Here is a 57671-nt window from a genome sequence, read left to right on the forward strand (position 1 = left end):
CTGTATGGTCGTAAGCAGCAGGATTCGCGCCGGCTTTAATAAGGCCTGCGGCAATCTGTAAGTTACCCCTTTGTACCGCATCTAAAAGATGCATGTTTAAAAACGTATTTTCAACCATACGCATCTGCCTTTACAGTTTTATTGTCTTTCCTCTTTCAAGCATCACCACATCACCGTGCATTTTTTTAAAGGCGTCCGGGTTTTCGGTGTGGACCGGGATAATCCGCTTTGCCGACACGCCGTCTATCATCTTTTTAACCCCTGCGTGGTCTGCGTGGCCGGAACAGTGAATTTGGGCTAACTTCATCCCAAAGTGGTCAAGCCAGTTATTAAGGCAGTCGCGGTATTCTTCGTTGCCTTCGCCTTCAATGTAATGTTCGGACATGGAATATACAAAAGTACCTTTGCCCGGCTGTATGTCAATAAGCTGCGACAGTTCGGACGCGGACATGAACATTACCGTGTCCTTTAAGTTTTTCTTTACCCACTTATAATCCACGGTTCTTTCAAGGTATGGCTTGGCGTAGATGTAAGAACGCTTGTCTTCTGCGGCTATGTCGCCGTCTTTGTTGAAGATTTTTATGTTGGGATTGCCGATAATATCCGGCATGCCTTCTACTATGTGTTTGGCGTTGTCCACCGCGTACCCAAACCCCGCATTGCACACCAGCACTTTTCCTGCGCGCTTTGCCGCATTACACAGGCTGCGCACCCTGTCTAAATTACGAAACGAGAAATTAAAGCAGGTAAGCCCCTGTGACTTTTTCATGGTTTCGCAGAATTCATTTTCTACGTCAGATTCGGTCATTTTTTTCTTAAACACAGCGTCATCAGATGCGCGCACCCTTGTGCCTTCGGTTATAAGGTAATCTGCCCCGGCTTTTTTTGCGGCCCTTATAAAATCTTCTGTCATTTCCGGTTTAAAACCGTGAAAGCGGTAGTCCCCGGAATAGGCAATTGTGCCTTCGGGGGTTTTAATAATAAAACCATACGCGCCGGGGACTGAATGGTCCACATGGACAGGCGTTATTTCAATATCTTTTATCTGAAAACTTTTCCCCGATTTAAACTCCACCACATTGCCGTTGTCTTCTGATTTAAAAGAGGGATATATAGTATTAAACGTGTCATTAATTTTTTTGGAGCCGTGCCCCATATATACTGGAATTAAAGGGTCCACATCTGCCACATCGCCAAAATGGTCGCAGTGGATATGGGAGATTAGAATTGCGTCGTAGGCGGGCTTTTTGTATTTTAGGTCTGTGTAATACAGCGCTTCTTTGCTGTAAATGCCTTCTAACTTTGGCACAATGCCAAATTCAAAGTAATCGCGCAGCCCTAACTTGCCGCGCGGGTTTACAAATTCCAGCCCGCTGTAAATGCCTTCGCCGCGGTCAAACGGAATGCCAAAATCCAGAAATATCTTTGTCTTTCCCGCTTCTAAAAGTATCTTATTGCCGCCTATTTCGTTTGCCCCGCCAAATGGTGTTATTCTCATTCTTCATCTCCTGCTGTTTCATCTTTTATGTCGTAATCTTTCATCTTCTTTTTAAGTGTGTTAAGCACCATACCTATCGCTTCCGCTGCCTTTTTCTTTTTGCCCTTAAATATCCTAAGCGCCTTTCTTATTGCCGCTTCTTCTGCCTGGGCTATTGTGGTAATTGTGGTGTCATCGCACCCAATTTCACGCACGGGGGCAAGTTCCATGTCTTCGCAGCGTTCTTCATCCAGCAGTTTTTTTAAGTCTTCGCCTGTGGCGTCAAAAATTATGCATCTGTATATAAACTTGTGCAGCTGCCTTACGTTGCCCGGCCAGTCATAACTTTCAAGGGTTTCAAAATCTTTTTTGCCAAGGGTGAAGTCTTTAACCTGTTCTTTCTGTTTAAGGTTGTAAGTGATGCTTACCGCAAGCTGCTTTATGTCTTCTTTGCGTTCGCGCAGGGGCGGCAGCCTTAAAGTGACGCCGGACAAGCGGTAATATAAATCTTCGCGGAATTTTCTTTCTTTAATCATCTTTTTTATGTTGGCATTAGTGGCGGCAATAACGCGCACATCCGCAGAATGAGCTTTGCCGTCAAAGCCAAGCGGCCAGTACTGAAAGTCCTGCAGGAATCTTAACAGCTTGCTTTGAATTTCCAGGGGCATTTCTGTTATTTCATCCAGAAATAATGTTCCGCCTTCTGCCTGTTTAATTACGCCTTCCCTGCTTTTATCCGCCCCGGTAAACGCGCCTTTTTCATGGCCAAACAGAGTGCTTTCCATAAGGTCGTGGTTAATTGCCGCGCAGTTTACCGCCACAAACTTGTCCTGTCGCCTTTTGCTGGCTTCACTTACCATTCTTGCAAGAAATTCTTTTCCGGTACCTGTTTCACCCACAATTAAAACCGGGGTTTCAAACCCGCCCACAATTTTCGCTTTTTTTCTTATTATCGCCAGCGCCTTACTGTCGCCGGTTAACATGTATTCGCTGGTTTCATATTTTTTAGCGCGGTTAATTTCTTCGGGAGTAGCGCTGTCAAAAGCAGTCTTTTTAATCATATCCACAAGCCCCGAAGTATCGCCCACATCCCATTTAAAATACATCTGGTAAGTGTATTCCACAAACTTGCGCCTGCCTTCTGCCTGCGGGTCTTTTGAAGTATATTTTTTCAGTTCAAAACTTTTGTATATTTCATTTATACGCTGAAAATCAGCTTCAGGAATTTCAAAATCTTTTTTTATAAGGTCGGTTATCATGGCGCCATCAATACCTTCACGCGCTTCTTTTATGTAAGGCATAAAGAATTTTACTTCCGGGGATTTAATTTCTATTCTGTCGCCGATAAGATAGAAAGTTACCGCCACCTTTTCTTTTTCAAGAGCAGTAATAGCATCTTTAAGCTGCACCGCATAATCCGCTTTAAGCCGCGAGCCGATGATGTAAATGTTTTCATAATCTTTGCCTAAGTATTTCAGAAGGTCATCGTGAATGCCATCCGCAGCGGTGAATTCAATATCCGCCTCTTTAACCCCCCTTAAAATCATAGCCGAAGCCGTGTAGTACTGATTTTTGTGAACTGTAAGAATTAACCTTTTACCCATTTTTTTCACCTCTGTCTCCTTTTTACCTGCCGTGCAGGTATGTAGTAGCATTTCCTATGCCACAATCCAGGCGGGAATAAAGCTTTATTTAATTGATGTTTAATTATGACAGGGAAAGCGGGTTATGTCAATTATTGACAAGGTGTCAAATACTGACAGGCAGAATTAGTTCTTAGTTATTAGTAGCCTAGAAAAAGAATACGAGAATACAGTAAAAATTTCTATTTATTAACCATTAAACCTTATCTGAAAATTTAAATCTATGTAAAAACCCGAATCATCTTTTACGATGTTTCCAAAATCATAACTTTTATTCTCACTAGTGGAAGGTATATCAAAGTGGGTGTCATTAAAAAGATAATCCTTAAACTCATTCCATTTAAAAAAGTGATAACACAATATCTCTCCATCGTCTTTTACCACAATAAAACCACCAGAAGCATCATAAGATCCATCCCAAGGTTCTGTTGCAGTCATTCCCAGAGCAGATGCCGTTAATAAATTCATTACTTTATTCTTATAAAATGGTCTTCGAGGATCGTTTATTTTTAAGAAGTCATCTGTTTCCATATCTTCAACCAATGTTTTAATTTTCGCTTTACCTTTTTTATAATAAAATATTTTAATTAATTCAGGTAAAATGTATACAAGATCCCCATCCACCATCTTTAAATTTTTCATAAAATTTTCATCTTTATATAAATCGAACTTTAAAGTACATCCCTTTTTATTCAATTCTTCAACCTTTGTTTTAGTACCGGAAATTGCATTTATTGAATCAACATCTTCTTTGGATAATCTTCCTTCAATCCTGAATCTAAGCCCTGAAGCTTCAGCCGCATTAAACAGCGTAGCAGAAGCGCCAACCTTGGATTTTATACTGAAACCAAGTCTGTGTCTGGAACTTGTTACAGAATCCTCTATAGAAAGATCAAGATCGCTTTTATTTTTTCCTTTTTTATCTTTTCTATTTTTTACTGATGTTACCATGCTTTTTGCCAAAAAATCTTTCAGTGTTTCATCTTTAATTTTAATTGGTGGCTTTTCTGTCTTTATTACTTTTAATAATTCTGAAGAAAATTTTACAAATTCAGAGACAGGAATAAAAACAGTCTTTTTTTGCCCTTTAATTTCTACTTGCTTTTTAGATATTATATAATCAACATCAGATTTAGGATCTATCCTGTGAGCAGCCAATACTTTCATAACTTCAGTTGCAAGTTTTTGAAGTTTTACATCCGCTCCATATAATTCACCATCTGCTAATAATTTATAAAGTACATAAATCTCACTCCACTCGCCTTTATTGCCTGTCATCTCTTCATACGACTTCTTTTTAGCCATTATATTTCCTCCACTTTATCAACAATACATCCTGCTACAGCTTTTATCATTGGTACAGGAACCGAATTTCCAAATTGTTTATATGCTTGTGCATCAGCAACAGGTATCTTAAATTTATCCGGATATCCCTGCAATCTGGCCCATTCTCTTGGTGTCATCTTTCTGATACCCTCTCTGTTAACTTCCCCTTTAATCTTAGTAACCGGAGTAAAGTCTTTTAATTTGTAATCCATAACCAAATTACGTTCTCTTCCCATACCCCCGACTACAATTGCATTTGCTATTCCGTCATCAGGTATAATTTCATACCCAAATCCATTACCTTTTGATGCATGTCTTGCTTTATGCGCTTTAAGTGTCTTTAAATACTGAGTTGATAAATAGTATTTTGAAGAAACCACATCTTTTTCTTTGATGTCAGAAAATTTGACTTTCTTACCTGTAGGTGCAGGATATTCAAATTCATTTATTTTTAAATCTTTTCTAAATCCCACTATTACAATACGTTCTCTATTTTGAGGCACGCCATAATTTTTTGCATTTAACACCTTAGGTTCAGGTACATAGTAATTTAATTCATTTCTTAAAACATCCAATATAACTTGTAAAGTTTTACCTTTTTCATGATTTGTAAGTCCTTTTACATTTTCCAATAAGAAAGCTTTCGGTTTTTTTTCTTTAAGTATTCTTGCCACATCAAAGAATAAGGTTCCCCGTATATCTTCAAAACCTTTTCTTTTACCTGCAATACTGAAAGACTGACAAGGAAAACCTGCAACTAAAACATCATGATCCGGTATATTTTTGGCATCAACCTTTGTTATATCTCCGAATGGCATTTCTCCAAAATTTTCTTTATATGTAACCTGCGCTGATTTATCCCACTCCGAAGTAAACACACATTTCCCGCCAAGATTTTGAAATGCTATTCTCATTCCGCCTATACCCGCAAATAAATCAATAAAAGTAAATTTAGGAGTTTCAGGCGGCGGAAAAGGAACATTCATCTTAAACAACTCCGGCTGAAATCCGGGAGGTAAAAATTTTACACCTTCTTTATAATATTCTTCCGCTTCCGTACCGTAAGATTGAAGATAATGTGTGGCATATGCAAATTTTTCGTTTTCTTCTTCAACAAGATAATTTTCAATCTCTTTTATTGCATCAGAATAACTTCTTTTACTTTTTTTCTTTGCAGCCCTTTTTGCCATAATTACACCCTTTTTTCAGAATCAACTCCACACATTTGGATGGATTCTTTTTGATTTGTGAATCCCAGAACCTCTGAACTACCCACCCTTGACTCCTTAACTCTCTGGTTACCTTTCTATCCCTTGCAATATTACCTTCAATTTTTTTCCACCAAAAGTCCCTCTTACTTTTAATGTTAAATCTTCTTTTTTTCCAGTCTTTGCCATGAAAAAACTCACTGTCGCAAAAAACTACCATTTTTAAATCTTTCAGTACAAAATCGGGAGTTCCATATATCGATTTTACGTTTCTATTAAATTTAATTTTTTGCTTTCTTAACTCTATCGCAATCAGCTTTTCAATCAAAGTTCCTTTAGACTTAACCGCTTTCATGCAATTTGACCTTTGTACTTTAGTTAAAATATCTGTCATAACATATGCACTAGTTTATTTTTAGCCCATCATTAAAAAAACTTAATATTTTTGCAATTGTCTTTTTTTTAACTTTTGATGAAATAACATCAAAAGCATTTTTAGTTTTTAAAAAATCTCTAGGCTGTTTTGCATTTTTATACACATCTGATTTCTTATACTCACTATAACACAAATCATATAACTCTTTTACGGGCTCTTTTGGAAGCATATCGATATTATTTAAAAAAGACATTATTCCTTTCATCTTTGTCTGATCTTTAAATAACGAACTTGAATTTTTTATTATCTTCATAATATGAAACCCGGCAGGTCCTGCAATAGATGTCCTTACGATAGTTTTATATTGCCTTCCCGCTTTCATTATTTTTTGCCAAATTAAATAAGGTACAACATATTCAAATTCCGTCTTACTTTCCTTAAATACATCATCAAAATATGTTGAAAATATGTCATCTTCTTTAACAAATGCTTTCCATAAATTATCATAAAAGGCAAGGTTAGCTCTTATCAACTCAGTATTTGTTATCTTAATCATTTTCTTAATTTTTGAATCTTTAATCTTTTTCTGATTGTATTGATTTTTCTTTCTTTCATAATAAAAATTATATGGTTCAAGTTCTCTTTGTAATTTAACTTGATATGGATGATTTGATTTTAAATCTCTTTCACCTACCGGATTTTGTCTATTATTCGCTTCTATAATCCCGTCAATGAGTTGCACATTCTCAGATTCATCCCTAACCTCTACAATACGTGCAATCAAATGTGCATCAGATGGTTTACTATTCCCAATAGTAGTAACTGTTTGACATCCATTTATTATTTGCGGATTATACATTTCTATTATTTTTCTTTTTTCGTCAATGATATCTACTTTTTCGGCTAATATAGTTATACCATTATTATAAAACCAAAATTCGCCAGGATTTTCCTCTAGTGTTTTTTGAATTGCTTTATTAGGTTTGCTTTTTTCAAAAAAAACTCTGACATTTCTAGAAAAAAGATTTTCTTTAAATTGTACGAACATCTTTCGCATAATATTTGTCTCTACATTGCATACATAAGCATTAAATTCAGCATTATCGTTTTTATAATCCATTTTTTCGGAATAGCACAGCTGTACCATCCCAAGTTTGGGATTATTCCCTCTTGTCCATTCTTCATATCTTCTCTCAAGATTTTCAAAAGACACAATAAATATAGAATCGTCCTTATTATAAATTTCTGAATTTTTATTAAACTTATCAGTGGTAATAAAATAACTGTGAATCTCATACCCGTCAATATACGCAACTCTTGCATCTTCTAACTTTTCTTTAAGTTGTTTATGAGCATATTTTTTTATAACCGATAGATCTAAAGAAGAAGATGTTATAAAATCATTAAAAGCTCTTAGTTTAAGTAATTCTTCTTTATTGAAGTTTTTATTACCAAAAGAATCAGAGTATTTTGATTGATAAATTTTTATTGTTTTTGATTTTGTATCAATATGTATTGCATCGCAACCCGCATCATGAGACTTATCTGTTATAATATTTAATATTTCACTATTTCCAAGTGTTTCATTAGCATCAATAAACCAAAATATAAAGGCTTTCGGGACAGGTATTTCATTTTTTCTAGCAATATTTAGTAAATCAGACTTTAATCTTTCTTCCCATTTTTTTTCCATAGTTCCTCCATTATAAAAATTAAAATTTTTATTCGAAATCAATTATCTATGCTTATATTATCCTTATTTTTATTTATAAATTTACTCAGAATATCTAAATTTATAAATACCCTAACTTTTATTAACTTTCAAAGACTGGTAATTTTTATATGACCCTTTATCGCCATTTTATATTTTTAAATTCCTTTTTATTATAAAATCTTAAGAATGCTTCGTCTTCACATTTAAATAGTTGATAACTACTACTATAAAACCCACTTTTTTTAACCTGCATAACTTATGAATAATTACTCTATCGTCCGCTCCCAGTTTCTAATATTTTATACATATTCCCACATATAAACCAACGTTTCAATACCTAATTCTATCACTCCAAAACTCTATATAACACTGAAGATAACGCCGCGAGGTTTTTAGCGGTTTTGGAGAATTTGTTGCGGATATTCACATCCGCACCGGCTTTGATAAGCGCCTGTGCTATTGGCGCCAGGTCTTTTTCTTCTATCCCTTCAAAATACTCCGTATGCAATATTTCCTCCGCTTCCTTGTAAACCGGTAAACCAAAAGACGTATTACAGGTCAATTCCGGGATGAAATACCTTAACGCAAGGTACATAAGCGGGGTAAAGCCGCAGGAATCCTGCGCGTTTGCATCTGCCCCGCGTTTAAGCAGTTTTTTTATTGTCCTAAGCCGGCTTATATAACACGCCTGCATCAACACCGTTGTATTTTCTGCCTTGTGAAATAACCTGCCTGTAGCGTAATATCCCCCCATGTCTTTATACCGCAGGTTTAAATCCGGTTTGTATTTTAGGACTTCTGTTAGTACGGTGTGATCTATATTATTTATTGCAATAAAGACCGCGGTCTTGCCGGTATCATCCCTGTCGTTGATGTTATACCCCATACTGATAAGCGCCTTTATATGATCAAAAAGGCCATTTGCCACCGCATATTCCATTACCCTATAAGAATGACCATCATCCAGTTCAATAATTGTATTATGCATATCGGCGCCTGCTTTAACAAGTTTGTGCGCCCTTTCAAAATCACCATCTTTAAAAGCTGATGCGAATTCGCGGCTTAAGAAAGACATTTTTTTCATCGAAACTCCTTTTTAACATTTATCCAATATACTTATATCCCATATCCCATAAATTAGAACATTAAACAAATCAAGTACCGCGGGCTGAAGACCCGCGTCTACCAATACAGAATACAAAACACGAGGGACGGATGCACGGAGGGTCGGAGGGTCGGAAGTAAAACAAAATATCCAATCCAACCCACCAGACCAACCGAACCCCCCCAAACCAACGAACATCCAGGCCAAAAACGCGCACCCTAAAGGGTTCGGCTACCATTACCAATGCATAACCAAAATAAAACTTCTGTCCCTCCGTGTATCTGTCCCTCTGCTACACCCTTATCCTTACATTCCTCGCTCCTTCAACATCTATTCCTGTGGTCAGGACTAAAATCTGTTCTTTTGGCATTTCTTCTATTTCTTCCACATACCCGTCTGTAAGCGCGACAAAGTTTAGCTTTTTTGACCTGTTATTATCTTCCACTTTTTGCCACCTTTTTATCACACAGTTAATGTCTGTGCCGCCGTACCCGTTCATCACAGTTGGTATTGGCTGGCCTTTTTTTAGCACGTACTGAATTTTGGTATCAAAAAATACCACTTCTTCAAACTGCGGCAGCGCCATAATGTAGCCAAGAAAGTCTTCTGTAAGGTCTTTTGTGGAAGCAGACACGTCCACCGCGGCATAAACCACAAACGCCGGGGTTTTGCGCCGTGGGAAAAAACTGTCACACACCTTTATTCTTCTGTTTGCCCTTGAAAAGTCATAATCTTTTTTTTCAAACTGTTTTTTTAATACATCCTTAAACGGAAAGGATTTTTTAACCGCCTTTAAAAGCCCTTTTACAAAATTTCCCGCGGCGTTGCCGTATTCTTCCGCGCCGTTTAACACGTCTTTAATCATCTGCTTTACCCTGCCGTCCAGGCCGGACACGTCTTCGTCGCATTCTTCCCCGTAAATGTCAATTTCTTCTGTCTTTCCGTTTTTTAACGTCACTATTGCCTTATTGCCCCTGCGCACAACACGTTCTATAAACAACGCCAGTTCTTTATAAATATCATCGGCGTTAATGTTTACAATTCCGTTAAACCCGTCCGGACTTTTATTCTTTTTACCCGTGATGCTGTTTAAAAAATCCATATCAAGCAGCCCTTGCGGGATATCCAGCTTAAAATTATGGGCAAGCATTTCATTTATTACTATGTCTGTGGCAAAATTCCACAAAGTTTTGTCCCTGCCGGCGCTGCGCGACATGGAAGATAATATTATGTGCGACGCTTCGTGCATAAGGACAAACATGCGCTCCTGCATTGTCAAAGACGCCATAAACGCGGGGTTATACTGCAGCATTCCCCTGCCTTTAAAGATACTTACCCCTGCCGTCTGTATGGTGTCTGACTGCTGTTTTTCTAACAGCACAAGCACCGCGCCAAAAATCCGGTAATTGTAGTTTATAAGCAGCCGTTCTATTGGAAGAATTTCATCTGGTGGTAAAATTTCATCCGGCGGCACCAATTTTTCTTTTGAAAGTGTTTTTTCAGCCACTTTTATCACCTTACGCCATTAACAGTTTGTCTGCCCAGCGGTCCATGGGCATACCCGCCACCTTTAACTTAACAAGGGTTTCCGGGTCGTGCTTTACAAGTTCTTCCGCAAAAAGCGCCAGCAGTTCCTGCGGCAGGTTATTGCCGGTTAAAAAGTCGGTGAACCTTTGAAAGACCTCTATTTTTTTAACGCCGGTTTTAAATTTAAGTTTTGCGGCTTCTTTTATAACCGATGCCTGCCTGAAATTGTCCGCCTGTAAAAACCGCACTGTCATTTCTTTATCGCCTTCGGTGACTTTAAGCGCGTCAATGGACGAATTTTCCAGAAAGTCTATGAACTGATTTACGGTTTCTTCTGACAGCAGGGACTTGGCAAACATAACCGCCTGCTTTTTTAAGTGCGGTTTTGACTTTAGATTTTCAAGCCCAAGTTTTTTTATCACCATGTCGTAAAGCGACCAGGCGCGCGGGCATGTCCACGGGGAAAAGGGCTCTGCGCTGTTGGGGCCGCGGTAAAGCTGGTTTGGGTGGTTACGCAGAAAGTTTTCAATTATTTCCGCGGGCCTTTGATACTTTATCCAGTCGTTTATGCCGGGGCGTTTCATTCCAAATATCGCCGCCCTGCCGCCTGTTAACGCGCTGGTTAGTATCTTGGCAAACGTGCCGTCATCGCCCCCCATATTGCCGGAAATCACTATCATTGTCCCGTCCGGAAGTTTAAGCCCGTCTATGGACTTCATCTGCACCACATCTAACACCGCGCCCTGCACAGCTTCATCTGCAAGGGTGAATTCATCAAAATGTAAAAGCGCGCGGCCGTTTTCTTCTATCACCTGTTTCCATATTACAGGCGGCTTCCATTCCATAAACTGCCCGTGCAGGTCCGGCATGCCTTTTATGTCATACGCCTCTAACCTGCCCAGCGACAACGGCATGTATTTTCTGCCAAGTTCTGCGGCTATTTCACGCACGGCAAAACTTTTGCCTATTCCCGGCTCCCCGAAGATCATGACCGCAGGCGGGTTTTCAAATTCATTAAGCCCCCTTATAACGTCCTTAAACTCTTCCGGCGTAAGTTTTTCCATTTTATATTCTCCCTGTGTTTTGTCCGGCTTCTATCAGCCTTTTTCTTGTTTCAAACATTACTGCTTTTAAAACCAGCTTAATGTCAGATACCTGCTGCGCGTTTGTCCTTATGCCGTAAACGGCCGGGTTAATTGCCCCGCCAAGCGCGCACATATGTTCAAGATTTTCTGTCAGCCGCGTAAAGTTTATGCCCAGCACGCCGATGATACCCGCTATTCTTTCATCTTTTAAATCCATGACTGCGGCTTTAATCTCTTTTCTTATGAAACTGCTTATTTCATCTTTTCTTAAATACCTGATAATATCGCGCGCGCTGCGCATAATTGCGTAATCCAGCGGGGTCTTTTCATAAAAAGAAACCCTGTTAACGCAGAAACCACACGATTTTAAAAAATCAAGATGTTCTATATCAAGATGCCATCCCGCCCAGCACACAGCGGGCATAAAAATGTCATCCCACGCGGAAGCGTTAACCGCGCTGTCTGCAATTGCCTTTGTAAGTGTCAAATTACCTGTACACGCCCCAAGAGACATAGGCGCAAGCAGCAGTTCTGAAATTGGGGTGTACAGATTAAAATTCACGCCGGTTTTTTCTGTATTATCCATAAACCTTATAAATTCCCCGCCCTGTTCGCCGCAAATGCCGGACTTTAACATTTTTCTTATAATTTCCGCGCCGCCTTCGGCTAACACCGCGTGCACAATGGCGCGTTTCTGGTGTTCTTCAAGGAGCCGCGTGTCAAACCGCCTTAATAAACACATGGCTTCATCCGCAAAGCCGGCTTTTATCCGGCTTAACATGTCATCTGTAAAACGCGCCGTTTCAATATCCGCCGATACCATTTTGCACCTTTAAGTTGTGTATTTGAATCACGCGCCTTAGGAATTTTTTTAATTTTCCTTGTGCAAAATCAAGGGGGTTGTTTACACCGTGAAAAGATTTAACGTCGTACCCGGCTTTTACTAAAAGTTTAAGCATCTTTATTTTTTCACCGTTATCCGGCATGGATGCAAGCCAGCAGAAATAAGACAGCCGGTCAAAAGAAGTGATATCAGCCCTTAACTGCAGAATTTTATCAAGAGTCTTGTACTTATTATCTGCCATGCATTCGCTTAATATTGTCCTTCCCTGCTTGTCCGCCAGATGAAGGTTTCCGCCAAGTTTTACAAATATGTCTAATGTATCCAGTACCATTTTTACGCCGTCTTCATAAACTGATACTCTATAAAACGCGGCAGTTCTGCCGTATTCATCCTGCGCGTTTACGTCCGCCCCATACTCTTTCAGCAGCGCGGCGCATTTAAAAGCCGTCTTATGAGCTGTCATGGCACAGATGAAAAGAGCCGTAATAATATGGCTGCCTGAATTAATACTTTTTAATTTTTTAAGTATTTTACCCAGTTTAACCTTGTCATCGTACTGCGCCGCTTTTAAGCCAGGTACTGCCAATTTTCCGGGTTCTCCCGGGAAAACATAAGACATAACCGTGTTAAGCGCATCCGCATGTTTAAAACCGCCCGTTTCAAACCACGGGGCATAATCCCCGGTATTATATTTAAGGCCGGCGGAAAAAGCCGCCTTTATCATTTTTATACTGCCATGCCTTACACAGGGCCTTATGATATTGCCCTTTTCATGCGCCATGTTAATATCAACGCCCTTATTTATAAGCCAGACAGCGAATTTTTTATCATTTAACTGAAATGCTTCATTAAGAAGGCACACAGGGTCGTAATTGGGATGTGTCTGCAGAATAATTTCTGCAAGTTCTAAACTGCCGCAATACGCGATTAGTTCAAAGTACCAGCCTGCCGCACCGGTTAAATCAAGCCGCGCACCGTCTTTAATAAGTTTTACAGCGCCTTTGGCATCGCCATTTAATATGGCATTTCCCAGAAGTTCATTCGGCAGAATATTTTTCATGTTACGCTGCGCAGAAATAAGCGTTGTTGTATTTAACGGTAGTTATCGTGTTTTCACGGATGTGAATGCAAAAGTCTTTGTACGCTATTACGGTTTCTGTCCCGCGGCTTAATTTAATCTTTGCCGCAAAGCCGTTGTTTATAATCTCTGCTGTTTTTTCAGAGACTTCTTTAATGTCCCTGCAGCCCGCCCTTTGAAACATTCTGTCCGCCGCGTGATGGCTTAAATAAAGCTCCCTTTTGCCGTAGTTAAATTTAAGTTCCATAATTGCCTCCCTGTTTTTTTATATTACCGGTTTTGCAGATTTGGCCTTTTTATTTGCCGGCGGACACGTGTTTTCTAACGCCCTTTTAAGCCTTGCAAAATAAATAAGTATTTCTGAAAATGCCTCTCTTGTTATGATGTTTTTATCAAATGATGTGTAAATATTGGTTTTCATCCTTGCCATTTCCTGCTTTATTGCCGCTATGCCTTTTCTTTTTGTCTTTGCCCCGGAAAGGTAATCTGTTACCAGCATCATAATGGCCCTGGCAGAATTAGGGAGCGGATCCCTTAAAAACGGATCGTGTTTGTTATCATGTCCTGTTAAATAATAAAGACACTTCTGAAATTCCCTGGCGTTTTTATAAAGTTCTGTTGCTTCTATCTCTGTTTCCGCTTCTTTCTGCTTCTGCATGGTGTCTCTCCTTTTAATCTTTTCACTTCAACTGCCGCGCCCTAAAGGGACGCGCCTACCAAACCTACTTCTGCTATACCTGTAATAGCAATCCGCGTGCCACTGAAAAAAAGGACATAAACAAAGGGGATTTTGGGGCGCAAAGGGGGAAAGTGTCAAAAAATGACAGGAGTGGTACCGAGGGACGGATGCACGGAGGGACAGAGGGACGGAAGTTTGGTGAAGCAGATGCTTGGATGTTTAGATGTTTGGAGGCTCGGTAAATACAATTATAAGAACCAAATCAACTGCCGCGGGCTGAAGACCCGCGTCTACCAAAGCGAAGCCAAAACATAAAACCTAAAACAAAAAACCAAAAACGCGCACCCTAAAGGGTTCGGCTACCATTGCCAAAACAAATTTATACCAGGAACAAACAATAATTATAAAAACAAAAACGCCCTGCGGGTGCAGGGCGTTTTTTATATGTAAGGACTAAACTTTAAAAACTAACTTATTCTTTAGCCAGTTCTTCTTTTAATTTATTCGCCATTCTTTTTGCTGCTTCTGCTGACAGTTCTTTTAAATCACGCAGAATTTCGCCGGACGGGTCTGCAACATCGGGTTCTATTTTATCCGGCCAGTTTTTGCCGCCGGACATTCTCCAGGTTACTGCTTTATGCGTGGGCCTTGCAAGTTTCATGGGGGCAAGGTCGTCCATTACCGGCCTTTCAAAATCCGCTATAATTTCCCCTGTCTTATCTATCATAACCATTGTCATATCAACCTTCACTGTCCCTACCACCCTGTCTTTGCTTACAATAACCCTTACTCCCTGCGGAGGCGGCAACAGCGTGTCTGCCATTACCACTATAACAGCGTCAAGTTTTGCCGCCGCGCATACGGCTTTGGCCTGTTCCAGCAATGCCATTTTAAGCCCCTGGTTTTCGCCTTCATCTGTTACCCTTTCGCCGTTTACGTATTTTATTGTAGTGCCTGATTCCGCATTATTAAAAAGCGTGTAAGGGATAAACGGGACTCCTTTTGCGCCTATAAGCACTTCTTTGTGGCCATCAAGCACTTTCTGCGCAGCAGCTGCCGGATTTTTTCTTGCTTCTCCCGCTGCTGATGCCGCCTGCAGCCCTTCTTTTAATGCTGTCATAAAATCCGCGTTTGAATCGCCCTGTACTTTTGTAATCATCGCGTCCGGATTTTCCTTAAAGTAACTTAAAGCACCTGCTGCCTTTGACATTGTGCCCGCGTAGTAATAAGCCGGAACTTTGGCAAGCGAAGCTGACGGTACAATAGTAAATAACCTTGCGGATTTCAACTGATATTCCGCCTGCGCCAGCGCGTAATCAGCGGCCTGCTGCATTACAGCGTTATTGGCGGCATTTGAAGGCGCGGATTTAACCATTGTCAAACTTAAAACGCCCGCCCTTTTTACCCCAAGAAGAGCTTCTTTGTTAATCTGCGTCCCCGCGCAGCCAACAACTGATAAAACAACCGCAACAGCAAGTACAGACAAAAACAATCTTTTCATAAAACCCTCCGAATTATATTTTTGCGCATAAACGCACATCTGTTTATAGACGTATTAAACCATAAAAATGTTGCAGCAGATATATAAAAAACAGACGCTTGGACGCTTAGATGTTTGGAGGCTTGGCATGCAGACCCGAGGGACGGTAAAACAGATGCTTGGACGCTTAGATGTTTGGAGGTTCGGCAAATACAATTACAAAAACAAGAGAGCACAGGCTCGCTTCAACCAGATTTTACCAATCTTCCAAGCATCCAACCTTCCAAGCATCCGTTTTTGTAAGCATCCAAACATCCAAGCCTCTAAGCATCTATTTTTAAAACGGGCAGTAGTCCGCGTAGATAAAAAGGGTGGTGGTGCGGTATTCCTGACTTGTGCCAAGAGGGTCGGGAAGCGCGTCACCGATACTTGGAAAAATTTCCAGCAAAGGAGCCGCAAACATGGAACTATCCCCTTCCGCTATTGAAAAAAGATTCATATCCCCAAAAACCTTAACAGCAATACCATAAGTCCCGCCTGAATAAATCTGTGCTGCGGGTATGGTAATTAAATTCCAGCCTTTGTCTATCCTTACAATTTCAGACTGTGCCATAAGTACGTTAGACGAACTATACAACCCGACTTTCACATCGCCGCCATCCGCGGATTTTATGCTTATGCTTGTAACCGTTCCTGAATTATTTGCCTGATGCCTGCTTACCCACACAAGGTCACGCGTCACTTTATAATACTGAATATCACCCATTTTTGTCCCAATACTTTCCGCATTATCGCAGTTTGCGGCCGGCGTCGGCACTATATACGGCAGAAACGGGTTGCTTCTTTCAGTGCACCCTGTGATAAGTGCTAACATTAGAACAATTGCAGCAGCTGATATTATGAATAATTTTCTCATTTAATACCCCCGCATGAACTCCACATCCAGCCTATCTGCAGCCTGTAAATAATATCATCTGAATCCAGCGAATCAAACGCGTACATTCTTATATTATGCGCGTACTCCGCGCCGGCATCAATTAAGAATCCGCCAAGCGAAAGCCTGAATCCAAGCTCGCACCCTACTGAAAAACCAAACACTTCATCTGATTCCCCGTCTTCATCATTCTGCCCGCCGCCCGGCCCATAATACTGATTGAACCTTCCGTAGCCGCCGCCAAACACAGGCCCCACGTATAATCCCGCGGGAGAACTAAAAGAAGGATTAACCTGCCACAACGGGTAAAAATTCGCGGCAATTTTAATTCCCCAGAACATGCCGTCAAGCCCTTCGTCGTTATACATAATATTATCAATCCAAGTACTTATACCAAATAAACCGCAGTCGCCCCATCCCATTCTTAAATTAAAATCTCTCTGCGTGTGATTACCTTCTATTATTCTTGCCAGCGCAAGCATATCTGTTTCCATATAGAAACCGTCTTTTTCATCTTCTGTCTCGGCTTTGGCTTTTGGCTGTTCAATTCCCTGTTCTTTTCTTAACTCTTCCAGTATCTCTTTTTTTAACCTGTCTTTCATTTCCTGCTCTGTTTCCTGCTTTGGAACAGTTGTCAGCTGCACTACAGGTGAAGGAACCACAGTCTGTGTAGCTGTCGGCACCGGCGTATATGTATCCGCCGCTGTGGGTGTCATTGTCTCTGTGGGTAAAATCACCACTGTGTTTTCGGGTGTGGCAGTTGCAGCCGGTGTATATGAAGATTTTAAATTTGATTTTGCCGTTTTTATATTGGCTGACGGCGTTACGTCAAACGGCACCGCCGCGCTGCCGGCTTTCTGATGAAAAGAAATACCCGTGCCCAGTGCAACGCGCCCGCTTGTGGAAATAGAACAGGTAAAATCAAGGCTTGTTTTATACCCTATGAAATTACTTGCGCCCAGGATAAGCGATAAGTCCATATTATCAAAATTACCCACATTACTTACCTGCAGCCCCGCGTTCAAATCTAACGTCTGCGAGACAAACCAGTGCCCCCTTGTATAAAGCCCCAGCCCCACTGAATTTTCCAGTATATTTAAGCTGACTGACGCGTCCATTACATTATTAAAAAAGTACGTGCCGGCGTAAAGGTTAATAGATGCTGTGCCGGCGCTGCCCATAAGATTGCCCGATAAAAAGAAGTCGTAGCCATTTTCGCTTTTTGCGCCCGCGCCCCATTCTTCTGTTTTTTGAATTTTGCCGTTTTCATTTACTGACCACAGTTCTGATACCAAATCCCCGCCGGATACCGATACCATGCAGGCGTTCCCTTTATTATTATTGCCCCATTCTTCAACCGCCGCTTTTATTATTATCTTACGCGTGCTGTCACTTTCAAGGTTGAATTTTTCAGACACATCCAGAAGAAGAATTGCGCCGGTTTTTACGGATGCGGAATTAAACATGCCGCCTGAATAAATATCAGACCGCTTAAAATCATCCAGCGGGGCGGCAAACGCGGGTATTGATAAAATAATAAAAATCGCGGAAAGAATTAAATTTTTATTTAAGGCGGCCATTAAAAGTACCTCGTAGTGCCGACATAAACCGATACTGATGGGTCATCGCTTACAAGGGTTTTATTAAGTGATAATATGATGTCCGCGCTGCTTGATTTTTTATCAAGATACCATGAAAAACCGCCGTTTAACGCAATGGAGATTGAAAGGCCGTCTCCCGATACCCCAAAGATTACCGCCGTGCCGGGATTTAAACTGTAATTTTCATCAATAAAATATCTGTAAGTGGCGCCCACGCTTAAATTTAAGCCCGATAATGTGTCAAAACCCGCGCCAAGAGAAACTTCCATTTCTTTTAATACCATTATTCCAAGCCTGCCGGAAAGCGCCAGTGAAAAATCCCCTCCGCCGCCAAAACCCATATTGGCGCCGCCAAAACTTATGACGTATGTGTCTTTAACACCCGGTGTTTCAAGTTCCGGATTTTTATTGCGCATCCACGCTTCTTTGTCGCTCTGTTTTATCTGCCCAAGTTCTTTTACCCTTTGGCTTACTTTATCACCATCAGCCTTGCCAAGCCCGGTTATAGTCTGCGCGGCTTCTGCGGCTGCGCGCGCGGAATCAAAAGCGCCCGCGCCTTCCAGCGCAAGGGAGCACCCCATGTATGCTATCACCCAGCCGGGATATTTTTCCGCCATTTTTCTGAAAGCATAAGCCGCGGAAAAGTATTTTTCTTCGGAATAATACATAAGCGCTGTTTTTAAACTTTCACGGGCTTCTGCAGTATCAGGCTCCGCGGATTTCACATAGCGCGGCAGCGGTTTATCCGCGCCAAGTTTTCCGGCGCAGTATAATTTTTCAGGGTTTGTTGTGTTAAGGGCGTCTTTTGCAAAATAAGCGTGATATCCGCCGCCGTTTTGCGCCGCTTTCCACATGTCCCTTCCCATATCGCGGTACCCTGCAAGGTGGTAAACCCAGCCCGCGTAATAATATGCCGCGGCGCCGTATGGTTCTTCCTGCCTGTCCGTATCAAGAAAATTTACCGCGGGTTCATACATTCCGCCCGCGCCAAGCGCCATTGCGTATTCCGGCCTTATTTTTGACCATTCGCCGGAATCTTTAAGCGCCTTGTAATAATTGATGGAATTTATGATGTCGCCCTGAATTAAAAAATCCCTTGCCCCTGCAATACGGTCCGCTGAAGACCACGGCATTGAAGCGGGCGCTGTTTTATATTTTATGTTCCAGCCGCCGCAGTCACCGGGATTAAATTCGGGAAGCGGTTTGGCATATAAGGCGCCTGTAAAAAATAAACACACCAAAGCCGCTGATATAAGAAAATAAGTTTTTTTCATTTACGCGCGTATCCTTTGAAGTCCGAAATATTGTCAACCTGAAGCACAGCGGTTTCTGACGGGATGTACACATATAGTTTTCCGCCGGATACGCTGATAGACGGATTGGACACGGCTAAAAATTCCATTGAATTGTTTTTACCCGCATAACCCACGCCTTTTGCGGTGCAGTAAAAAAGCCCGGCATTGGCATCATACGCAAGCCCTGTTATTGCTTCTTTTGAATGTTTAAAAATACCTTCTGTTTTATCAGCCCCTAAAACTGACGCCGCTACAAGTTTATCCATGGCAATAAATGTGGTTTTGCCGTCTCCCGCTGCCGCGGATATTTTATTGCCCGCGGAGAAGAGTTTTTTATAAACCATTTTCATTTTATCATCAGACGCGCCCTCACCGGACGCGGTAAACACTTCATACCGCCCGTTTGCAGGGTTCTTTCCTATTATATATATGACGCTGCCCGTTCCCGCAGAAAGCCTGCATTCATTTACCGGAAGTTTTGCAATGGGCTGAAAAGGGTGAATGCCGTTATCAGTGGTGCTTCCTTTAACCGGCGGGATGTAACCAATATAACCCTTTGCGGCAAAATACAGCGCGCCTTTTGCCGTTAAAACAAAATCATCATACTGCCGGTCAATGCCAAACATGTAATTTTTATTGGGGTTAAGCACGTATTTACCGCCGCGGCCAAGCCAGATATTGCCGCTGCCGTCCATTTTAAAAACTAAACCTGCGCCTGTATTTTTACTTTCTGCCGGCGGTATAATCCAGTTGAATTTTACTTTGCTTGCCGGCGGCAGAAGCACGGCCGCGTTTTTTAAAAGGTTTGGTTTATTTTCCGCGCCGTACGAACAGACAGATAACGCAAACAATACAAGCGCGGCTGTTAAAATACGTTTCATTTTGTCCTCTTTTGTTTTTTATTACTGCCCGTCGTTATGAAATAATTCATTTATATCGCTCTGCGTATAATTCGGGTTTGTCGCTATGTCGCCGGCTTTTTTAAGGCCCTGCATTACATTTTCCGTAAGGTTGGTTGTATAATTTTTAATTATATTTATGCTCTTGTCCGCTATCGCTCCCTGCACGCCTTTCATCTTGCCTGACAGATATCCCACAAGCTGGCCGTTCATCTCTGTACCCAGCGCTTCATTGCCCTGTTTTGCCGCGTTATCAAGGTTTTTAATATTGCCGTATATGCCGTAAACTTCCACAGCGGCACCCATACCTTCTTTTATATTCTCATTTCCGCCGGATATGGCATCCATAAAAGCATCTGTGCCCGCGTCCGTTACTTTTCCTTCCACTTTGGAATACATATCATCAGCCAGGAATTTAAGTACGCCCGCGTCATTACCGGATTTTCCTTGTGCTTTTTCCGCCTGTGCCATAGCGGAATTGTAATCATCCCCGCTTAATGTGTTGCACCTTTTTTCGTCAATCACCGACGGCACGCGCCCTGCAAGGCGTTCAGCAAAAGGCCTCTGCGGGTCATACGATTTAAGCAGCGCGGGGTCAACTGTGTCCTGCCCGTCATCCAGGCAGACCACATTTGGGTCATTGCATGGATTTACGCGCGGGATTGCAGGCGCGGGTTTTACAGGCACAGGTGTTGGTCTTTCAGATTTGCCTTTAGTATTATTTTCATCAGGTTTGTGAAACTTATTATACGCCGTAAGCATCTTTCCCAGCCAGTAATCCCTGGAAGTCATCTTATCGCCGTATGACATAATATAATTTTCCGGATTATCAAAACCATAATTAAGGGAGACCCTTTTTAAAACTTCCCATTTCTTCTCATTTGACAATAACCAGTTTTTTGTTTCATCCTGTGAATTGGGGGTAAAAAACCCGGTGCCGTATGTGTCGCTTGCGGCATTAATACTTCCGCCGGCGCCGCTGCGGCTGCAGTCGGGCATGTTTCCCGCGCACGTGCATCCCGGAAAATACGCATTTACCATTCCCGGGCAGCAGTGCATATAGTCGTTCACGTTTACGGATGTTGAATATGAAGTGGCTGTGGCAATTACAACGCCGCAGAATCTGCATTTTAGGGTACAGGACGCGAAAGTGGTGGTACTGGTGCATGACATGTTTATCCATTCTACCGTGGTGGAATAACTGTAGCTGAAAACCCCGGCGGGGATAAAAGCGCAGAATATTATCAGGAATAGTTTTTTGATGATTTCCATTTTAAGTTTCATGAATTCGCTCTAACCGCCCTGTGTCAGCCTGAAATCCCGATACATAATCAATTTCAAATTACCACTTGGCATTACAAAAGTCAATTGAATTGTATTATTGTTGATTATTTTGCAGTATTTTATATTTGGATGCTTGGACGCTTAGATGTTTGGAGGCTTGGCATACAAAAATAAGGGACGATAAAGCAGATGCTTGGATGTTTGGAGGCTTGGAGATTTGGTAGCCGCACCTTTTAAGGTGCGTTGTTTAGATTTTGTTTTTGCTTAATACGCTGTCTGCCTTTTTCTACCCCAGGCCCCTGCCCTTTAAGTCCTTTAACGCGCGCAGGGCTTTTTCATAATCCGGTTTAAGCTTTAAGGCTTTTTCCAGATGTTCCTTAGCTTTTTTGTAATGGCCTAAAAAAAAGTGGCTTACAGCCATATTGTGATGCACCACGTGGTTTATGTCCGACAATTCGCAGTATTCTTTATACAGTTTAAGCGCGGCAGCGTGTTTGCCGTTCTGCCCAAGTTCAAGGGCCTGATTATAAAGCTTTTCGGCCTCTTTTTCTTTTTCAGCGCATATTTCTTTAACCTGAAAACTGTAGCCAACCCTTAGTTCCGGGTTTCCCATTTGTTTTCTTTCATCTATAACCGCCTGTTCCGGAGATTTGCCGTCAAGCGCCATGTTAGGCAGCTTCATCCATTCCTGAACTTTTTTATCCGCTTCATCCTGATTGGTAATCTTTCTTTTCTGTAATTGTTCATGCATATACGACATTGCAAGTTCTATCACAGCTGTCTCTATGGGCCCTTTTTGCGTTGAAAAAGGAAGCAGGCTGTTCCAAAATTTATAAACAGCGTCCAGAAACGGCTCTGCCATTTTATTATTTTTATTCATTACTATACGCGCGTATGGATCTATAATTTCATTAGGCATTTCCGTTCCTTTAGCGCCTTCTTCAAGTTCTTTAATAAGTTTTAATGTTTCATCCGCGCTGAATCCCGCCCTGCCTGCTTCATGCAGAACCCGGTCTTTTTCCGACATTTCAACTTTATCTTTTTTTCCAAACAGCCCTGCCACGTCAACAGGCGTTAATCCTGCTTTTATACCCTCAAAACGCCCCCGGTTGATTCTGATTATTGTAGCGGCTTCAGACGGCATTTTAATCGCGCTTGTTGCCATTATCTTTATATCTTCAAAAGTCAAAATACGGCCTATTATTACATCCCCTTTTTGTATGAATTTTGTCAGCGTGCCATCTGTTACATGATGTTGAGCCGACCCAAAAAGTTCGCGCAGTATTGCCTCTTTGCCGGTTTTTAAAGCCACAACTTCAAAAATACCATACCAGTTATTTTTAAACTGAGCACATATGTCCTTATTGTCAGGGTGGGTTCCGGAATTTTCCATAAAATCATCAAGTACCCCCTGATTTGTGTCCGGTATTTTATAATCAAATATAAACCAGTCAAGGGCCATAATTCTCCGCTGATGCGGCTCTGCAGGCATTAAATCAAACAACGATTCCTGTTCTTTCAATTTAGCGAATAAAACCGGCTTTGACACTATAAATTCAAGAATATCAACGTAAAACTCTTCCATAAAATCCCTGTAATCGTACATTTTGTCGCTGTCCAAGATATCCTCCTTTTATATAACATTTAATATTAACCATTGGTTTTACGCAAGTTTTTTATATACCACATAAATATTAAAGCGAGGCGCAATATATTGCGCCTCTACATTAAGAACACAATACAACTGCCGCGCCCTAAAAGGACGCGCCTACCAAAACCAAATCAAAATATAAAAAATCCAACACTACTGATTATTAAAATCTTTTTCTTCATTTCCCATGTTTATATACGCGGTTGCCCTGCCGCTGCCGGTTTTTTTAATAAGTTTAAGTTTTACAAGCCTTGCAAGTGACTGGCCTGCGGTTTCCCTGTTCATTTTAAGTCTGCTTACAATAATCTTATTTGTTATCGTTTCATATTTTTCAAAGAGTTCTAAAATCGCCCTGTGTTTTTCAGAGATTAAAAAAAGAGGATTTTCACCCTGCACAGTTTCTTTTACTGTTTCAGCGTGCTTCACCAGCACATCAAGAATAAAATCAAGCCATGGTATTATATTTTCCGCTTTTTTACCCCTGTTCATCTGGCTTTTTCTTAAAGCAAGGTAATATGAAGCTTTATTATCTTCTATTATTTTTTCAAGCGATGCATAGCGCGCGTATGAATACCCGCTTTTTAAAAGCATAAGATTTAAAACAGCCCTGCTAAGCCTTCCGTTGCCGTCCTGAAACGGGTGTATGGAAAGAAATTCAAGGTTAAAATTGGCGGCTATAAGCAGCGGATGAAAAATTCCGTCAGCATACGCTTTTACAGCCCAGTCAATAAGTTCCCTTGTTTCTTTCTGCGCAAGATAAGGTTCTGTGGGATTAAAAATAACCGACTCATTGCCTTTATTATCCCTTGCCACAACGGCATTTGAAAGAAACTTATACCTGCCCTTGTGCCTTTTGTCTTTTTCAGAGAACTTAAGCAGCGCATCATGAAAACCAAAGATTATATTTTCAGTTATTTGAATCTGATTATAATTATCAAATATAGTTTCCAGTAATTCCGCATAACCCGCGACTTCCTGCGAGTCTCTGTCTTTTAACCTTGATACCTTAAGTCCGTTAAGAAGTTTTTTAACCTGCTCATCGGACATCTTTGAACCTTCTATCCTTGTTGACGAACCTACCGAAGACACAATTGTGCTCTGTTTAAGGCTGCCAAGTATCTGCGGGCCAAGCCCGGGAGCAGCTTTAAACCACCCTTTAAATTCATCTATTTTTGCTATTTTCCCGTAAATACGCGCTGCGTCATTTCCGGAAATGGCATTTAACCGTCTGGTAAGATTTGATTCCATATTGCCTCCTTTTTAACTATACCCAATTATACCCAATTGTACCCAATTAATCAACGGGAGAATTATACAAACCCGAGGGACGGTGAAACAGATGCTTGGATGCTTGGATGTTTGGAGGCTTGGCTTATAAACCAGAGGGACGGAGGGTCGGATGCACGGAGGGACAGAAGTAAAATCAGACATTCAGACCTGCAAATCAACTGCCGCGGGCTGCCATCTCCGCCATAGCATTTTTTTTGCTGCGACGGCCGGGAAAGACCCGCGTCTACCATGACAAAAAAATCTAAAACACGCGCCCTAAAGGGACGCGGCTACCACTACATAGACCAAAAACACATAGGATCAGAGTCTATTCCGTCTTCTTACGCTCGCATGCCCGCTTCAACCGGATCTTACCAATCCTCCAAGCATCTAACCTTCTAAGCATCCGTCCTTATAACCTTCCAAACATCCAAGCGTCTAAGCATCCAACCTTCCAAACGTGCTATAATAAATTTATTATTACAAACGAGAGGAAACCTTATGCCTTCGAAATGGCTTACAGATAATGGCTCTAAAATCACACTTGTAGTATCCGGCAGAAATAATATTTTTCTTGTGGAATCACAGGGTACCACCCTTCTTGTGGATGCCGGTATGGGTTATATGTACGACAACCTGCTGCTGAAAATAAAAAAGACCGGCGCTGAGCCTTCTATAATCGTTTTAACCCACGCGCATTACGACCACGTGGAAAACACTTCAAGACTTAAAGCGCATTTTAATGCCAAAGTACTTATTCACCGCGCCGAAACAGAACACTTAAAAGCCGGGGTAAACCCGGAAGACAAACCGGTTAAAGGAAAATTTACGATAGAGGGTGAAAATTATCCTCCTGTAATACCCGATATTATTGTTGATGAGCTATATAACGCAGGGGGCGGAATTACCATTATACATACGCCCGGCCATACTCCCGGTTCAATAAGCATACTGGTTGATGATGAAATAGCCGCCGTCGGCGACGCGATGTTTAACGTGTATCCCGGGCAGGCAATGGTACCGTATGTCATGGACAGGCGCGTGCTGATAAAAAGCTGGAAAAAACTACTGGATACAAACTGCAGGCTTTTTTTGCCGTCTCACGGCAGGGCAATTACAAGACAGACAGTGGAAAAGGTTTATAAAAAGTATACTTAAATCAGAATTGCTTCTTTGAAGTATAATATTTTATACTCCGGTATAATTAATTATACCCTGACATCTGCCGGTTAAAATTTATTCCCCCGCGAAAAGGCCCACAAGCGCCAGAAGAAAGAATATCCCGCCCAGTATTAAAACTGTTATCTGTCCGCCGGAAAGATTTGTTTTTAAAACAAGTTCCGGCTGTTCTTTTTTCCAGTAATCATTAAGCGTTTCCTGTACTATTGTCAAAGGCGCAATGGAAAAAAACGTTAATAACCAGTAAGGGTCAGGCAGCCTCCACAGCGCTGTCAGCACAATATACTGAACAAGCATCCATCCCGGTAAAAACAGTTTTTCAATGCCGGAATTTTCCGCGTGCCCCCTGATATCATCAAACTGCCTGTAAGTAAGTATAAGCCCCCAAATAGGAACAAAAAGCCCTGCTGTCCTCCAGCCCGGTTTTATATCAAGATTATGATGGGCTTTTAACTGTTTCCAGTTTTTATAAAACCAGAAGATCTGATATATCCCGAACGTGGCAATTGACAGCGCTACCATGTGCCATAAAGGTATTGCATTGGAATACTGCAGCTTTTCCTGTTTTAATACCTGCTGTTCCATTTTTAACCCCCGGATTAAACTATAGATATCTTTATCTTTTTTCCCATTCCATTCGCAATTTTATTAAGCAATCCAATAGTTATATTCTGCCCGCCTTTTTCAACCCGTGATATTTCCTGCTGTTTGACACCCGCTTTTTCCGCAAGCTGTTTTTGTGTGTAATGCTTTTTACCCCTAAGTTCCTTTATTTCCTCCGCCACCATATAAGACAGCCTTTCTTCTTCATACGCTTCCCTGTATTCAGGACTTTTCTGATGTTCTTTTTTGCGTTTTTCATAAATTTTACCGTCGGTATAAACACCTGCTTTTTTTGTTTTCATTTTTTTCACCCTGTTTGATTCTCTTCTCTATACTTATAAATAAACATACAAGAAATAACTTGTATTGTCAACCCGGGTATACCGTTGAAAACAGAGGCTTAGATGCTTGGATGTTTAGATGTAAAAAAACAACCATTTATTACAAAACCCGCGGGCTAAAGACCCGCGTCTACCAAATCTAAATTACTATATAGTTATTATTTCACAATTACCAGCTTTTTAAGTTTCCCGTTTTCTGTCTTTCCGCTTTCAACAATCACAAACCGCGTAAACCATATGCCGAGTGCAAACACACAAAATTTATTTCTGAGGCCGTACGCATTTTTTAAACAGGTCAAAACACGGACACCTGTTATATTTTTCATATATCATCATACACGGACAGTTGGAAAACAACCCCCATATATTAAACAATATTATCACAAAATAAAACCATTTAGCATGCGGAAAAAACAGCGAAATCATATATGTAATTAATATAATAACAGATTTGTTAATATACGAAAATCCAACCTTTGGAGTTTTCATAAGCAGTCCCGTAAACACATGCGCTGCTATTATTATCCCAATTCTTACAGGCGTCATCTCTCCGTAAATCACAAGCGTTATAAAAAGAGCTATTAACGCAAACCTTAAAACCATACTGAACCATCCTTCAAATTTAGGCACTAATTGTTTAACAGAAGCGGAATGGATGGCAAAACCTGTCGGATCTGCTTCTTTAAGCAGTTTGTCTTCCGCGTTTGCCCTTGCTATCATCATAGGCGTGTAAATGAATAATATAAGAATCAATGCTGCATAATTAAGAAACATTATACTGCTGCCTATAAGCCATAATATAATTGAACTGTACATCGGATGGCGCACTATGGAATAAGGCCCTGCGGTAATAATTTTATGCCCTTCCTGTATTTCTATCATATTTGACCAGTATTTCCCCAGTGTGGACTTGGACCATACATGTATAAAACATCCGGCAGCTGATAGTATCAATCCATAGGAAGCTGCGGCAACACGGGCTGTCAGATCAGTTTCCAATACCCCGATATCAGCCTGTAAAATATTAAAAATAATTACTATTACGGCAGCCATTGAAAAAGTCTCCACCGGGTGGGGCTTGTTCTCTTTCTCCTTATACGGCTTAGCCCCATATTCAATAAATTTATAAACCACAGATATTAATATTATCAATGCTGTCAGCCATATCCAAATCAGGTTATATATATATAATTCATTGGATTTATTAATAATATCTTTTATTATGTCAGTGTATAATTGCAGGTTCATTTATTCTCCTTTTTATCATCAAAATTAAAAACGGCAGTATAAGTACGGCAATAACCTGATACACGGTAAATCCAAATAAAACTCTGGGTTCTATCCTTATAAATTCAATTAAAAAACGGAAAACCGAATATGCGGCAAGATATACTAAAAAATGCAGGCCTTTAAATTTACCTGTTTTATATAAATAAAAAAAGACTATACCGCACATAAACTGAAAAACGCTCTCATAAATCTGTGCAGGATGCACATAACTACCGGCATAGTTTTTTGTTCTGATAAAAAAATCTGTTTCAGTACCGCCGCAGCAGCCGTATATAGAACACCCTATTTTCCCCAGCCCCGCGGAAACACACAACGGCACTACAAACCTGTCACCAAACGCGCCATTGATTTTCTTAACCATTTTATAAATATTGGATGCAATTAACGCTCCTACAAGCGCTCCAAAATAACTTTTACCCGTTAAAATATATTCTTCACGGAAGCCATAAGACAAAAACACCGGCAATTTTGCTCCGATTATAGCGCCAAGTATCATAAAAGGCAGCACCGTTGTTTTTATATCCTGCTGCCCTTCACGGCGCATCACTTTCAGTAGAATTACCGCTGCTATAAGGCTTATAAAAGAAAAAAGAGTGTAATATAAAGGACCGGCATTTTCCGGATGCATTATTCAGCCCTTTTATTGAATACATTGTTAACACAGAAAGGTATAATTTTGCCTTTGCCTGTAGATACACCCACACAGCATTTTTCAGCCCTTTCAGTGTCAAAAGTATGGGCGTCCATAAAGTTCTTAACAATAATTCTTATCATTTTCATATCTCCGTTATTTGAACTGTTTCCATCTGTGAACTCTTTAAGTTTTTTTAACGGGGTAAGGTTATCTACAATCTGTGAACAGCACCCTCCTGAATTGCACGTGATTTGTTCTTTAAGGTATTTAAGAGCCCCGGAATCAAAACCTATTTTATCTTTTATGGCTCCCTGATGTTTGGCAAAATCAATATATTTTGCCAAAGAATATGATTTTTTCCCGTCAACAAACAGAAATGAAATTGAAGTGCAGTTTTCATGTGAACAAGGCAACGGCACTATGTGATTATATTTAAGATAACCGGTTTTATCCATGGCAACCAGTATATCTTCCTGAAGCAAAGGTTTTTGTTTCAACCCTTTAGCCCACCCTGTACCTGTAAGCCTTTGAAATGTTATTCCGGTAATATTTTTTGTTTCTATAGCCAGTTCCAGTATTCTTCCTATTTCACCAAGATTTCCGCGGGTTACGGTTACCGCAAGGCACATTTTAATACCGTCATTATTAAGTTTATTAATTAATGTAAGTTTCTTTTCAAGAAGAGAAGCTCCCCTAAGTTCAATTTCGGCTGTTGTGTCAAAACCGTCAAACTGAAGATAGATTTCAACTTTATCTTTAAGATCCCTGATTTTATTACAATTATCACTTTCCCCAAGAAGCGCAAGCCCGTTTGTATTTATTAACACGCGGTTAATATTCCTTGAAGCTGCATGTTCAAGAAAAGATACAAAATTCGTGTGAAGAGTCGGCTCCCCCCCGGAAATCTGCAGCACATCAAGGCTGTCATTTTCGGTTCGCATTATTACGTCAAGGCGCTTTTTAAATTCTTCAAAGGATATGTCGCCCGTATTTTTATCACCATAATAACAGACAGGGCACTTTAAATTGCATTTTCCGGTAATCTCTATCAAAGCTGTGCATAGGTGCTGCTTGTGTTTATCGCACCATCCGCAGTCATCCGGGCAGCCTTTGAAACTTTTAGTCTGTCTTTCATATACTGCTTTGCCGGATGAAGTAAAGGTTTTATCAAAAAAACGTTTTGCATCCCTGCTTATTAGCGTTTTAATTTTTCCGTGTTCCGGACATTCACGTACAAGAAAAACATCATTACCTTCTGTAATTTTTTCTGCCGGCAGTATTTTAAGGCAATGCGGACAGCATGATACTGTGTTTTTTACCATCAGTCACGGCTGCCTTTTTTGGGATTCATAATATCTATCCTATTTGGGGTTATTTTTTTTGCTGAGTCTTATAATATATTTTATTATGAAATAACCGCCGGCTCCCAGAATCAGACCTATCGGCACAAACATCCACATAGGAGTATACTCGCCTCCCGCTAAACCAATCAATACAAAACAACCGGAAGATAAAACAAGCACAATTGCTATAATATATATAAATACTACTCCTATGCCGTATAGGATTTTACTTATTAAATTTTTTTCATCTCCCATATAAACCCTCCAATTAGAAATTAACTTTAATATTATTATTTAACAATTACCAGCTTTCTTAACTTTCCGTTTTCTGTCTTTCCGCTTTCAACAGTCACAAACCGCGTAAACCATATTCCGGGGGCAAGGTTGGGCGCGGTAAACGTGACCCGCTGTTCGCCGGAGTTTACGTCTTTTGTTTCTTCTTTTACTTTTCTTCCGTCAGCGGAATATATCTGAAGCGTGACTTTGGCGGTATTGGTGAATTTAAACAGCGCGTAGATAGGAGCGTTGTTTGACGCGGGATTAGGGTATATCTTCCCGTTTAAAATTTCAAAATTATAGCCTTCTACTGCCGGTGTTAAAAATGGCGTAGCAGTTATTGTGATTGTGGGGGTAACAGTCGGTGTAAAAGGCACGGGAGTTAATGTTACTGTGCCTGTAATAGTTTTGGTTGCGGTAACAGTGATTGTCCGCGTGTTTGTCGGTGTTATGGTTGATGTTGTTGTCATTGTTGAAGTCTCTGTTACGGTCATTGTCAACTCTTCCGTGTCTGTCATTGTCGCGGTTGCCGTCGAGGTTTCAGTAACCGTTTCAGTCACGGTTTCAGTTGCTGTCTCAGTCGCAGTTTCAGTCACAGTTTCTGTTGCTGTCTCTGTTGTAGTCTGTGTAACCGTGTCTGTTACGGTTTCTGTTGCCGTCTCTGTAGAAGTCTCTGTGACTGTGGGTGTTTCCGTGTCGGTAATGGCATACGCGAAAGCCGAGCAGGCAAAGATAAGTATTGTTATAAACAGTATTTTTTTCATCATTTCACCAGTTTCAGCCAGTACTTAAGCACTTCATTATCAGGCGAATAAAACAGCGCCTTTTCAAAATACTGCGCGGAATTTCTGTTATCGCGCAGGTTGTAATAACACAGCCCCATCCTCTGATAAAATGACGATTTTTCATTGTCTTTCATTGAATCCAGGTCTTTCCAGTACAGCACGTTTATACGCTCGTAAAACTTTACCGCCTGCGAATATTTTTTCGCGCGGAAATAATAATCCCCGCTTTTCATGTATTCCGTAAAGTTCTGCGCGGGCTCGCGTATTGCTTTGGTCTCCCCGCCTTCTTCTTTTTTATCTTCCGCGCCGAAAGATACGGCATTAATACCTATCCTGTGAGTATCACCAAGCACAGCGCCGGGAGAGTACGAATAATCCAATGACATATCATTGTATTTTATTCCAAGCCCGGCGGAAAAATTTAATTGTGCATCGCCGTTAATTGACGCCCCTGCCCTTAAACTTAACATTTCAAGAGGCTTAAATTCCATGCCAAGCTGCCCTTCAAAATAATTTTCGTTTTTCAGATAATAAACGCCTGTCATTATATCAAGAAGCTCTTTTTCATTATCCCTGATTTTCCACGCAAACGCACACCTTGCCGCAAGCGGCAACAGCGCGCCTTCTTCATTTTTGCCGATATTGCTTATACTTATGCCAAGCCTGCCGTTTAAAATATCACTGTATGTGATGCCGATATCGGCAGCGCCGAAAGCGGATTCTTTTCCAATTTTTTCAAAGACGCCTTTAATAGCAGCGCCTATCCCTAAATTTCCGGTTTTTTTAGCGTATGCAATTGTAAAAACATCAGAACTTAATTCAAGGACATCCCCGGTAATAACAGGCCTTCCAAATTGGTCGGCTTCAAGCGCTTCCAGTGAGCCAAAATTATACCCCTGATACTGCGCAGCGATTACCCCAAAATCAAATAACATTGCCCCTGTAAGCATTCTTCCGCTTATACCAAGCGGCATAAGCGCTTGTGAAGCGGAAACTTCCACTGCAGTTAAACCTGACGCGCACGCGGGATTTATATTCAGCGCGGATGATGAATTAAGCGCGGCAGAAGCGCCGCTGCCCAGCGCCGCCTGGCGCGGGCTTAAACCCGTTAACAGGTATGCGGCTCTTGACACATCCGCATACACCGCGGACGATATAATAACTGTAAGTGTGAATAGAATGATGGTTTTTTTCATAATCAGAATGATAACATATTTTAAGGACAAATACGAGAGACTGCAGCTGGGCGGCTAGGCAGCTTGGCAGCTCGGTTAAGACCTGGTTAAAGCGAGCCGCAATATATTGCGGCTCTACAATTAAATACTTACTACAACTGCCGCGGGATAACACCGCGCAGAACCTATAATATGCGCGGGCTAAAGACCCGCATCTACCACTACTAAAACAAAATCAACAACCGCGCCCTAAAGGGACGCGCCTACCAGATCTAAACCAAGCTGCCAAGCTGCCTAGCCGCCCAGCTGCCGCTTCACTTCATCTTATGCAGCTGCACCATCGCGCGCCATTTTAAACCGCGCCGAAGGATAAACTCCCTTATCGCGGAAAACTTTATCCTTCCAAAAACCGGCTGTACTATTATTTCTGCCTTTGTCCGGTGCTTTTTTAAAACCGCCTGCGCGTACCTTAAATCCGCAAGCGACCCTGCCACAAGTTTTACCTGGTCTTTGGGCTTTAACACTTTTAAATTAGACAGCATCATCTTTTCGCTGACACCGGATGATAAAAGTTTTATATCCATGCTTACGTTATCGGCATTAAGCCCCGCTACAGAAATAGACCCGTTGGTTTCCACCGTTATTTTTTTACCGGGGCATTTTTTCCGCAGCGCTTTTATTAATACCTTTACACCGCTTTTCTGCAGCAGCGGCTCTCCCCCTGTTATGCTTATGTTGCAGCAATCGCTTTCAGACGCCATTTTTGCCAGTTTCGTAATGCCATACGGCTTGCCCTTGGCATAGCTTTCCTTTGTATCGCACCAGTTGCAGCGCAGATTGCACTCTGATAACCTTATAAAAAACGTGGGATAGCCCTGAAACCTGCCTTCGCCTTCCAAATCTTCAAACAATTCGCACACAAACAGCTGTTTTTCTTTCTTCATTATTATAATCTCCCTTTTATGCTTGACCTTGCCATTATATCTATATATAATTCTCTTTTGAAAGACGGTACCAAACTATACTAAAAGGATGTTTATGAAAAACCGCTTGCTGTTAATTATACCGCTATTCGCTTTTTTTTCAAGCATACACGCGGCAAATATAAAAATTTCCACTGACAAGCCGGAATACTGGCGCTATGAAATAGTGACCGTAATTTGTGAATTTGAAGCGCCTGCCGCCGCTATTCTTCCTTCATTTAAAAAGAAAGAACAGCCTTCTTTCAGAAATATGGAATGCACCGCGAAAATTTTTCACAATAACGCCCTTGTTACCACTGTGGGAAAAACCACAACAATTAACCTTTCATACAACAGAAGCACAAAACAGTTTACCGGAAAATGGCCCATTCCTTTTAACCCAAAACTTGGCGAATATAGGGCAATAGTACTTTTAAAAGACGGTTCAAAAAAATACGCCGGCAATGCGGCATTTAAAATTAAAGGCCGCACAGCGCCTGAACTGCCCAAAGGTTTTTCCGTAATGAACATAGAACCCGGCGACAGCATTATACGCCGCGTTCCGGGAGTGGGCGGAAAAGCCGTAAAGGTATGGGAAAATTACGTGCTGTGGTCAAAGTTTATGGGAGCCGACGCAATGTGGCACTGCGTGGGTCAGAGCCAGATATGGAACAAACCAAACGCGGTTAACAGCGAGGAATTCCCATGGGACCAGAAATCTGTCCGCCAGATGGGCGAAGTGGGCGAAGAACTGCACAGGCATAATATAAAATACGGCACATGGATAACAAGTTTTGTGCTTTTAGGCAACAGGCAGGATTTGTCGCCATACGCGCACACAACCGGTTATGACAAAGAAAACGATACACTGAGAAATTTAATTTATGTTTCCATAAAAGACAAAAAAAGGCACGATGATATCGCGGCCCTTCTTAAAAAGATGAACAGCAATCCCAACGTGGATTACGTGGGGCTTGACTACGTAAGGACAGACTTTGGCGGTTATGAATACGCGTCTGAATTTGTAAGTGACATGCCCGTGCGCGGAGTGCCTTATGGCTGGTATTCGCTTTCCGAAGAAGACCGCATGCTTTGGCTTGGAAGAAAAATTGAAAAAGAAAAAAACAGGCCGGTAATAGAAATGTGGCAGTGGTGGCGCGCCCATAAAATGTCACAGATAATAATCTACATCCGCGAAAAAGCCGGGGTTACAAAACCCATGTGGGCGTTTACCCTTACATGGGAACAGGGCAGGCAGCACGGCCAGGACCCTTTAATGTTTATAGACGCGGGTATTGACATGACCGCCGCAATGTACTATTCAATTGATAAACTCACTTACCCAATGATGATAACTGACTGGCGCAATTATTTAAGCAGGGGCAAAACATCCCTTGTGGCCGGACAGTGCGTGGACTGGAATCTGCTTGGCAAAACTTATGACCCATCCGGCCCTGACGAACATTTTTTAAGGCAGCAGCTTTTAGTGGACAGGCTTATAGGGGTTAACCCAAGCCTTGGCCTTTTCTGGCACGATTTAACGCGCGCCTTTTTAAGTACAAGCGGGCCATATTCTTCTTTGGAATGGGGCATCACAGGCGCCGCTTCTTTTACTTATTTAAGAAAAAAACAGGGTTACTTCCCTTTTACTGTAACCTGGGACGCACCCGACGAAGTAAAACTTAACACACCGTTTACAATGGAAATAAATATTAAAAACACTTCAAAAATTGGCGGCAATTACGTCATGAAACCCATGAAACTTGCCAACCTTGCAATGAGCGACGCGATAGACCAGACTTTTTACCTTGCACCGGGCGAGATAAGGACTTTTAACATTAATATGCAGGCCGCGCAGATAGACCGGCGCAAGCATAACATGCAAATGATTGCCTTTATGATACAATACGGCGATAAGCAGACGCAAAAACGTTACTTTGAATATAAATACGTGAAGGTAGAAAAAAATGACAAATGATTACATGAAATTTATCAGAAATTTCAGCATTATTGCCCACATAGACCACGGCAAATCCACGCTTGCTGACCGCCTGCTGGAAGAAACCCATACTGTTGAAAAAAGAAATATGAAAGCGCAGTATCTGGACAGTATGGAACTGGAACGCGAACGCGGTATAACAATCAAAGCCAAAGCCGTTCAGATTCATTATGTAAAAAACGGGCAGGACTATACCTTAAACCTTGTGGATACCCCCGGCCACGTTGATTTTACATACGAAGTGTCAAGGTCGCTTATTGCTTCTGAAGGCGCGCTTTTGGTAGTGGACGCGTCACAGGGCGTGGAAGCGCAGACAATGGCCAACACCCACATTGCGGTACGCCACAACCTTACTTTAATACCGGTTATAAATAAAATTGATATGCCCGCTGCTGACCCGGAAAAAGTTATGATGGAACTTGAAGAGCTGCTTGCCATTCCTTCTGAAGAATGCATAAAAGCAAGCGCCAAAGACGGCATAGGTATCACTGAAATCCTTGACGCGGTAGTGGACAGAATCAAGCCGCCCGCCGGCGACGTTAACGCGCCTTTAAAAGCGCTTGTAATGGACGCGCAGTTTGATTATTACAAAGGCGTTATAATTTTCATAAGGCTTTACGACGGTTCCATAAAAAAAGGGATGCGAATCACAATGATGGCCAGCGGCACAAACTGGGACGTTACCACCCTTGGCATTTTCCGCCCCGGCATGGTGGAAACAGACGAGCTTACAGCGGGTAATACCGGCTTTATTACCGCGGGTATTAAAAGCTTAAAGGATATAAAAATAGGAGACACAATAACAGACGCATATAAACCATGCAGTGAAGCGCTTCCCGGATATCAGGAAGTAAAGCCTATGGTATTCTGCGGATTGTTCCCTGTTTTAAACGACCAGTACGCGGAATTGAAAGAAGCGCTTTTAAAACTTCAGCTTAACGATTCTTCCCTTACTTTTCTGCCTGAATCTTCCGAAGCCCTTGGCTTTGGCTACCGCTGCGGCTTTTTGGGGCTGCTGCACATGGAAATAGTTCAGGAAAGGCTTGAACGCGAATACAACCTTAACCTTATTGCCACCGCGCCTAACGTGGAATACCATGTTTACACCACCGCAAAAGAGATGCTTGTGTGCGACGCGCCGTCAGAACTTCCTGATTTTGGCAGAATAGAAAGAATAGAAGAACCTTATGTGAAACTGTCGCTTATAACCCCGCCGGATTACCTTGGTTCTTTAATGCAGTTGTGCCAGTCAAAACGCGGCATTTATAAGACCACCGAATACATATCCACTACAAGGGCGATACTGCATTATGAAATGCCCCTTGCGGAAATAATATGGGATTTTTATGACAAATTAAAATCCATGTCACGCGGCTACGCGTCAATGGATTATGAACTTCTTGACTACCGCCCGGCGGATTTAAAGCGCGTGGATATTTTAGTTAACCACGAAGTTGTGGATTCACTCTCTTTTATCACCCACGCGGACTTTGCGTACGCAAAAGCGCGTGACCTGACGGAAAAATTAAAGGACGCGATTCCGCGCCAGCAGTTTCCCGTTCCCATACAGGGCGCCATAGGCGCGCAGATAATAGCCAGGGAGACCATAGCAGCCCTTAGAAAAGACGTCCTTGCCAAGTGCTACGGCGGCGACATTTCAAGAAAAAGAAAGCTGCTTGAAAAACAGAAAGAAGGAAAGAAAAGGATGAAACAGATTGGCTCCGTGGAAATCCCGCAGGAAGCCTTCCTTGCCATCCTGAAAGTGGATTAATTGTAATTCCCTCCCGGGAATTTAAGCAGTACGCAGATAAGCAATTAAGCTATAGCGTAACCGAGAAACACAACTTAGACTTCGCTTATGCTTAATTGCCTATAGCTTAAACAACTTTTTTTATTCCTCAGTTTGCGCGGCACTTCTGGAAAAACACACATAACCCCTGTTTTAATACATATTGCATCTGAAGTGGTTTAGGTTTGGTAGCCGCGTGTCTTTAGCCCGCGAGATCTTGTTTTGGGATTGGTTTTGTTCTGGTAGGCGCGCCTTTTAAGGCGCGGCAGTTAAAAATATTAATGCCGGAAGGATAAACGTTAAGAGCGCGCGCCCTAAAGGGACGCGGCTACCAATACTGAAGAGATACAAATCAAATATAACTACCGCGGGCTGAAGACCCGCGTCTACCAAGGCAAAAACATCTAGCCCATAAACGTTTATCCCATATCCCATAAATAGAAACTAATCCAAACCAACTATCCCCTGTCACTTACGCTCAAAATTCGCGCAAGCTCAGAAATTTCCGCTTCGCAGGTTAACTACTACCAGAGATTTTCTTCCGTCCCTCTGTCCCTCCGTCCCTCTGTCCCTCCGTCCCTCTGTCCCTCCGTCCCTCTGTCCCTCCGTCCCTCCGTCCCTCCGTCCCTCCGTCCCTCTGTCCCTCCGTCCCTCTGTCCCTCCGTCCCTCTGTCCCTCTGTCCCTCTGTCCCTCTGTCCCTCTGTGCATCCGTCCCTCAAGTTTAAATGCCGAGCTGCAGTTTTAATATTAAATACCGGTTTTTAAATAAGAAAGCCCTGCCATAGCCAAAAGTATTATCATTGCATATATAAGCGAGCGCCTTTTTTCCGCTTTTATCCACGCGCCTTTATCGGCTTTCTGCGTGCCATCCAGCCCCCTTTGCCCCGCAAAAAGCACAAAATACCGCGCAAGGTAAATTATAAAAAGAGTTCCTGTTATATAATACTTTGTATTTTGTAATGCCGATATTATTCCATAAACCTTCCAGATAAGCTCTTCATCGCCTGACGCGGAAGCGGCCATAAGCAAACCTAATAGCACAAGGACAAAAACAGTAAAAATATATATTATTAACCCCGCGATAATTCCCAGAACCTTTGCCGCCCTTTCAAATTTTAAATCGCTTTCCCTGCCTGCGTTTATTTCAGACATACGTTTAACATTTATCACAATCTGAAATATCACGAATATAAAAAGGACCGCCCCAAAAGCGTAAGGATTTGCCCCCGCTTTATACATAATAAAAAGTATCGCCGCCAGAGCAAGCGTGACAAATGGGAGGTATTTTTTTATTTTTTTCATTATTATCCTTCTCTATTTATTTTTGTCTTCGTAGGGACAGCTCATGAATGCGGGCGTTGCCAAGGCATTCACGCTGTCCGGCTTTTACAGCATTTGATCTCCTAAATTAAAAACAATCCTAAACCACGGGACGCGCAGGAGCACGTCCCCTACAAGTACAAAATATTAATCTAAAAATACCACCCGGAGCCCAGCATAAATCCGCCCGGATTTTTTGTGCCGTTTACCACCCTGAAATCATTAAAATATACAATTTCCACTTTTAGGATATCGTTTACATAACCCACGCCTGCGGAGACAGACGTCCTGACCGCATATTCGTTTTCAAACGGATTAGAGTTGTTTTTGTTTTCACCGGACTTGACCCCGGCTTTTACGATGAAATTATCCCCAACATTACCCTGAATCCCAAGTTTAAACTGCCTTTTAAAAATGTACTCGGCAGGAACACCGGATAACAATTCCACGCGGGAGCGCGCTTCGAAGATATTATCAATATCAAAATTAAAACTTATAAAATCAACCGGCCTGAAGTTTATGCCAAGATTTACAAATACAGGCATCATGCATTTTGACAGTATGGAGTAATCATCAAGCGTATATATAAAAGATGAGTTCACAAGGTTTTTTACCGCAACTCCGGCCCTTACCCTTTCGTTTATTTCAAACACCATGCCGGCGTCAAATGAAACGCCTTCTGCAATACCGGACAGCGCAATTATATTAAAAGCCGCGCCTGCTTTTATCACCCCTAAGTCATATCCAAACCCTCCGGTTAAAAGCAGGGTGTCTTCCAGATAACCGTTTCCATCAGCGTCCACGGTTAACTTGTCGCCCGCCTGCGTAAAAACCGCCCTGAACCCAAACCCTTTAAATGCCGCGCCTGCCGATACCCCGGAATTAAAATAGTTTTCTTTGGCTGTATCCCCGTTAAAATCATAATTCATTATTTTGCCGTCAATTGATATGGTACTTTTTTTAACGTAAACCATTCCGGCAGGATTGTAATACAGCGCGGTTTCGTCATCAGCACCGGCTGCAGCGGCGCCGGACATGGCCGCGCCGGATGCCGGTTCATAAAAAAAAGGTATATCAAGCGCGCATATATTAAAATACATAAAAAGATAGATTATGCCCGTTATTACTGCCCTTTTCATCTTGCCCCCAATAAATTTATTTGCTTTTTACGATAATTATTATATCACATACAAAATAGAAACACTTTTTGAATATTGTATTTTTCAGGGATTTTTTAAGGCCAGGGACATAGAGGGGTTTTACGAGCTAACGAGTAACTCAACCCTGGCCAATACCTTTATATCAAATACTTTATGCACAGTCAAGCAGGTTTTTTGTAAGATTGTCAGGGTTTTGCCTTAAAATACTGTTTATGCACGTAAATAACTATAACTATTTACGTCAGATTTATTATATAAAAAACAATAATTTAAATATAAATATATAAAAACTGCGCTAATTTTTGCGCATATTTAAATCATAAATCAGCTTAAAACCTTTAAGGGTAAAATCGCCGTCTTTTAACAGACACTTTTCATTAAGCCTTTTTATCACAAGCGGGTTTACCTCTCCGCCTGTAAATATAAGGCAGACACTGTCTGTTTTTAAATCTTTTTTTATCATCTTTACGGTTTCGTTTATCCCGCCGATTATGCTGTTTAAGACCCCGCTTGCAATGGAATCTTCTGTTGTTTTGCCTATCCCCAGGCTGGCATATTTAAGTTTTATCTGCGGAAGTTTAGCCGTGCGCGCAAACAGCGCGTGAAGCGACATATTAATGCCCGGCATTATAGCGCCGCCAAGAAAATTACCTTTTTTATCCACCACGTCAAAATTAATTGAAGTGCCCAGGTCAATTATTATATTATTCTTTCCCTTATTGATATGATACGCATAAGCCGCGTTGGCAAGCCTGTCATCGCCCACTTCGTTTTTATTCTTATACTTATTTACAATGTTTAACCGGGTCCTTTTTTCTATTATCACAGGGTTAAGCTTAAAATACTTTTTTATCATGCCCGTAAAACTCTCGGTAATAACAGGCACAACGCTTCCCACAATGGCGCCTTTAATATCAGGCACGAATGTGTTGTTTATTTCCAGAAGCTGTTTAACCTGGGTATAATACTGGTCCTGCGTGAAATTAATATTTGTGCGCAGGCGGAAACTGAACATTAAACTGTCCCCGGAAAATATCCCGGCGGTAATATTGCTGTTTCCCACGTCAAATACCAGTACACACTCTTTAGTTTTTTCTTTTTTTGCCATTTTAACCGCCTTTAAGTTAGACGCCGATTTACCCGTAAAAAACAAAGGCGCCGTTTCCGGCGCCCTGTTATCTGTTATTATTTTTTATCCAAGCCTGTATACAATACCGTGGCCGCCCTGCGGATGTTCCCATTCCACAGCTTCCGGCGCAGCCACCCTGCACGTGCCGCATTCAAGGCAGTTTTCAAAAGAAACCACCACTTCGTCCTTTTCATTTAAGGTATAAACCTTTGCCGGACAGATAAAAAGTTTGTCATTAACAAGCTTCTTTGCCGCTTCGCCTGTTTTAAACCCGTCTTTTATTTTAAGGTGTGTCTGATGAAACAGGGTGAATTTATCAAGCCCCAGCTTGTCTTCCATTGACGTAAATTTGCTCATATTATTACCCTCCTGCCCTTAAGGCCTGTTAATGCGAAGCTGATGGGGTTTTCTTTCCTTAACAGCCTCATTACAAGGCGCATCTGTTTGGCGTTTTTGGATTCGCCGTCCACAGTGAACATATCACGCACAAATTCTTCCATTATCACGGGATACTTTTCAAACAGCTGCGGAGTGGTGTCAAGTACGTGCGCCAGATGGCGGAATTTTTTCATATCTTTCATCACAAAACTTTCCCTTAAACGGTGTTCATACCTTGCCGTCATGGCTTCGCTGAAATCATTTGCCTCTTTTGCCTTTATCACGGTCTCTCCCGCAAGTTTTCCGGACATCATCGCAAGGTTTGTGCCTTCGTGGAAAAGCGACGCGTTTACAAAACCCGCAGCATCGCCCACTACCAGCACATTATCTTTATAAAGTTTTGAAAGTTTGTTGTAGCCGCCGTCAGGAATTAAATGCGCGGCGTATTCCCTCTGCTCCCCGCCGTTTACAAGCGGCTTAATTGCGGGGTGGCTTTTAAACCATTCCAGCAGGTCATTGGGGTTTATTTTGTGTTCCATAAGCGATTTAATTGTGCCGCCCACGCCCACTGATATGGTATTTTTGTTTGTATAGATAAAACCCGACCCAATGGCGCCCTTTGCGGCGTATCCAAAGTATTCATACGCCACGCCTTCGCCTTCATTTAAGCCAAAGCGGTCCATTATTTTTTCTTCCGGAAATTCAATTACTTCTTTGATGCCCACAATGGTGCATTCAGGGGCAAGTTCCTTGTGCATTTCAAGCTGCTTTGCAAGAAGGGAATTTACGCCGTCGGCAAGGATAACACAGTCGGCATAAATATCGCCGTCATCCATCCTGGCTTTAACCCCGTTAATTTTTCCTTTTTCATCCCTTAAAAATCCGTCCACCACGCATCCGGTAAGAATCATGGCGCCGGCTTCTTCGGTTTTCTCGGAGAACCACTTGTCAAATTTGGCCCTTAAAACCGTATAGCTGTTATTATGCGGCTGCTGCGCGAACTTTGAGAATTTAAAACCGCCGCCTATTTCACCGTCCGGGGTTAAAAGCGACCAGCGCCTTCTGGTGACAACCCTTTCCAACGGGGCGTCTTTTTCAAAGTCCGGAATAAGCTCCCTTAACACGTTTGTAAAAAACATTCCGCCGAACATATTTTTGGAACCGCAGTAATCGCCGCGCTCTAAAACCACAACCTGCAGCCCCGCTTTAGCCATTACATAAGCGGCCGTAAGGCCGGCAGGCCCTCCGCCTACCACTATGACATCAAATTTCTCTTCCGCTCCCATTTATTCCTCCTTTACTGTTTTTCAAGGTGTTTTTTTGAAGCTTTTGAATACTGCTTAACGTCGTTATAGAATTCTTCCTTGTCCATCAATTTAACATTTTTAAAGGCGTCTTTCAACTTTGAATTAAGGTTCCTGGGGATTTCCACCCTTATTACCACGTGCATATCGCCTTTTGCCCTGCCTGACAAAGACTGAAAACCGCCGCCTTTAATATTTATAGTATCGCCGGTTTGAGTTCCTTCAGGAATCTTTATCTCTTTTTTGCCATATAAGGTGGGAATTACAATCTGGTCGCCCAATACCGCCTGTGTTATTGTCACCGGAAGGTCAAGTATTACGTCGTTATCCTGCCTTTTATATATTTCATGCGTTTCCACTTTTACCGCCACAAACAAATCTCCGGGTATTCCGCCAAACAGCCCTTTATGCCCTTCGCCGGAAAGTTTAAGGTACGACCCCGTGGCAACCCCTGCCGGTATATTTACTTCTATGGTTTTCTTTTTCTGCTTAAGCCTTTTGCCGCTGCAGTCCGGGCACAGCGCTTCCGCTATTTCGCCTTCGCCGCCGCATTTGGGGCACGTGGTGACCATGGAAAAAAATCCGGATGACTGCCTTACTTTTCCCTGCCCGCCGCACGTGGAACATGTCTTTTTTGAAGTGCCGGGTTTAATGCCTTCTCCCCTGCAGGTTTCGCAGACTTCCATCCTGTTTATGTCAAACGACGCTTTCTTGCCGAAAGCCGCCTCTTCAAATGTCATTGTGGTATTTACCTGAAGGTCTTCGCCGTCAGCGCGCCTTGACCTGCCGCGCCCGCCGCGCCGGCCTGATTCAAAACCGAAAATGTCGCCGAACATATCGCCGAAGACATCTCCCATTCCGCCCATATTGGTGAAGATATCTTCAAACCCGCCGTACTGTCCCGCGCCCTGATTTCCTTTTAAGCCGTCAAATCCATATGTGTCATATTTCTTGCGCTTATCCGGGTCGCTTAAAACGGCATAGGCATTGCCCAATTCCTTAAATTTTTCCTCTGCCTGTTTTTTTTCATTATCTCCCTGATGCGCGTCAGGGTGGTGCTTTTTGGCCATGTTTCTAAACGCGGATTTTATTTCATCAGCAGTGGCATTTTTGGAAACTCCAAGCACTTCATATAAATCTTTGTGTGGCATCAGTCTTCCCCGCTCTTATTTTTTTTCCGCTATTTTAACCATCGCAGGCCTCATTACTTTATCCTCAAACATATACCCTTTCTGAAACACTTCGGTTATTTCCCCGTCTTCTTTTCCTTCCACAGGTTCTTTATGGACAACGTGGTGAAAGTCCGGGTTAAATACGCCCTTGCATTCAATTTCCACAACTCCCTGCTTTTTAAATATTTCCACAAACTGCTTTAACACCATTTCTACGCCCTGCCTTAACGGTTTTGCCTCTTTAACTTCCTTGGCTGACACAATCGCCCTTTCAAGGTTGTCAATTACAGGCAGAAAGTCCCTTACTATGTCGGCTTTCGCGAATTTTACAAAATCTTCCTTATCTTTTGCCACCCTTTTGCGGAAATTATCAAGTTCCGCAAGGGCGCGCAGATATTTGTCAGTGGTCTCTGCCAGAAGCTTTTTATCCTCTTCAATCTTCTTTTCAAGTTCCGCTTCCTGCTGTTCCAGGGAAGGTTCCTGTGTTTCTTCCTTAACATCCTGCTTTATTTCTTCTTTTTCTTCCGCCATAACAATACCTCCTTGCACCTTATTTACCGGGATTTTTATAAGGACTAAAATTGATATTAATAAAATACCATATCTGGCGGGAAAGTCAATATTGACTGACAAAAACACAACCTGCCCCCTATATGGCAGGTGCATTTGCCCCGGGATCAACCGCCGGCTGTTAATTTTAAAAACTTTATTTTATCCCTGTTTTATGGTATTACTATAATCACAAAGCGGGACAATTCACATATATATAAGGAGGAGTCAAGTGGCGGAACAGGATGTAACCAAAGAAAAAGAAGCTGAAAAGAAGGTAAAGTTAAGCCTTATCAACGAATTTAAGGATTTTCTAAAAGAATACAAGGTAATTGGACTTGCGGTTGGTTTTATAATGGGCGGCGCGGCAACTGAACTTGTAAAGTCGCTTGTGGACAATCTTATAATGCCTCTGGTTGGGGTTCTTATCCCGGGCGGAGACTGGGAAAAAGCCACGCTTAGCATATGGAAGTTCAACATAGGCTGGGGAGCTTTGCTTAGCTCTACAATTAACTTTCTGATAATTGCCTGGGTTGTTTTTCTGGTTGCAAAATTTATGTTTAAAGAAGAAAAAGTAACTAAAAAATAACGTTATTAATAAAAAAAGCCCGGTGGTTTTGCCACCGGGCTTTTTGTTTTTATAGCCTATATAATAAAATTTTCTGTTTTCGTAGGGGACGCGCTCCCGCGCGTCCCGCGTTTTTAAATAAAGTTATAAGTAATTCCGGCAGTAAGCGACTCTTTTATCTGCCTCTTTGTGGATACGTCCTTGTCATACTTCATCATGAAATTTAAGCCCATATTGAAGTATTCGTTAAACTTAAATGTCAAAGTATTATCCCATGCAAGGTCTGTCCTGTCAGAAGCCTTAAAATCCGTAAAAGCTTCGGCCTTTGTCACATAAATTATATTATCCGCAAACTTTACCATGTAATCAAGTACGGCTTCAGCTCCCGGTTCTGTCTTAAATTTATTGGTGCCGCCCGCGTATAAAAGGGCGTATTTATCCGTCACTGTGTGCTTAATGGCCGCGCCGATTCTTAAACTTAAATTATCAATAGGAGAATAAACAAAACCAAGGCTCTCTTTAAGATAACCCGGATCCATAAACGCGGACACTTCTATTTTTTCCGGAGAGTATACATATCCCGCTATCATCTGTGTCTGTGCCATAAAAGCCACAAAAGGGTCAAGCTTTATCCCAAGCCTGTAGCGCAGCATGGAATCAAGCCTTATTTCATCGTCTGATTTTTTGGGGTCAGCTGTTTCTGTATCTATCATTCCGTATTTCAATTTTAACGTGTTTTCCCAAAGCCATTTTTCCATGTCGTAATTTTCACCCGCAAGCAAAGACGCTGTCCATGCCCAGTTGTTTTCTCCGCCTGCCGCCCAGTTATCAAAACCCGCCTGCGAGAAATTTACCGCCCCTGTAACAACCGGCTTTAACCAGCCCTGCGGCGGTACAGCTGTTGCTGCTGCTTCCGGCTGAACAGCCGCAGCTGCTGCAACGGGTTCTTCCGCGAATACACTTAAAGCTAAAACAAGTATTGCAATAACACAGAATAAAACTTTTTTCATTTTCTTCCTCCTGAATGATTTTTATTTCACGCCTTAGTGATTATTTTTTCTTTGCTGATTATTTTATCATAAAAATAAATTATTACATTCACTAATATAAGCACAATAAATCCGGAAGCGGCCATTACACCCGCCGTTAAATCATCCCCGCCTTTTATGTACATAACCGCGGCGCCCGCAGAAGCGTTAATTGCGCCGTGAAGAACAGCCGCGGAAAAAACAGAGCCTGTCTTTTCCACCGTATATGTAAAGATGGGAGAATACAGCACGCAGAAAATTATCATCATAAAGACGCCTGCTATCGGGTGCTGCGGGTAATTATAACCCTGTATGATAACGGGCAGGTGCCAGAAACCCCACACCGCGCCTATAAGCGCGGACTTTTTATAAAAAGACAGCCCTGATAAGTTCTTAAGAAAAAAGCCCCTCCACCCTGCTTCTTCGCCAAGGGCAAAAACAGCATTAATGATCACTGCCGCAACTATCATCTGCACAATGCTCATAATTAAAACCGAAGGCCCCGCGCTTGCCAGCTGCTGCCGCATTGCTTCAACCTGCTCCGGCGAAAGCATATCTTTATACCGGTCAATCATGCCGCTCATGTCAGGGGAAAATGATATTCCCGGAAAAATAAGCGCGGACGCGGAGGCTAAGAACGATATTGCTATAGGCGCAAACAGGGCAAAAAGATACCACGGGCTCCATTTAAATTTAAAGCCTATCTCTTTTAAAGGCTCTTTATAAACAATTTTCTGCAGAATTAAAGTGACTATAAGGGGTATTAACATATACACGGCAAGAAATATCAGGGAAAAGTTCACGGCGCAGATTTGATTACCCTGCGGCCCCGGCACATTTAAAACGCATATCTCCCCCATTTCTTTAAGCGGAATAAAAAAGAATGTGATTGAATATAAAAACGTAACTGTTAAAACGCTTACAACATACATCAAAGCCCTGTTATTTTTCATAATAACCTCCTGCATTAGTTTTAAAACATAATATAAAAATAAGATGGTAATTACAATTGGTTTTTTGATTAATTGAATTTATTCCCCAAAAGCCGTTTACCCCCATCTTTCTATTTCCTGTTCCTTATCCTTTTCTTTGCCCTGCTAAATCACAAACAAGACTCCGGCACTTTTTCAAATAATTATATTATTTTTAATATCCCGCCAACAACCTTTTTCATATCCTCCCTGAACTCTTCATCAGAAGGCCTTTTAACCCACTTTATTCTGTCAAGCCCGGCAGTATCATACTCTTCCATTTTTTTCGCGATAAGCGGCGGATTTAACCCTGCAGCCTTACTGTCCGCCGCAGTAAAAATTTCCTTCCAGTCCACAGGCAGATTTTTAGAAATTACCCATATATCCGATATATCCTTCGGTTCATCCCTGTCGGAAAACGCCGTTATCTTATTGGCAAGAATATTCATCGGATTATCTATCTTTGAATACGGGCCGGATGCCCTTAGTTCAACCGTGCCATAATAGGCAGGTACATCATTCACAAAATCCACTTTTAAAATGTCCTGTACCGTCAGCCTGCAGAATGATTCATATTTTTTTTCCACAATACATTTCATTTCTTTTCCGGCAAGTGCCTTTATTATCAGATTGACGTAATCCTGAAATTTCAAATCATCATTAACAAAGAAATCAAGGTCGTCAGAATATCGGTGTTTAAAATGAAAACGGCTTAAGGCGGTACCGCCCGTTAAATAGAAAGGTGTACCAAGGCTGTCTATAAGCGACAGGACTTTATCTTGAAGCGGATACAGTGTATTTTCGTAGGGCATAGTCAATACCGTCTCTTATGCTTTTTATACGGAAGGTTTCTCTTATAGAAGGCCATACTTCAACTATTGTTTTAAAACCGACCAGTTCAATAAGTTCATAATAATTCAGGCCTTCTACGGCCCGCCTTACCGCCCATTTTCTGTTAAAACTGCCAAGTTCTTTTTTACCGGTTAAAATATCCATGTATTCTTCTTCGGTAAAATTGTAATCCCATAACAGTTTTTTTATTATGTCTTTCTGTTCCTGAGTCATAATAACAGTCCTTTAATTGGTTTTATTTATTATAGCACGCGGCATACTAAAATCAATGACAATACCCCGCCACCCCCATTCCTTATCCTCAACCTTCTCCTTATCTTTACCTGAATATCTCTTTAAAAAACATTTTCATCTGCTCCCATGATTTTTCATCTGCTTTTTTATTATATGCAGCGCCGGTTGAGGTGTTGGAACCCGCGTCCGGGTTTGTAAAAGCGTGCACAGCTCCGCTGTACAGTACCATCTCCCACTCTTTTCCCGCATTGTCCATTTCCGAGCGGAAAGCGTCTATAGCTTCGCATGAAGCCGACCTGTCCTTTGCGCCGTGCAGGATAAGCACGCGGCCTTTTATGTTTTTCGCGTCCCGCGGATCAGGAGTGTCTGTATTGCCGTGAAAAGCCACGGCGCCCTTTATCATAGCCCCGCTGCGCGCAAGTTCAAGCGCCGCTGTGCCGCCAAAGCAGTAACCCATAACAGCAAGTTTGTCAGCATCCGTAAACTTAAATTTTTTAAGTTCATTTAAGCCCGCGTTTGCCCGCGCGCGCATAAGTTTTCTGTCGCCGCGGTATTTGCCTGCTTCTTTACCGGACTCTTCCCTATTTTTCGGCCTTATACCCTTGCCGTATATGTCAGCCGCGAAAGCAACATACCCAAGCCCCGCCGTCTGTACAGCCCTTTTTTTCATGTAGTCCTGCAGCCCGTTCCATTCGTGAATTATCAGCACTCCGGGCACTTTTCCTTTCACCGCGTCGTCATACGCAAGAAAGCCTTCCAAAACAACGCCGTCTTGTTCGTAATCAACGGATTTTGTGACAATCTTTGCATGTAATACACCTGCCAAAAATAAGATAAAAACAGCAAATAAAGTTTTTTTCATATCTAACCCCCGGATTTTAAAATATCCGGCGCGGCTTTATGCGCGCACCGGTAATTGTAATTATACAGGCAGGATTTAGAAGCGTCAAACGCGGGAAGATAAACCATCCTTAATTACCTCTGCTATGGTATTATTGCCAGCCTTCCCTTTCTTGACCTGCCATCAGAGTCAGCGGCCACGTAAATATAAATCCCGGCCGCTATTCGTCCCGCCTTGCGGCTTTTATTTATTTCCCACAGATATGTGCCGTCATTTGAATTTGTATTTGTACTGAAAACAAGGCCCCCTGTTATGTCATAAATAAACAATTCTGCGTTTAACGGCAGGCCCGTAAACAATATTTTATTACATCCCATGGCTGCAATGCAGTTTGACGGCTGTGCTTTTATTTCCTGCGATGGATTATAAATATATTCAGGCGTTGGGGTTATGCTGGCGGTTGCCGTTACCGTGCAGGTTATTGTAATTGTGGGGGTGGCAGTCGCGCTAAACACGGGCGTATTTGTCGGTGTTACCGTGGGCGTGCGTGAAAGCGAAATATTATTCCAGTCAACAAGGGCCCTGTACTTGTGCGCGTCAGCAACCGGCTGATTCTGATATTCCATGCTTCCCCACATTCCCCACCGGCTGAAATCCCCGCAGTCCACAAAATGGCAGAAAAGCCCTACGCCTGCCGCGTCAAGCTTATCAAGATAATCCGTGTAAACTCCGTAAATACGCGGATCCCTGTTTACAGCTATAAAGGTGTCGGTAAGCGCCGTGCTTTCGCTGCGCACCATGTGCTGCCCGCCTTCATAACACACCAGCTCTACTCCGTGCTCATCAGCCACGGTTTTATGCCCTGACACCATTCCGCCCGGCGCGTTCATAGCGTCTATATCCTGAAGGCACAGCGTAATTACCTGATCCACGGTCGCGGTGTCAGTAAGGCTTCCCATTCCCACCGGCGCAAAATACGGCGCAATAGCTATCGCGTCCGCGCTGTAACCGTCGGGATTTATAAGCGGGTTTGTCATCGCGTCTTCCAGCATAAATTGAATGGGATACGGGTCGGCCTCTGTGCCTGAACCCCACCCTGCCTGCGATGCAAGCACTTTTACAAAACGCGTATCGCTTCCAAATTCCTGCGTAAAGATGCGCCATATATCGCACGCCCTCTTGCAGTGATAAGCCCACCTGTATCCGAAAAAATTCGGAAGCCCAAGAAGTTCTCCCTGGTCTTCGCAATAGTTTGTCTGGCCAAACTGCCAGTTCCATGTTTCATTTGAATATTCCAGATATACCCTTAAGTTTGAATTTAAGTTATCCCTGATAAGCCGCGCCAATTGGGTTATATAATCATCCGTTGCCATGTGCGGCACGCATATCCACGGCGGAATGTTAAGGTTATTGGCCAATTCTATCATCACTTCATACGGGACGCCCCTGCGTGTATATGAATAATCCCCGGTATGCGGCCTGTCAGCCCAATTGGCAAGAGTTGAATCATTTGTCGCGCCCCAATCCATAAATCTTAACGCCCTAAACATGGATATCCTGGATGTGAATTCGGGATGAAATTTTTCTGCCTGATAAACAGATTCATAGCCCGGCATTATAAGGCGCATATTGCGCAGATTATCGCCGGCCTGCGACTGTGTTATATCCATCCACGCGTTTCCGTCGCCTGCAACGTTAACGGTAAATGTGCCGCCTCCGTTTACGGTAAATGAACCGCTCATCATGCCGTTAAAACTGACCACTCCCGTGCCTTCACATATAAATGTGTAGTTTCCTGTGGGCAGGTGCGCAATGGCCCAAACTGTACGCACAGCCTGAGGTATAGCCGGCCCCGCGCCGTCGGGATCAAAAGGCACCTGAGAGGGATATAAATTGGAATCCAAAGGAATTGACGCGCCATAACCCGTGTCCCAGCCGTCCGAACCGTCCGCGTTAAAAGTAAACCACTCGCGCGATATTTTCATTATGTCCACAAACGGCCACTCTGTTGTCCAGTCAGAAACCCCGTTTAAACCCATGCCAATTGTCATCTGCCCGGCAGTGAACGCCGTTGATACCCATAAAATACAGATTAAAGTTAAAATAAATTTACGCATTATATTTCCCCTTATAATGTATTAAAAAACGCCCCCCGGCGGCAATAAAAAAAGCATTTAAAACTTTAATTTATTACCACTTATAATAACAAATATAAATATTAAATCAACCGCATTAAAAAGGGAAAACGGCAACAGGCAGGAGTTTATCCATCGGCATTGATTTTAGCCCCATAATTCTGTATCATATGCCCATAAAGCAATAAAGGAGGCGGACATAATGCGCGTACAGTGGACAGAACACAGGGGTAAAAAGATACTGGTTTCAGACATGAGCAATATCAGGGATATAGAAGAAGTTGTCTTAATACTTGATGAAATTGATAAAAAATTCAACGAAAGCAAAGAAAAAGTGCGGCACCTTTTGAACGTGGAAAACACAGCCGCAACGCCGGACTTTATGGAAAAGGCAAAAGCGCTTGGCAAAAAAAACGCGTACCTGGTATATAAGGACGCGTACGTAGGCATATCCCCGCTTAAATCGGTTCTGTTAAAAGGGTTCCTTCTTTTTACAGGCGTGTCTGATAAGGCCAAAGTATTCAGCAGCGTGGAAGAAGCGAAAAACTGGCTGGCGAACTGAATAAACAGGGACAGACAGACGGTCGTGAGTTAAAAATGATTTTTTACCGGTAACTATGAATTTTCTTAGTTATGTTTTAGCACTTAAACATAACTACTCTATTTCCTCATCCCCCTATATTATGAAACCTGTTATACGCACGCTGTACCAGCTCCGGCAGAAGCACGGCGTTGGGTGTATTCATTCTTAACATCTTAAATACCTTTGCTTTGCCCTTTTTATCCTTGTACACATATATATAACCCTCGTGCGGCACCGGCAGGTAAACCTGTTCGCTCCACAAAACCGAATCTGTTCCGCCAAATAACTTTTTCTTTGAATACCCGTCTTTTGTAAATATAATATTGCCGACAGACACGCTTTTCCCGTTTTCAAATATATCTTTTATACTATTTGAAATTAATAAAGGCATGATATATTCACCAAGCAGGGTGACAAGTTTAAAAAACACAGCTTCCTTTTTTTTAGCGCCAATATAAAACGGCGTGGTAAATGTAAAATCAATCTTTTCTTTTCCAAAACGCAATCCCGCATAAAAGGAATATAAAACAGGGATAAAGTTTACAGACATTTTTTCAGAGTGATAAAAGACGGATGTCAGGTTAGAGTAATAGTAGGTTTTTTCTTTGTATACAAGATTGTCTTTGTTGAATATTATTGCATGTCGCCCAAACCCCGGTATTAATACCGCGTTTTTCTGCTGATACTGCATCTGCATAATATCATCCATATATCCTCCCTGTATCCGCGCCCCTTTCGCGGCGGCTTTATTTATTGTATCATTATCCGACGGCATGCCCCAAAAATCAAATATTTTATTACCAAAAATGTAAGCCTGCCATATACCCTCGCGGTAAATGGCGCGATGCCGGTGGTTTTATATTGAATGTTTTTTGTATAGCGGACAAATATAAGGTTATGTTAGTTTCCCAGAAGTTTTTTAAATTCGTCTTTATCAATCCCGGCCTGCCTTAAGATACTTCTAAGCGTTCCTTCGGGGATTTCTTTCTTCGGCATGGGAAGAATGACGGTTTTACCTGCAGAATTTTTAAATTTCCCGTGCGAACCTTTTTGTGATATATGCGTAAAACCCAGCAGAGACAAGACAGATGCTATTTCTTTGGAGGAAAACAACTTAGACATGTATTTTTTCTTTGCCCAGATAGATGTTATCAACTGCAGGAAGTTTTGAACCTTTTGTTTCAAGATACAACTCTACGGCTTCCTTAATATTTTTTGACGCTTCTTCCATTGTCTTTCCAAATGAAGAAACATCCACATTAAGGCACTGAGCTACATAATATTTTCCTTCTTTCCAGGCCACATAACTTATATCTTTCATTAATAATCTCCTTTTACAACCCTTTGATTAAATATAGCAAAACACATACTAAAAATCAAACTTTCTTTTCCCGCACCAGGAGAAACGGATACGGACAAGCAACCAGAAAATGATAATAATTTTATCCTGATTTATCACCGCAGCAGCCTATCCCCAGTAGATGGAGCGATATTGCTTCTGTTAATTAAAGCAGGAAAACAGTTTTTTTATTATTTACGCCCTGATATCTTTTTCATGGGGCATTTTTTATTGCCGCAGCCTTTGCACACAAAAAGAAATATCTCCGCGGCTGCAATCGTTACGGCCGCCCAGTAAAAAATCAAAAGCGGAATGTTTTTTATAAGCCATGGCTGCGGCGTTATAACCGCCGCTGCCGCCACGGCAAGCGTCAAAACCATATCCGGCACTGTGTAGGCGGACTCGTTCGGCTTTGATACCAGCAGTTTTGAGATGGGCCCAAGTATCACGTGCATGCACTTATCCCTGCACGGGCATTTAGAGCAATAAACTGCAGGTATGACGGTAAAAAATATAACAATAACCGCGGCGTATATAGAACCAAATAATATTGAATCCACAAACACCGCATACCCGCCCGACAGGAAAGCCCCGATAAAAAGTACAATGGCGGCAGCTCCGTGAATTCTTGATTTTTCTTTGATCTCCATTATTTTCCCGCCTTAATTATTTTTTCTTGCGTCAGATAAAGTTATTTCCCCGCAAAATAACTGATAATTCCTCTTTTATTCTCCTGATTAAAGAAAAAATCCCCTTTATCCGGGGTTACTTTTATCAGGCAATACATGGGGTCTGTTGCCCCTCCCGGAAAATATTCCTTCCAGCTGTCGTTCCAGAACCTTTCTTTTGTCTCTGTATCTGTTAATATAAGCGCCGTGCCGTAAACATTGGCGCAGTCTTCTGTTTTTGCGTCATAGAACATTATGCTTACCCTGTTATTATTATTTATCCTTTTTACTTTCTGCGAATCGTGCATGGTTGCAAACCAGAACACCCCTCCGCTTCTTTCATTATCCTGCACTTTATTCATTACCCTTGGCACGGCAAGGCCTGATGAATCTGTTGTTATAAGCACGGCGTCACGGCACGAATCTATCAGGCTTTTTATTCTAATATCCAGTTCTGTCATTTAAACGCACCTGTTTGGCGAGCCGGGTGAAGTTATCGTGCCCGCAGGAAGTTTGGCGGAATGCGCCCCGCATGATTCCGCGCTTTGCTCCATATCGGGATAAAACCCGTACTTTTTAAGTATGTCCAGTTTTGGCATTATGTTTGACTGTACGTCTATAAGATAAAAACCCGTAAAAATATCCGGGTGCTGCCTTATTAATTCAAATATATAACTGTATTTGTCTTCTATTGTCACTTCAGGATACCTGCACAGTTCATGCCCTGTTAACATGTATTCAGGGATAAGCCCGGGGAAGAATTCGAATTTACCGCTGTCTTTATAATCGTCATACATCTGCGTCTGTGGAAGATAGGTAAGCAAAGACGGCAGTATCCTTACGCCCATGCCCCTGAATGACACCATCTGAAAAAGCGATGCGTAAAAATCCTGCATAGTTTCAAACGGAAAGCCCCATATATAAAAAGCGTCTGTCCTTTGAAATATCCGCGCGGACTCGGATATTACCTCTATCACCTGCTGCGGCGCAAATTCCTTTTTTACCCTTTTTAATATCTGTTCAGACCCGGATTCCACCCCAAAACGCAGTTCTATGCACCCTGCGTCTGACATGGCGCGCATAAGCTCTGTATCAACAAGATTTATCCTTCCAAAAGCTTTCCATTTAAGGCGGCTGCCCCGTTTTTTTAATGTTTCGCAAAAATCCATGGCGCGCTGTTTGCCCGACAAAAAGAACTCATCCTGAAATAAAAAAAGCTCCTGCCCGGTTTTGTCATGCAGGGTTTCTATTTCTTTAATTATGCTTTCATTTTTTCTGAAATATGCAATGTGATCCCAGACCGGCGCGACCGAACAAAAAGTGCATTTATACGGGCAGCCCCGTGAAGTAAGTATATTATACCCCTGATACTTTGTAAGGTCCACGCGCCCAAACGCGGGAAGCCCGATACTGTCCAGGTCACTGATTCGCTGCGGCCTTTTGTTTTCGTTTATCCTGCCGTCATGCCTGTATAGTACTGCCGGCACATCACGCAGACTTTGTTTTTTTAATACTTTTTCTATCAGCTCAGGCACATAGTTCTCGCCTTCACCTTTGCCGATGATGTCTATCCACGGGAACCTTTCCATTAATTTCATTTCCACGGCTTTTGGCCCGACCCCGCCCAGTATCAGGATTTTTTGCGGCCATTTTTCTTTGACTGCTTTCATCATCAGGACTGTAAAAGGCAGAAGATTTGCCATGCATGAAAACCCTATTATATCCGCGCTGCCTTCAAGGAAAGACAAAAAATTATCCTTATCAAACGGTTCGTCCCCGTTATACAGCTGATAGTCGCGGAAATCCACGCTGATTCCTTTTTTTTCCAGGGCTGATATCAGATACATGCAGCCAAGCGGCGTGTGACATTCTTTTTCCACAAACGCGCGGAAACGCAGGTAAAGCATATTCAGGTTTACAAGGGTAAAGTCTGCCATCAGTAATTAATTTCCACAGAAGAGATGGATTTTATATACGGTATATCGCCGTATTTTGCCTGATCAGACAGCGCGCACCCTGTAAGATCAACTTCAGCCCCGGAATAAAAACCATGTTTATTAGCGATTGCCACAAGGCCGGGAATTTCTGTTACCTGTGTGTTAACAAGCATCAGTTTCCTTAGTCTTGTGCAGTTACTAAACACCATGGTATCTGATACTTTTGTATTGGAAAGATATATAAAGTATATAAGTTCCATGCCCGATAACGCGCTGACATCGCTTAAGTTCGGGTTATCAATCAGGTTTATAGTAAGCATTCCTGTCATGCCGGCAATTGCGCTGATATCAGTTATATTATTACCGGATAAAGACAGTGTGCTTAAATTCAGGCCGGAGAGTCCGCTTATATCTGATATGCCTGTCCGCGAAAGATTCAAGTTATATAAGGAAGTAAGCCCTGACAAAGGCGGAACATTAGTAATCGGGTTCAGGTACAGATCCAGTACATTAAGGTTAATCAATTGCGTCACAAAAGAAATATCCGTCAGCCCGCAGTTTGAAAGATATAATTCAGTAAGAGCCGGGCAGTCTTTAAGCGAGGTTAAACCGGTTAATCCGGTGCTTCCTGACATGTCAATTTTTCTTAACAAAGTAAGGCCGCTTAAAAGAGTCATGTCCTTTAAATTGCTTCCGCTGCCTTTTATATACTGAAGTTTTGCCATCGCAGTAAGCCAGCCGTAATCCGCTATGGCGGCATTTGTCATATATAAGTTCTGCAGGTTCACCAGGTATTCTATTCCAGACATATTTGTTATCGTCGCATCGGAAAGAGTCAGGTAGGTTATTCCTGTAAGGTCTGTACTGTATATCGTGCCCGTTGGTTTGCCAATGGCTGACCTGACCCTTGCCTGAAGGACAGGGTCCGGGAATAATACAACGTCCGTGGGAGTTGAAGTCGCCGTCGGGGTATTAGTGGGTGTGTTTGAACTTGTAGAAGTATTAGTAGGCGTAAAGGTATCGCCGCCCGGGGTAATTGTCGGCGTTGATGTATTTGTCTTAGTGCCTGTATATGTATGGGTTGGCGTGCTTAAAATGCCTGCCGTGGTACTTGTGCTGGTCGAGGTATAAGTTGCTGTATATGTATAACTGGGCGTGCCGGGAAGAAAAGTATTTGTGTATGTATGCGTGGCGGTTTTTGTATTTGTCTGCGTAAATGTATTGATATGCGTTACAGTCGGTGTACTTGTGCTTGAGCCTGTATTTGTATAAGTTGATGAAGGCGTATGCGTATAAGTATTGGTTGCCGTGTCCTGCGGGGTGTTTGTATCTGTGTTTGTTGCCGAAGGCGGCTGCGCGGTGCCGGTAAATGTCGCGCTTGGAATAATGGGCGTGTCAGTTTCTGTTGAAGTCATAGTTTCCTGCGGCGTGTTGGTTATTTGTAACTGCAGGCCATCAGCCCCTGTAATATTTCTTTTATTGGAACACCCGCCTGCCGCAATTGCCGGTATTAAGCCCGCCGCCGCTATTAAAGCAGCTGCAGTGCAATTTTTAATTATCTTTAGTTTTTCATCCGGAAGCTTTATCGCGCCTATCATCCATTCTAACTGCTGCAGCGGCACTGAATCCAGCATGTCAGCTTCAGTCTCGTCCAGCGCTATTCCCACTAATATGGCGGACGCAGAACGTTTTAGTATCAGTTCTTTTCTGAATTCACGGTCTGATTTTGCCTTGTAAAGCAGTACCTGAACCCCGCCCGGCGCTGTGATATTTGATTTTATGTCTTCAGGCGGCCTTGCGCCCACAATTGTGGGCTTTACCTGATCGTTATTATTGTCCATTCACAACCCTCCCATTAATGTTAAGAACTTAAATATTTAGACAACTTAAACTTGAAAAAGTTGTATTATCACTGCTTTGCCGCTGTATCTTATAAGCCAACAGCCTTTCACCGGAGATAAAGTGATATTGCTTCTGTCATTTCAGCAAAAAAACTGTCTTTTATTATTATTTTCAAATAACTTACACTTCCGATATATTTTATTGGCGTTTTTTCTATCCAAGTCTTAAGTCAAGGCGCGGTGTCGAGTTATAATTCTCAGTTAGCTGTTTTTTTTAAGACAAACCCTCTCCTTTTTCCACCATCTTGGTAAGTTTAGAAAGAACTCTTACTGCCGGGGCTCCGTCAATAACATCGTGGTCCACCAGCGCTGTCAGATACAGATATTCTCTGATCGATATTTTATTATCTGCAACACCGGGTTTTTTTACAATTGAACCAACCGCAAAACAAAGGGGATGAACGCTAACCGGCATTACCCACCCGTTAATTTTGCCCATCATACCTACCGGAGTTACCGCAACTGTCCCCATATTCTTTTTAGCTATAAACGGGTTTTTTATTATTATCTGCCATATCATTTTTCTGACAAACCCCGGCATAAAATAATATAGCTTCATTAACACCGCCTGCCTTCTTTCCCCCAGAACATTGTCGCCTTCATTTTCTATCGCCTGTTCCGCGGCTGACTTTATTTCCCTGTATATTTCAGAAATACTTTTTTCATTTGTCTTTCGTATAACGTACGGCAGGGGAACTTTCTTTCCATTAACTTCCCTCTCTACCACAATTGAAATATCAACATCTTTAA

Annotated in this window: 59 protein-coding genes (2 of these 59 running past the window's edge); 5 read left to right on the forward strand and 54 right to left on the reverse strand. The window is 42.1% G+C overall.

Translation table 11 applies throughout. The annotated features are described in order from the left end of the window. The 22 genes from CVV21_05465 to CVV21_05570 form a co-directional block, all read right to left on the reverse strand. A protein-coding gene (locus CVV21_05465) for a hypothetical protein (protein ID PKL92199.1) crosses the window boundary here: on the reverse strand, positions 1-118 show its 5' portion. It extends 647 nt beyond the left edge of the window; the window shows 118 of its 765 coding nt (coding positions 1-118); the start codon lies at positions 116-118; the stop codon falls past the left edge of the window. A gap of 12 nt (positions 119-130) precedes the next feature. Then, positions 131-1498: a hypothetical protein gene (locus CVV21_05470; GenBank protein ID PKL92200.1), complete on the reverse strand. Its 1368-nt coding sequence runs from the start codon at positions 1496-1498 to the stop codon at positions 131-133. Next, complete coding sequence (locus CVV21_05475) at positions 1495-3132, reverse strand: hypothetical protein (protein ID PKL92201.1); 1638 nt, start codon at positions 3130-3132, stop codon at positions 1495-1497. The genes CVV21_05470 and CVV21_05475 overlap by 4 nt, the downstream gene beginning before the upstream one ends. Before the next feature lie 177 nt (positions 3133-3309). Then, complete coding sequence (locus CVV21_05480; protein PKL92202.1) at positions 3310-4425, reverse strand: hypothetical protein; 1116 nt, start codon at positions 4423-4425, stop codon at positions 3310-3312. Further along, the gene (locus tag CVV21_05485; GenBank protein PKL92203.1) at positions 4425-5636 is read right to left on the reverse strand and encodes a DNA (cytosine-5-)-methyltransferase; all 1212 of its coding nucleotides are present in this window, start codon (positions 5634-5636) and stop codon (positions 4425-4427) included. Before CVV21_05485 ends, CVV21_05480 begins: the two co-directional genes overlap by 1 nt. After that, positions 5605-6048 carry a very short patch repair endonuclease gene (locus tag CVV21_05490; protein ID PKL92204.1) on the reverse strand — a complete coding sequence of 148 codons (444 nt, stop codon included), beginning with the start codon at positions 6046-6048 and terminating at the stop codon, positions 5605-5607. Before CVV21_05490 ends, CVV21_05485 begins: the two co-directional genes overlap by 32 nt. A gap of 10 nt (positions 6049-6058) precedes the next feature. After that, entirely contained in the window at positions 6059-7723 is a 1665-nt protein-coding gene (locus CVV21_05495; protein PKL92205.1) for a hypothetical protein, read from the reverse strand. Positions 7724-8090: 367 nt separating this feature from the next. Then, positions 8091-8828, reverse strand: coding sequence for a hypothetical protein (locus CVV21_05500; protein ID PKL92206.1), 738 nt, complete (start codon positions 8826-8828; stop codon positions 8091-8093). A 313-nt stretch (positions 8829-9141) separates the two neighbouring features. Continuing rightward, complete coding sequence (locus CVV21_05505) at positions 9142-10365, reverse strand: hypothetical protein (GenBank protein PKL92207.1); 1224 nt, start codon at positions 10363-10365, stop codon at positions 9142-9144. Between the two features lies 1 nt (position 10366). Beyond that, positions 10367-11440: a hypothetical protein gene (locus CVV21_05510; protein ID PKL92208.1), complete on the reverse strand. Its 1074-nt coding sequence runs from the start codon at positions 11438-11440 to the stop codon at positions 10367-10369. Position 11441: 1 nt separating this feature from the next. Next, positions 11442-12284, reverse strand: coding sequence for a hypothetical protein (locus tag CVV21_05515; protein ID PKL92209.1), 843 nt, complete (start codon positions 12282-12284; stop codon positions 11442-11444). Then, on the reverse strand, positions 12265-13365 hold the full coding sequence (locus tag CVV21_05520; GenBank protein ID PKL92210.1) for a hypothetical protein: 1101 nt from the start codon (positions 13363-13365) through the stop codon (positions 12265-12267). Before CVV21_05520 ends, CVV21_05515 begins: the two co-directional genes overlap by 20 nt. Position 13366: 1 nt before the next feature. Beyond that, positions 13367-13630, reverse strand: a complete 264-nt coding sequence (locus CVV21_05525) for a hypothetical protein (GenBank protein PKL92211.1) — start codon at positions 13628-13630, stop codon at positions 13367-13369. 18 nt (positions 13631-13648) lie between these two features. Next, a complete protein-coding gene (locus tag CVV21_05530; protein PKL92212.1) occupies positions 13649-14041 on the reverse strand; it encodes a hypothetical protein in 393 nt (130 codons plus the stop codon). A gap of 493 nt (positions 14042-14534) precedes the next feature. Continuing rightward, positions 14535-15563 carry a hypothetical protein gene (locus tag CVV21_05535; protein ID PKL92213.1) on the reverse strand — a complete coding sequence of 343 codons (1029 nt, stop codon included), beginning with the start codon at positions 15561-15563 and terminating at the stop codon, positions 14535-14537. Positions 15564-15879: 316 nt separating this feature from the next. Further along, positions 15880-16458, reverse strand: a complete 579-nt coding sequence (locus CVV21_05540; GenBank protein PKL92214.1) for a hypothetical protein — start codon at positions 16456-16458, stop codon at positions 15880-15882. Further along, positions 16455-18056, reverse strand: a complete 1602-nt coding sequence (locus CVV21_05545) for a hypothetical protein (protein PKL92215.1) — start codon at positions 18054-18056, stop codon at positions 16455-16457. Before CVV21_05545 ends, CVV21_05540 begins: the two co-directional genes overlap by 4 nt. Beyond that, the gene (locus tag CVV21_05550; GenBank protein ID PKL92216.1) at positions 18056-19351 is read right to left on the reverse strand and encodes a hypothetical protein; all 1296 of its coding nucleotides are present in this window, start codon (positions 19349-19351) and stop codon (positions 18056-18058) included. The genes CVV21_05545 and CVV21_05550 overlap by 1 nt, the downstream gene beginning before the upstream one ends. Further along, on the reverse strand, positions 19348-20253 hold the full coding sequence (locus tag CVV21_05555; protein ID PKL92217.1) for a hypothetical protein: 906 nt from the start codon (positions 20251-20253) through the stop codon (positions 19348-19350). The genes CVV21_05550 and CVV21_05555 overlap by 4 nt, the downstream gene beginning before the upstream one ends. 21 nt (positions 20254-20274) lie before the next feature. After that, complete coding sequence (locus CVV21_05560; GenBank protein PKL92218.1) at positions 20275-21555, reverse strand: hypothetical protein; 1281 nt, start codon at positions 21553-21555, stop codon at positions 20275-20277. Between the two features lie 286 nt (positions 21556-21841). After that, complete coding sequence (locus tag CVV21_05565; GenBank protein PKL92219.1) at positions 21842-23176, reverse strand: hypothetical protein; 1335 nt, start codon at positions 23174-23176, stop codon at positions 21842-21844. A 183-nt stretch (positions 23177-23359) separates the two neighbouring features. Next, entirely contained in the window at positions 23360-24454 is a 1095-nt protein-coding gene (locus tag CVV21_05570) for a Fic family protein (GenBank protein PKL92220.1), read from the reverse strand. 522 nt (positions 24455-24976) lie between these two features. Between CVV21_05570 and CVV21_05575 the strand changes: the two genes are divergently transcribed. Continuing rightward, positions 24977-25633, forward strand: coding sequence for a hypothetical protein (locus CVV21_05575; protein PKL92221.1), 657 nt, complete (start codon positions 24977-24979; stop codon positions 25631-25633). Positions 25634-25711: 78 nt separating this feature from the next. On the opposite strand, the gene CVV21_05580 is transcribed toward CVV21_05575, so the two are convergent. The 9 genes from CVV21_05580 to CVV21_05620 form a co-directional block, all read right to left on the reverse strand. Next, on the reverse strand, positions 25712-26239 hold the full coding sequence (locus CVV21_05580; GenBank protein PKL92222.1) for a hypothetical protein: 528 nt from the start codon (positions 26237-26239) through the stop codon (positions 25712-25714). A gap of 14 nt (positions 26240-26253) precedes the next feature. Beyond that, positions 26254-26559, reverse strand: a complete 306-nt coding sequence (locus CVV21_05585; protein ID PKL92223.1) for a transcriptional regulator — start codon at positions 26557-26559, stop codon at positions 26254-26256. A 300-nt stretch (positions 26560-26859) separates the two neighbouring features. Further along, positions 26860-27846: a hypothetical protein gene (locus CVV21_05590; protein PKL92224.1), complete on the reverse strand. Its 987-nt coding sequence runs from the start codon at positions 27844-27846 to the stop codon at positions 26860-26862. After that, complete coding sequence (locus CVV21_05595) at positions 27824-28516, reverse strand: hypothetical protein (GenBank protein PKL92225.1); 693 nt, start codon at positions 28514-28516, stop codon at positions 27824-27826. The genes CVV21_05590 and CVV21_05595 overlap by 23 nt, the downstream gene beginning before the upstream one ends. Beyond that, positions 28516-29844, reverse strand: a complete 1329-nt coding sequence (locus CVV21_05600; protein PKL92226.1) for a hypothetical protein — start codon at positions 29842-29844, stop codon at positions 28516-28518. Before CVV21_05600 ends, CVV21_05595 begins: the two co-directional genes overlap by 1 nt. Before the next feature lie 39 nt (positions 29845-29883). Further along, complete coding sequence (locus CVV21_05605; GenBank protein ID PKL92227.1) at positions 29884-30120, reverse strand: hypothetical protein; 237 nt, start codon at positions 30118-30120, stop codon at positions 29884-29886. Between the two features lie 35 nt (positions 30121-30155). Next, complete coding sequence (locus tag CVV21_05610; GenBank protein ID PKL92228.1) at positions 30156-30908, reverse strand: hypothetical protein; 753 nt, start codon at positions 30906-30908, stop codon at positions 30156-30158. Further along, complete coding sequence (locus CVV21_05615) at positions 30905-32152, reverse strand: hypothetical protein (GenBank protein PKL92229.1); 1248 nt, start codon at positions 32150-32152, stop codon at positions 30905-30907. Before CVV21_05615 ends, CVV21_05610 begins: the two co-directional genes overlap by 4 nt. A 263-nt stretch (positions 32153-32415) precedes the next feature. After that, on the reverse strand, positions 32416-33045 hold the full coding sequence (locus tag CVV21_05620) for a 7-carboxy-7-deazaguanine synthase QueE (GenBank protein ID PKL92230.1): 630 nt from the start codon (positions 33043-33045) through the stop codon (positions 32416-32418). A gap of 94 nt (positions 33046-33139) precedes the next feature. Here CVV21_05620 and CVV21_05625 point away from each other — a divergent pair, with 94 nt between their 5' ends. Continuing rightward, positions 33140-35041 carry a hypothetical protein gene (locus CVV21_05625; GenBank protein PKL92231.1) on the forward strand — a complete coding sequence of 634 codons (1902 nt, stop codon included), beginning with the start codon at positions 33140-33142 and terminating at the stop codon, positions 35039-35041. Then, entirely contained in the window at positions 35031-36833 is a 1803-nt protein-coding gene (locus CVV21_05630) for an elongation factor 4 (protein PKL92232.1), read from the forward strand. Before CVV21_05625 ends, CVV21_05630 begins: the two co-directional genes overlap by 11 nt. Before the next feature lie 273 nt (positions 36834-37106). Here CVV21_05630 and CVV21_05635 read toward each other — a convergent pair whose 3' ends face one another. The 9 genes from CVV21_05635 to grpE form a co-directional block, all read right to left on the reverse strand. Continuing rightward, positions 37107-37286 carry a hypothetical protein gene (locus CVV21_05635; GenBank protein ID PKL92233.1) on the reverse strand — a complete coding sequence of 60 codons (180 nt, stop codon included), beginning with the start codon at positions 37284-37286 and terminating at the stop codon, positions 37107-37109. 82 nt (positions 37287-37368) lie between these two features. Further along, positions 37369-37560, reverse strand: a complete 192-nt coding sequence (locus CVV21_05640; protein PKL92234.1) for a hypothetical protein — start codon at positions 37558-37560, stop codon at positions 37369-37371. Between the two features lie 39 nt (positions 37561-37599). Next, a complete protein-coding gene (locus CVV21_05645) occupies positions 37600-38154 on the reverse strand; it encodes a hypothetical protein (GenBank protein PKL92235.1) in 555 nt (184 codons plus the stop codon). A gap of 170 nt (positions 38155-38324) precedes the next feature. Further along, the gene (locus tag CVV21_05650; GenBank protein PKL92236.1) at positions 38325-39311 is read right to left on the reverse strand and encodes a hypothetical protein; all 987 of its coding nucleotides are present in this window, start codon (positions 39309-39311) and stop codon (positions 38325-38327) included. Positions 39312-39627: 316 nt separating this feature from the next. Further along, complete coding sequence (locus tag CVV21_05655; protein PKL92237.1) at positions 39628-40440, reverse strand: hypothetical protein; 813 nt, start codon at positions 40438-40440, stop codon at positions 39628-39630. Positions 40441-40524: 84 nt separating this feature from the next. Continuing rightward, entirely contained in the window at positions 40525-40818 is a 294-nt protein-coding gene (locus CVV21_05660; GenBank protein PKL92238.1) for a hypothetical protein, read from the reverse strand. Next, positions 40815-42125 carry an FAD-dependent oxidoreductase gene (locus CVV21_05665; protein ID PKL92239.1) on the reverse strand — a complete coding sequence of 437 codons (1311 nt, stop codon included), beginning with the start codon at positions 42123-42125 and terminating at the stop codon, positions 40815-40817. The genes CVV21_05660 and CVV21_05665 overlap by 4 nt, the downstream gene beginning before the upstream one ends. 11 nt (positions 42126-42136) lie before the next feature. Further along, positions 42137-43294 carry a molecular chaperone DnaJ gene (gene dnaJ / locus CVV21_05670; GenBank protein PKL92240.1) on the reverse strand — a complete coding sequence of 386 codons (1158 nt, stop codon included), beginning with the start codon at positions 43292-43294 and terminating at the stop codon, positions 42137-42139. Between the two features lie 15 nt (positions 43295-43309). Next, the gene (gene grpE / locus CVV21_05675; protein PKL92241.1) at positions 43310-43981 is read right to left on the reverse strand and encodes a nucleotide exchange factor GrpE; all 672 of its coding nucleotides are present in this window, start codon (positions 43979-43981) and stop codon (positions 43310-43312) included. 115 nt (positions 43982-44096) lie between these two features. On the opposite strand from grpE, the gene CVV21_05680 reads away from it, so the two are divergent. Then, entirely contained in the window at positions 44097-44453 is a 357-nt protein-coding gene (locus tag CVV21_05680; GenBank protein ID PKL92242.1) for a large conductance mechanosensitive channel protein MscL, read from the forward strand. Positions 44454-44566: 113 nt separating this feature from the next. Here CVV21_05680 and CVV21_05685 read toward each other — a convergent pair whose 3' ends face one another. From CVV21_05685 to CVV21_05710, 6 genes are all read right to left on the reverse strand, one after another. Continuing rightward, on the reverse strand, positions 44567-45442 hold the full coding sequence (locus CVV21_05685) for a hypothetical protein (GenBank protein PKL92243.1): 876 nt from the start codon (positions 45440-45442) through the stop codon (positions 44567-44569). A gap of 26 nt (positions 45443-45468) precedes the next feature. Then, positions 45469-46428, reverse strand: coding sequence for a CPBP family intramembrane metalloprotease domain-containing protein (locus tag CVV21_05690; protein PKL92244.1), 960 nt, complete (start codon positions 46426-46428; stop codon positions 45469-45471). A gap of 167 nt (positions 46429-46595) precedes the next feature. Then, the gene (locus tag CVV21_05695) at positions 46596-47243 is read right to left on the reverse strand and encodes a hypothetical protein (protein ID PKL92245.1); all 648 of its coding nucleotides are present in this window, start codon (positions 47241-47243) and stop codon (positions 46596-46598) included. Next, entirely contained in the window at positions 47206-47496 is a 291-nt protein-coding gene (locus CVV21_05700; protein ID PKL92246.1) for a hypothetical protein, read from the reverse strand. The genes CVV21_05695 and CVV21_05700 overlap by 38 nt, the downstream gene beginning before the upstream one ends. Before the next feature lie 106 nt (positions 47497-47602). Next, a complete protein-coding gene (locus CVV21_05705) occupies positions 47603-48379 on the reverse strand; it encodes a dienelactone hydrolase (protein PKL92247.1) in 777 nt (258 codons plus the stop codon). A gap of 122 nt (positions 48380-48501) precedes the next feature. Continuing rightward, a complete protein-coding gene (locus CVV21_05710) occupies positions 48502-50475 on the reverse strand; it encodes a hypothetical protein (GenBank protein ID PKL92248.1) in 1974 nt (657 codons plus the stop codon). Between the two features lie 220 nt (positions 50476-50695). On the opposite strand from CVV21_05710, the gene CVV21_05715 reads away from it, so the two are divergent. Beyond that, positions 50696-51055 (forward strand): hypothetical protein, encoded by a 360-nt coding sequence (locus CVV21_05715; protein ID PKL92249.1) that lies wholly within the window; start codon positions 50696-50698, stop codon positions 51053-51055. 106 nt (positions 51056-51161) lie between these two features. Here the strand turns inward: CVV21_05715 and CVV21_05720 are convergent, their stop codons facing one another. From CVV21_05720 to CVV21_05755, 8 genes are all read right to left on the reverse strand, one after another. Next, a complete protein-coding gene (locus CVV21_05720) occupies positions 51162-51851 on the reverse strand; it encodes a hypothetical protein (GenBank protein PKL92250.1) in 690 nt (229 codons plus the stop codon). A 125-nt stretch (positions 51852-51976) separates the two neighbouring features. Next, positions 51977-52198 carry a type II toxin-antitoxin system HicA family toxin gene (locus CVV21_05725; protein PKL92251.1) on the reverse strand — a complete coding sequence of 74 codons (222 nt, stop codon included), beginning with the start codon at positions 52196-52198 and terminating at the stop codon, positions 51977-51979. Then, complete coding sequence (locus tag CVV21_05730) at positions 52191-52397, reverse strand: HicB family protein (protein PKL92252.1); 207 nt, start codon at positions 52395-52397, stop codon at positions 52191-52193. Before CVV21_05730 ends, CVV21_05725 begins: the two co-directional genes overlap by 8 nt. A 209-nt stretch (positions 52398-52606) precedes the next feature. Continuing rightward, complete coding sequence (locus CVV21_05735; GenBank protein PKL92253.1) at positions 52607-53065, reverse strand: hypothetical protein; 459 nt, start codon at positions 53063-53065, stop codon at positions 52607-52609. 41 nt (positions 53066-53106) lie between these two features. After that, complete coding sequence (locus CVV21_05740) at positions 53107-53544, reverse strand: hypothetical protein (protein PKL92254.1); 438 nt, start codon at positions 53542-53544, stop codon at positions 53107-53109. Continuing rightward, positions 53545-55020 (reverse strand): hypothetical protein, encoded by a 1476-nt coding sequence (locus CVV21_05745; protein ID PKL92255.1) that lies wholly within the window; start codon positions 55018-55020, stop codon positions 53545-53547. Then, on the reverse strand, positions 55020-56861 hold the full coding sequence (locus CVV21_05750; GenBank protein ID PKL92256.1) for a hypothetical protein: 1842 nt from the start codon (positions 56859-56861) through the stop codon (positions 55020-55022). Before CVV21_05750 ends, CVV21_05745 begins: the two co-directional genes overlap by 1 nt. 274 nt (positions 56862-57135) lie before the next feature. After that, positions 57136-57671, reverse strand: partial view of a dehydrogenase gene (locus tag CVV21_05755; GenBank protein ID PKL92257.1) — the 3' portion only. Its footprint extends 262 nt past the window's final position; the window shows 536 of its 798 coding nt (coding positions 263-798); its start codon lies beyond the right edge, outside the window; the stop codon is at positions 57136-57138.

The organism is Candidatus Goldiibacteriota bacterium HGW-Goldbacteria-1 (genome assembly GCA_002839855.1).
Classification (GTDB): domain Bacteria; phylum Oederibacteriota; class PGYV01; order PGYV01; family PGYV01; genus PGYV01.

Coding starts and splice junctions, on each gene's coding strand:
- CVV21_05470 (PKL92200.1), bottom strand. CDS start 1,498: ATGAGAATAACACCATTTGGCGGGGCAAACGAAATAGGCGGCAATAAG.
- CVV21_05475 (PKL92201.1), bottom strand. CDS start 3,132: ATGCTACTACATACCTGCACGGCAGGTAAAAAGGAGACAGAGGTGAAA.
- CVV21_05480 (PKL92202.1), bottom strand. CDS start 4,425: ATGGCTAAAAAGAAGTCGTATGAAGAGATGACAGGCAATAAAGGCGAG.
- CVV21_05485 (PKL92203.1), bottom strand. CDS start 5,636: ATGGCAAAAAGGGCTGCAAAGAAAAAAAGTAAAAGAAGTTATTCTGAT.
- CVV21_05490 (PKL92204.1), bottom strand. CDS start 6,048: ATGACAGATATTTTAACTAAAGTACAAAGGTCAAATTGCATGAAAGCG.
- CVV21_05495 (PKL92205.1), bottom strand. CDS start 7,723: ATGGAAAAAAAATGGGAAGAAAGATTAAAGTCTGATTTACTAAATATT.
- CVV21_05500 (PKL92206.1), bottom strand. CDS start 8,828: ATGAAAAAAATGTCTTTCTTAAGCCGCGAATTCGCATCAGCTTTTAAA.
- CVV21_05510 (PKL92208.1), bottom strand. CDS start 11,440: ATGGAAAAACTTACGCCGGAAGAGTTTAAGGACGTTATAAGGGGGCTT.
- CVV21_05515 (PKL92209.1), bottom strand. CDS start 12,284: ATGGTATCGGCGGATATTGAAACGGCGCGTTTTACAGATGACATGTTA.
- CVV21_05520 (PKL92210.1), bottom strand. CDS start 13,365: ATGAAAAATATTCTGCCGAATGAACTTCTGGGAAATGCCATATTAAAT.
- CVV21_05525 (PKL92211.1), bottom strand. CDS start 13,630: ATGGAACTTAAATTTAACTACGGCAAAAGGGAGCTTTATTTAAGCCAT.
- CVV21_05530 (PKL92212.1), bottom strand. CDS start 14,041: ATGCAGAAGCAGAAAGAAGCGGAAACAGAGATAGAAGCAACAGAACTT.
- CVV21_05535 (PKL92213.1), bottom strand. CDS start 15,563: ATGAAAAGATTGTTTTTGTCTGTACTTGCTGTTGCGGTTGTTTTATCA.
- CVV21_05540 (PKL92214.1), bottom strand. CDS start 16,458: ATGAGAAAATTATTCATAATATCAGCTGCTGCAATTGTTCTAATGTTA.
- CVV21_05545 (PKL92215.1), bottom strand. CDS start 18,056: ATGGCCGCCTTAAATAAAAATTTAATTCTTTCCGCGATTTTTATTATT.
- CVV21_05550 (PKL92216.1), bottom strand. CDS start 19,351: ATGAAAAAAACTTATTTTCTTATATCAGCGGCTTTGGTGTGTTTATTT.
- CVV21_05555 (PKL92217.1), bottom strand. CDS start 20,253: ATGAAACGTATTTTAACAGCCGCGCTTGTATTGTTTGCGTTATCTGTC.
- CVV21_05560 (PKL92218.1), bottom strand. CDS start 21,555: ATGAAACTTAAAATGGAAATCATCAAAAAACTATTCCTGATAATATTC.
- CVV21_05570 (PKL92220.1), bottom strand. CDS start 24,454: ATGGAATCAAATCTTACCAGACGGTTAAATGCCATTTCCGGAAATGAC.
- CVV21_05575 (PKL92221.1), top strand. CDS start 24,977: ATGCCTTCGAAATGGCTTACAGATAATGGCTCTAAAATCACACTTGTA.
- CVV21_05580 (PKL92222.1), bottom strand. CDS start 26,239: ATGGAACAGCAGGTATTAAAACAGGAAAAGCTGCAGTATTCCAATGCA.
- CVV21_05585 (PKL92223.1), bottom strand. CDS start 26,559: ATGAAAACAAAAAAAGCAGGTGTTTATACCGACGGTAAAATTTATGAA.
- CVV21_05590 (PKL92224.1), bottom strand. CDS start 27,846: ATGAACCTGCAATTATACACTGACATAATAAAAGATATTATTAATAAA.
- CVV21_05595 (PKL92225.1), bottom strand. CDS start 28,516: ATGCATCCGGAAAATGCCGGTCCTTTATATTACACTCTTTTTTCTTTT.
- CVV21_05600 (PKL92226.1), bottom strand. CDS start 29,844: ATGGTAAAAAACACAGTATCATGCTGTCCGCATTGCCTTAAAATACTG.
- CVV21_05605 (PKL92227.1), bottom strand. CDS start 30,120: ATGGGAGATGAAAAAAATTTAATAAGTAAAATCCTATACGGCATAGGA.
- CVV21_05610 (PKL92228.1), bottom strand. CDS start 30,908: ATGATGAAAAAAATACTGTTTATAACAATACTTATCTTTGCCTGCTCG.
- CVV21_05620 (PKL92230.1), bottom strand. CDS start 33,045: ATGAAGAAAGAAAAACAGCTGTTTGTGTGCGAATTGTTTGAAGATTTG.
- CVV21_05625 (PKL92231.1), top strand. CDS start 33,140: ATGAAAAACCGCTTGCTGTTAATTATACCGCTATTCGCTTTTTTTTCA.
- CVV21_05630 (PKL92232.1), top strand. CDS start 35,031: ATGACAAATGATTACATGAAATTTATCAGAAATTTCAGCATTATTGCC.
- CVV21_05635 (PKL92233.1), bottom strand. CDS start 37,286: ATGGGATATGGGATAAACGTTTATGGGCTAGATGTTTTTGCCTTGGTA.
- CVV21_05640 (PKL92234.1), bottom strand. CDS start 37,560: ATGCACAGAGGGACAGAGGGACAGAGGGACAGAGGGACAGAGGGACGG.
- CVV21_05645 (PKL92235.1), bottom strand. CDS start 38,154: ATGAAAAAAATAAAAAAATACCTCCCATTTGTCACGCTTGCTCTGGCG.
- CVV21_05650 (PKL92236.1), bottom strand. CDS start 39,311: ATGAAAAGGGCAGTAATAACGGGCATAATCTATCTTTTTATGTATTTT.
- CVV21_05655 (PKL92237.1), bottom strand. CDS start 40,440: ATGGCAAAAAAAGAAAAAACTAAAGAGTGTGTACTGGTATTTGACGTG.
- CVV21_05660 (PKL92238.1), bottom strand. CDS start 40,818: ATGAGCAAATTTACGTCAATGGAAGACAAGCTGGGGCTTGATAAATTC.
- CVV21_05665 (PKL92239.1), bottom strand. CDS start 42,125: ATGGGAGCGGAAGAGAAATTTGATGTCATAGTGGTAGGCGGAGGGCCT.
- dnaJ (PKL92240.1), bottom strand. CDS start 43,294: ATGCCACACAAAGATTTATATGAAGTGCTTGGAGTTTCCAAAAATGCC.
- grpE (PKL92241.1), bottom strand. CDS start 43,981: ATGCACCTGCCATATAGGGGGCAGGTTGTGTTTTTGTCAGTCAATATT.
- CVV21_05685 (PKL92243.1), bottom strand. CDS start 45,442: ATGAAAAAAGTTTTATTCTGTGTTATTGCAATACTTGTTTTAGCTTTA.
- CVV21_05690 (PKL92244.1), bottom strand. CDS start 46,428: ATGCAGGAGGTTATTATGAAAAATAACAGGGCTTTGATGTATGTTGTA.
- CVV21_05695 (PKL92245.1), bottom strand. CDS start 47,243: ATGCCCTACGAAAATACACTGTATCCGCTTCAAGATAAAGTCCTGTCG.
- CVV21_05700 (PKL92246.1), bottom strand. CDS start 47,496: ATGACTCAGGAACAGAAAGACATAATAAAAAAACTGTTATGGGATTAC.
- CVV21_05705 (PKL92247.1), bottom strand. CDS start 48,379: ATGAAAAAAACTTTATTTGCTGTTTTTATCTTATTTTTGGCAGGTGTA.
- CVV21_05710 (PKL92248.1), bottom strand. CDS start 50,475: ATGCGTAAATTTATTTTAACTTTAATCTGTATTTTATGGGTATCAACG.
- CVV21_05715 (PKL92249.1), top strand. CDS start 50,696: ATGCGCGTACAGTGGACAGAACACAGGGGTAAAAAGATACTGGTTTCA.
- CVV21_05720 (PKL92250.1), bottom strand. CDS start 51,851: ATGCCGTCGGATAATGATACAATAAATAAAGCCGCCGCGAAAGGGGCG.
- CVV21_05725 (PKL92251.1), bottom strand. CDS start 52,198: ATGTCTAAGTTGTTTTCCTCCAAAGAAATAGCATCTGTCTTGTCTCTG.
- CVV21_05730 (PKL92252.1), bottom strand. CDS start 52,397: ATGAAAGATATAAGTTATGTGGCCTGGAAAGAAGGAAAATATTATGTA.
- CVV21_05735 (PKL92253.1), bottom strand. CDS start 53,065: ATGGAGATCAAAGAAAAATCAAGAATTCACGGAGCTGCCGCCATTGTA.
- CVV21_05740 (PKL92254.1), bottom strand. CDS start 53,544: ATGACAGAACTGGATATTAGAATAAAAAGCCTGATAGATTCGTGCCGT.
- CVV21_05745 (PKL92255.1), bottom strand. CDS start 55,020: ATGGCAGACTTTACCCTTGTAAACCTGAATATGCTTTACCTGCGTTTC.
- CVV21_05750 (PKL92256.1), bottom strand. CDS start 56,861: ATGGACAATAATAACGATCAGGTAAAGCCCACAATTGTGGGCGCAAGG.